The sequence below is a fragment of the Arthrobacter sp. genome, assembly GCF_048266065.1.
GTDB lineage: Bacteria > Actinomycetota > Actinomycetes > Actinomycetales > Micrococcaceae > Arthrobacter_H.
Genome location: NZ_JBLXAH010000004.1, coordinates 113,279 through 168,267, shown reverse-complemented (window position 1 = coordinate 168,267; position 54,989 = coordinate 113,279). Strand labels below are relative to the sequence as shown.

The following is a 54,989-nucleotide window of genomic DNA, read 5'->3' as shown; positions in this document are numbered from 1 at the left end:
TCGATCGAGGACATCAAGGCCTACATCAAATCGGTCATCGGGCAGGAGTACGACGAGGCACGCGTCGACGCCTTCCTGCAGGCCGCCCCCGAGATGGTCTCGTTCTTCGAACACCAGACCGCCCTGCAATTCACGCCCGGCACCTCGATCTGCGACGTGTACGGACAGCTTCCACACGCCGGCACCGGCCACCGTTCGGTGGGCCCCCTCCCGGTCAACGGCCGCCTCTTCCCCCGTGGACTGCGCCGCATCATGGCCCCCCAATACTGGGAAACCTCGTTCCTGGGGATGGGAATCATGGCCGGACCGGACCTGCAGGGGTTTTTGGCCGCCTCGAAATTCAAGCTCAGCGGGTGGGTCCACTCGGCCAAACGCGTCCTGGGGTATGCCTTCGACCTGCTCACCACGGGATCGGGGCAGCACTACGTCAACGGCGTTGCGCTCACCGCCCGGCTGCTGAAGTCGGCCATCGACGCGGGCGTCGAGGTGAAGGTGGGACACCAGGTCGTGGACTTGACCCGCAATGCCACGGGGCGCGTGGTGGGCGTCGTCGCCCAGACCCCGCGCGGCCGCCGGACGTTCACCGCCCGCCGCGGAGTCGTGCTGGCGGCCGGGGGCTTCTCCGCCAACGCGGCGATGCGCCGCGAATACTTTCCGCACAACCACACAGCGGATGACCACTGGACGTTGGCCCCGGATACCGCCGACGGCGCCGGGATCGAGCTCGGCCGGTCGGTCGGCGGGGTGCTGGATGTCTCCGGTGCGTCGCCCGCCGCCTGGTGCCCTGTCTCGCTGGTTCCCCATGCCGGCGGGGCGACGGGGGTCTTCCCCCACATCATGGACCGCGCCAAACCCGGCTCCATCGGGGTCGGCCGTGATGGCCGGCGCTTCGTCAACGAAGCCAACGGCTATTGGGACTACGTCACCGGCATGAACCAGGCCACCGCCGACGGCGAGGTCGCCGAGGCCTGGCAGATCGCCGATTCGCGCGCCGCGGCGCACTACCCCATCGGATTCGCGATGCCGCGACCGGTCCCGAAGTTCCCGTTCCTCCGGTCCGGATACCTCACGAAGGCCGACACGCTGGCCGAACTCGCCGAGGCCTGCGGCATCGATGCCGACCAACTGGCCGCCACCGTGGAGGACTTCAACCGCGAAGCCCGCCGGGGCTCCGACCCTCAGTTCCATCGCGGCGAGACCCCGTTCAACCGCTACGGGGGCGACCCTGACGTGAGCCCCAACCCGACGCTCGCCCCCCTCGAGAAGGGACCGTTCTATGCAGTGCACGTCCGGCAGGGATCCTTTGGGACCTTTGGCGGGTTGCGGGCCGACGAGAAGGCCCGGTTGCTCGACGAGCAGGGAATCCCGGTCCCCGGCGTCCACGTCGTGGGGGTCGACCAGAAGAACCTCTTCGGGGGCTTCTACCCCGCCGGTGGCGTGAACATCGGACCTGCCATGACCTTTGGATACCTCGCCGCCCTCGACCTGGCGGCCACCGACCCGGCCGAACCCGACGCCACTACGACCACCGCCACCGCGCGGACCTGAACCACCACCACAACCACCCAGGAGAAAACCATGTCACTTTTCGCAGTCACCTACGACTACACCGATGGATCAGACGCCGGCCGCGACGAGCACCGTCCGCTGCACCTGGAGTTCCTGACCAGCCTGTTCGACTCCGGGCGCCTCGTCGTCTCAGGACCCACCGATGCCACCGGCCCCCGCCCGGGCGCACTGCTCATTGTCCGCGCCGACTCGCCCGAGCAGGCCGAGGAGATGATGAGCCAGGACCCCTTCGCCCTCCGTGGCTTCGTCCAGCGGACCGTGAAGGCGTGGGACCCCAAGTTCGGCGCCGACCGTCTGGCCGGCGCACCCGCCGCCGGGAAGAACTGAGGTGGCGGCCATGCTGGCAGTGCGCACGGTCTCCGCGCAGACCCTGGAATACGTTGACGTCCCCCGCCCCGTGGCCGGTACCGGCGAGGCGGTGGTCCGCATCGAGTTCGCCACGCTCTGCGGGACCGATCTGCACATCTACGAGGACGACTACACCTCGGAACTGCCCCTCATCCAGGGGCACGAACTCGCAGGAACCGTCGTAGAGGTCGCACCGGGCGTGGAGCAGGTGGCGGTCGGTGACCGGGTGGCCATCGACCCGCTGATCAATTGCGGCACCTGCGCCGCCTGCCGGCAGGGCCGCGGCAACGTGTGCCCCCATCTGGTGGTGCTGGGTTGCTATTGCGACGGCGGCTTCGTGGAGTACCTCTCCGTCGCGGCACCCAAGCTGCATCGGCTCCCCGCTGGGCTGCCCAGCGCCCTGGGTGCTGTCGCCGAACCGGCAGCGATCTCCCTGGAAGCCGTCAAGCGCGGCCGGGCCGTGGCAGGGGAAACGGCGCTGGTCCTGGGGGCCGGGCCGATCGGCCTGCTTGCCACCCTGGCACTGCACGATCTGGGCCTGAAGGTCATCACCGCAGACACCGTGGCCGACCGCGTCCACATGGCCCGGGACTTCGGGGCCGGACACACGCTCCTGATCGATCCCGCAGCCGGGTTCCCGACGGCCGAACTGGCCGCCGCCCTCGGCGCCGATGCCCCGGACGGACCGCAGCTGGTCATCGAGGCGACCGGCGTCCCCTCCTCGCAGCTCAACGCCATCAACGCTGTGGCCCCCGCGGGACGGGTGGTGCAGGTGGGCATCTCGAAACAACCCAGCGCCTTCCCGATGAACCTGCTGCCGTTCAAGGAAATCGACCTGCTCGGCTCACGCAACAGCCAGGGGCTGATCCCCGAGGCGCTCGCTTTGATCGACCGGCACCAGGACACCGTGAGCGGGCTGCTGACCCACCGTTTCGGCCTCCGCGAACTGGACCAGGCCTTCGCCACCATGAGGGACCGCACCCAACGCGTGGGCAAGATCCTCATCGACTGGGAGGTGGAGGCATGATCACCACCCCGCTGGCCGAGGTTCCCACCCGCGTCGACGTCGTCGTCATCGGATCGGGGGCCGCAGGGCTCACCGCTGCAACACGCGCCGCCGATTCCGGTGCCCGCGTCGTCGTGCTGGAAAAGGCCAGCCAGCTCGGCGGCACCACGGCAGTGGGCGGGGGAGTGCTGTGGGCGCCGGCCAACCGGCTCGGCCGCGATGCAGGATTTGCCGACACGCGCCAGGACGCCATCGCCTACCTCGTCGCTGCAGGCCAAGGGCGCATCCCCGAGGCCGAGGCTGCCTGGTATGTGGACAGCGCCGCGCGGGCCGTTGACTACCTGGCCGAGAAGACGCAGGTGTCCCTGACCCCGCTGGCACGTCCGGACTACCGGCTGGAATTCCCCGGTGCCACGCGCGGCGGACGCAGCCTGGACAACAACGCGTTCGACGTCGGGGCCGTGGACGGACTCGGCGAGGCGCTGCGACCCTCGAGCTACTTCCCGCTGCTGACCATGGCCGAACGCGATGACCTCAACGGCGGCGTTCCCGACGCCGCATTGCTGGCCTCGCGTGCCGCCTCCGGGGTGCGGACCATGGGTGGCGCCCTGGTCGCCGGCCTGCTGGTCTCCGCACTGCAGCGCGGCGTCACCGTGGCCGCCGGGGCGCGCGTCACCTCACTGGTGCACGACGACGGTGCCTCCGAAGAGCCCGGGGCGGGCCCCTGGCGCGTCACCGTGGGCGAAGACGACGCAGTGGACATCGTGGCGGACGCCGTCGTCATCGCCTCCGGTGGATTCGAATGGAGCCCCGAACTGCAGCGCGCCTTCCTGCCCCACCCGATCACCCCGATCTCCGCCCCGTCCAACGAGGGCGACGGGCTGCGCCTGGGACTGGAACTCGGCGCCGCCGTCTCCGACATGACAGCCTTCTGGGGGGTACCGGTCATCACGGCCCCCGACCAGGTCTACGGCGGCAAGCCATCGGGCCGGATGGCGAACGTGGAGATGACGCTGCCCGGATCGATGACCATCGGCGCCGACGGCCGCCGCTTCGTGGACGAGGCCCTGAACTACCACGACGTCTCCCACGTGATGGGCGCCCTCGACGAACACCGCCTCGCGGCCAAGGGCCTGCCGGCCTGGCTGGTCTTCGACCGCCGCTACCTCGAGGCCTACCCGGTGGCGGGATCCACCCCGGGCACCCCCACCGGCTGGATGAGCGAAGCCGCCACCATCGAGGACCTGGCGCGGCGCATCGGCGTGGATCCGGCCACCCTGTCGGCACAGGTCGACGACTTCAACGCGGCGGCAGCCCGCGGCGAGGACCCTGACTTCGGGCGGGGGCATTCCCCGGAGGACCGTTTCCTCGGCGACGCGTCGGTGACGCCGAATCCGTGTCTGCACCCGTTGACGCAGGGCCCCTTCTACGCAGTGCCCCTGCACTGTGGTGCCCTGGGAACCGCCGGGGGACTGTCCACGAACGCCAACGCCCAGGTGCTGCGCTTCGACGGGACCGTCATCGACGGACTCTATGCCGCGGGCAACGTCTCGGCCACCGCCTTCCGCGGTGCCTACCCGGCCGGCGGATCGACACTCGGCCCGGCCGTGACCCGCGGATTCGTCGCCGGGGAGCACCTGGCGGCCCGGCTGCCGGGACGCAGTACTGCAGCCACCGACCCCCGAAAGGCCAACGCATGAGCACCGCATCCACCCGCCGGGACGTGCCCGCCGGGACCAGCATCCCCTACGCCTCGGGGGAACCCGCAGCGGCGCTGCGGGACGGGGACACCCTTGACGTGCTGGTGGTCGGCGGTGGCGGCGCCGGGCTCTCCGCAGCGGTGTTCGCCGCCATCGCCGGACTGCGCACCGCGGTGATCGAACGCACCGAGTACGTCGGCGGGACCACCGCCTACACCGCGGGAACCACGTGGGTGCCCGGCACCCGGCACGCTGCAGGCGTCGGCGCCCAGGACTCGAAGGCCGAGGCACGCCGGTTCCTGGATGCGGCCATCGGCGCCCACGCCCCGACGGATCTGCGCGAGGCACTGCTGGACCTGGGCCCGGAAGCCGTCGCCGTCATGGAGGCCGGGTCGAAGGTGGACTACGTGGCCCGCCCGCTCCACCCCGACTACCTCACCCAGCTGCCGGGGGCCCGCCTCGCGGGGCGCGCGCTGGAGCCACTGACCTTCGACGGCGCCGTCCTGGGGGACCGGCTGGCGCTGGTCCGGCCCCCGTTGCCCGAATTCACCGCCTTCAACGGCATGTCGATCGAACGCGACGACATCGGCCACCTGGCCGGCGCCCATCCGACGGAGGAATCGCGCAGGCACCTGTTGGCCCTGCGCCGCAACTACCGCGATGCAGTGCGGGAGCACGGGTGCGATGCACGCCGGACCATGGGCAACGCGCTGATCGCCCGCCTGCTGCACAGCCTGGACGAGGCCGGCGTCCCGGTGCTCACCCGCAGCGAGGTCACCTCCGTGGAACGCGACGGGGACGCGTGGTCGGTGGTGGTCAACGAGGACGGCGTCGAGCTCACCCTCACCGTCTCCCACCTCATCTTCGGTTCGGGCGGATTCAACCGGGACCCGCGCCGACGCGCCGCCCTGCTGCCGGGCCACTCCATGCAATGGTGCCCCGGCGCGCCCGGACATACTGGCCAGGCACACGGGATCATCGACGCACTCGGTGGGCGGTACGGCACCGCTGCGTTCTCCCACACCTTCTACGCCCCCGTGTCCACGCGCCGGCGGGCGGACGGTTCCTGGGCGGTCTTCCCGCACTTCGTCATGGACCGGGCCAAACCGCACATGATCGTGGTGGACCAGAACGGGCACCGCTACCTCAACGAGGCGACCAGCTACCACCTGTTCGGCAACCAGATGCTCATGCATGACCACGAGGACCCGGGGGCGGCGACGCCGTCGTTCCTGATCACCGATGCGACCGGGATGCGGAAGTACGGCCTCGGCATGGTCAGGCCCTTCCAGCGCGAACGACAGCTGCGCGAGTACCTGGAGGACGGCTACCTGGTGCGTGCCGACTCGCTGGAGGACCTCGCCGACCAGCTTGGGGTGCCGGCCGGAGCGCTGCGGGAGACGGTGGAGCGCTCCAACGGCCCGGCGGCCCGCGGCGAGGATCCGGATTTCCACCGCGGAATGAACGAGTACCAGCGCTTCAACGGGGATCCCGCCTCCGAAACGGGAGCGCCGAACATCGCACCGGTGGAGGGCGCACCATATTTCGCGGTGCGCATCTACCCCGGGGACATCGGGGCGGCGACCGGCTTCGTCACGGATGCTGCAGCGGCGGTCCTGGGCCCGGACGGCGAACGGCTGGGCGGGGTGTTCGCGGTCGGCAACGACATGCAGTCGGTGATGGGCGGGACCTACCCGGCACCGGGCATCACCATCGGCCCCGGGCTGGTGTTCGCCTATGCCGCGGTGCGGGACATCATCGGCGGGCCGCTGCCGGGAGCGGAAACACTGGTGCCGACACCGGGGTGGTGAGAGGCCGCCGTCGTGCTCAGAACCCGCGGGGCAGTGCCGCCGAACGGTCGAAGTCCTCGGCGGTGCTGACCAGGCCGTCGTCGCCGATGAGCGTCACGGCACCGCTCCGCCCCCGGCGGTTGCCGCCGGAAATGTGGGCGCCGGCATCGGCGATGACGTTCTCCAGCGTGACGCCCGCTGCGACGTGTACCCCGTCGAGGAGCACGCTGTGGCGGACCGTGGCACCGTCCTCGATGACGGTGCGCGGGCCAATGACGCTGTGCTCGACGGTGCCTCGGATGTCGGCGCCGGCGGCGATGAGGGAATCGGAGACCCGCGCCGTGGCGTGGATGCGTGCGGGCAGCAGTTGGGGCTGGGCGGTGCGGATCGGCCAGCCGGGTTGGTCCAGTTCGGCCCCGTTGCCGTCGAGCAGCTGCAGCTGCGCCGTCCAGTAGGACTGCAACGTGCCCAGGTCCATCCAATAGCCGTTCAACCGGTGCTCCACGACGGTGTGGTGGTCCATGAACCAGGGCAGCAGGTCATCGCCGTAGTCGCCCAGTTCCCCGTCCCGGGCCTCCAACTCGTCCAGTGCGGTGAGCAGCGCCGGGGCCTCGAAGAGGAAGATCTCGGCGGCTACGAGCCGGCCCTGTGGGTGCTCCGGCTTGTAGGCGAAACCGGTGACGGTGCCGGCGTCGTCGGTGGACACGACGGCGTACCGGGTGGGGTCCTCGTCCACGAGCGTTGTGACCAGGGTCAGGTCGGCGCCGCGGCCGCGATGGGTGTCGAGGAGGTCCTGGAAGTCCAGGGTGTACAGGTGGTCGGCGCTGAGCATCAGGACCAGTTCCGGGTCGAACTCGCGGATCAGTTGCTTCTGCCGGTTCAGCGCATCGGTGTTCCCGTGGGCGAATCCCGCACCGTCGGCGCCCTGGAAGGGCGGCAGGACGCGCAGTCCGCCGTGGGTGCGGTCCAGATCCCACGGCCTGCCGTTGGCCAGGTGCTCGTTGAGGCTGTGCGGGAGGTATTGCTGGATGACCCAGACGTCCTCGATGTGTGAATGCGCCAGGTTGGACGGGGCCACGTCGATGCGCCGGTAGGTGCCGCCGACGGGGAGCACCGGTTTGGCCCGGTCCTCGGTCAGCGCGCCCAGGCGGGAACCCTGCCCTCCGGCGAGGACCAGGCCCAGGATCCGCGGCATGCCCATGGTGTGTGCCGGCGTCAGTTGGTCGACGGGTCGGCCGTGGTGTGTTGGGCCCCGAGGTGTCCGAGCAGTTCGGCCTCGGCATCGTCGAGGTAGCCGCGCAGCACCTCGGCGGCCTCGGCGGGGCGTCCGGCCCTCAGCCGGGCGACGATGTCGATGTTGCGCTGGACGTAGTGGGTGTGGAAATCGGGGGCCGCCGACATGGCGTGGAAGACCAGGCGCATCTGGGCCAGCACCCGTTCCATCAGCAGCTGGAGCGAGGAACTGCCGGTCAGGGCGACGACCGCCTGGTGCAGGGCCTGGTTGGCGTCGGCCATGTCGGGGACCGAGCCGGCAGCCCGTGCCTGCTGGGCGTGCTCGACGATCGCGTCCATCGCCTCGAGTTCGCGTTCGGTCGGGGTGCTCCAGAGCACCGCTGCCGGTTCGATCAGGCGCCTGACCCGGTAGATCTCGCGGACCTCCTCCGCGCCGGGGGCGGCCACGAAGACCCCGCGGTTGGGGATGCGTTCCACCACCGATTCGCCGGCCAGCGTGCTGAACGCCTCCCGCAGGGTGTTGCGCGAGACACCCAGCGACGCGGACAGGGCCTGCTCGGAGAGCTTGGAGCCGGGCGTCAGCAGCCCCTGGGCGATCCGGCGGCGCAGCACGGCGGCGATCCATGCCCCGGTGTGGGCATGCCGCGACGTATCGGGGTCGAGGTCCTCCAGCAGGGCGTTCACTGACATGTCTCCAATCTACCGGGCCGGGTGGCTGCTCCCGGACGGGGTGCGGTTCAGTTGATGGTTCCCAGCGTTTCACCGCGCACGACGGCGGTGCCCGGCTCGGTGCCACCCCTGCGGAAGGTGCCACCCCGGTGGGCGGGGACCGTGGTTTCCATCTTCATGGCCTCCAAGATGAGCACCGGATCGCCCGCGGCGACCTCGGCCCCGTCGGCGGCGACCCACTTGACCAGGTTGCCGTTCATGGGGGCCGTGAGTTCGGTGCCGTCGCCGGCCCCGGCCCCGGCGGAGGGCGAGGAGGCGCCGGAGGGGGCACCGCCGTCGTGCACCGGCCCGCCGCCACGCAGGGCGCCGAGCAGTGCGGCCGGAAGGCCCAGCTGGACCGCCTTGCCGTCGAGCTCGATGGTCAGCCGTTCGCGGGCGGCGTCGGGTTGGGCGGCTGCGAGGTACGGGGAGGCGGCGAGTTCGTCGGCGAAGGACGTCTCGATCCAGGTGGTGTGGACCCCGTAGCGGTCGGTGGCCGTGAAATCCGGGTGGCGGACCACCGCCTGGTGGAAGGGGATGACGGTCGGCAACCCGGAGATGACCAGTTCGTCCAGGGCCGCCCGGGCCCGGCGCAGCGCCTGTTGGCGGTCCGCGCCGTGGACGATCAGCTTGCCCAGCAGGGAATCGTATTCGGTGGGGACGGTGTAGCCGGAGCGCACCCCGGTGTCCATGCGGACGCCCGCGCCGGTGGGTGCCTCGAACGCGTCGATGGTGCCGGGGGAGGGCAGGAAACCGCGGGCGGGGTCCTCGCAGTTGAGCCGGAACTCGAACGCGTGCCCGTGCGGTTCCGGGTCGGCGGTGAGCGTCAGCGGCAGGCCGTCGGCGATGCGGAACTGCTCGGCGACCAGGTCCACCCCGGCGGTCTCCTCGGTGACCGGGTGCTCGACCTGCAGGCGCGTGTTGACCTCCAGGAAGGAGATGATCCCGTCGGGGGAGACCAGGTATTCGACGGTCCCGGCGCCGGTGTAGCCGGCCTCGCGGCAGATGGCCTTGGCGGAGTCGTGGATGCGCGAGCGCTGGTCGTCGGTGAGGAACGGGGCCGGCGCCTCCTCGACGAGCTTCTGGTTGCGCCGTTGCAGCGAGCAGTCGCGGGTGCCCACGACGACGACGGTGCCGTGGGTGTCGGCCAGGACCTGCGCCTCCACGTGGCGGGGCGTGTCCAAGAAGCGTTCGGCAAAGCACTCGCCCCGTCCGAAGGCTGCGGTGGATTCGCGGACCGCGGACTCGAAGGCGTCGTCGATGTCCTCGACGCGGCGGGCGATCTTCATCCCGCGGCCGCCGCCCCCGAAGGCCGCCTTGATGGCCACCGGGACCCCGTGTTCGGCGGCGAAGGCGTGGACCGCCGCCGCGTCGGCGAGCGTTCCCTCGCTGCCCGGGACCAGGGGCGCCCCGGCGCGCACGGCAATCTCGCGGGCGGTGACCTTGTTGCCCAGGGCCCGGATGGCCTCCGGCGACGGCCCGATCCAGGTCAGCCCCGCGTCCAGGACGGCCTGGGCGAAGTCGGCGTTCTCGGAGAGGAAGCCATAGCCCGGGTGCACGGCGTCCGCCCCCGCCGCGGCCGCGACGCCCAGCAGCTTGGCGGCGTCCAGGTAGGTGTCGGCGCCGGCCGCGCCGTGCAGGGCGTAGGCCTCGTCGGCCAGGCGCACGTGGAGGGCATCGGCGTCGGGGTCGGAGTAGACGGCGACCGAGGCCAGCGATGCATCGGTGCAGGCGCGGATGATGCGCACGGCGATTTCCCCGCGGTTGGCGATCAGGACCTTTTTCATGGGTGGGTTCCTTCGGTGGTGGCTGGGGCGTCGAGGGTGTCGGGGTCGACGACGGTGAAGCGGATGGCCGTGCCGGGGACCGCCTGTGCCGCGGCCGGGAGGTCCTCGGGGACGACGACGGCGATCACCGGGTACCCGCCGGTCACCGGGTGGTCGGCGAGGAAGAGCACGGGCAGGCCCGACGGCGGGACCTGCAGCGAGCCGGTGGCGGTGCCCTCGCTGGCCAGTTCCCCGGTCCGGGTGCGCTGCAGCGGGGGCCGGCCCCCGCCGGCCTCGAGCCGCAGGCCGATCCGGTTGGACTGGGTGCCGGCGATCCAGGGGTCCCCGCACAGGGAGCCGAGGGCCGATGCGTCGAACCAGTCGGCCCGGGGGCCGCGGGTCACGCGCAGGGCCAGGGCCCCGTCCACCGGCATCCCGGCGGCGGGCGGCTCCGGGTTCCCGACCACGCGGCCCTGGCCGGCCGGCCCGACCGGCAGCGAGGCCCCGGCAGCCAACGGGGCGGGGCCGATGCCGGAGAGCGTGTCGGTGGAGCGGCTCCCCAGGACCGGGGGCACTGCGATCCCGCCGCGGACGGCGAGATAGCTGCGCAGGCCCGGCCCCGGCTCCTGCAGGGCGAGGGTTTCGCCGTCGTGCAGGGCAAAGGGGGTGCGCGCGGGAACCGTCCGTTCCCCGTGTGGCCCCGAGATGGCGGCGTGCTCCGCCGACCCGGCTAGGGCGAGGACCAGTTCCCCGACGGCGCGGACCTGCAACCCGGCGAGCAGGGTCTCGACCACCGCATCTCCGGGGGCGTTGCCGGCCAGTCGGTTGGCTTGGCGGGCGGAGGCCGTGTCGGCGGCACCGGCGGCCGGTACCCCGAGGTCGCCCGACCCGGGGCGGCCGAGGTCCTCGACGAGGGAGTGCAGTCCCGGGGACAGCACGGTCAGCGCGGTGCCCGACGTGCCGGGTTCCGCCGTGCCGGTGGCCGGTGGAGGGTCGCAGGCCGCGGGGGCGACCTCGACGAGTTCCCGGACGGCGCGGTACCGCACCGTGTCGCCGGGGCGGACCAGGGCCGGGCGTTCGCGGCCCAGGTCCCACATGCGCGCGCTGGTGCGGCCGATGAGCTGCCAGCCGCCGGGCGAGCGGCTGGGGTAGACGGCGGAGAAGGGGCCGGCCAGGGCGACCGACCCGGCGGGCACCGCGGTGCGCGGGGTATCCCGGCGCGGGACGGCCAGGGACTCGTCCTCGCCGTGCAGGTAGGCGAAGCCGGGGGCAAAGCCGCCGAAGGCGGCCGTCCACGCCTGTCCGGTGTGGGAGGCGACGACGCCGTCGGCGCCGAGGCCGGTCAGGCGGCCCACGTCGGCGAGGTCTTCGCCGTCGTACACCACCTCCACGGTGATCTCCCGGCCGCCGGTGCCGGCGCCGTCGGCCGGGCCAAGCCGTTCCACGGCGGCCGGCGCGGCCAGCGCGTGGGCGCGGGTGTCGAAGGCGAGCAGGAGCGTTTCGGCGGCGGCCAGCACCTCGACCTGCCCGGGGAGGGGCGACTGCGCCAGCCGGGCGTGCAGGGCGAGCACCTCATCGAGCCCGCCGGGCTCCAACAGGAACGTGCGCGGGCCCGCCCACCGTACCGCAGGTGTGCTCATGCGAAGGCCCGGATGGCGACGCCGGCTTCCTCGAGGCCCCGGCGCACGGCGGAGGCCAGGGCGACGGCGCCGGCGGTGTCCCCGTGCAGGCAGATGCTTTCGGCCTGCAGGTCCAGCGTCGACCCGTCGCGGGCGATGAGCGTGCCGTCGGTCGCCAAGCGGACCATGTTGGCGGTGACCACATCGGGATCGTGCAGGACGGCACCCTCCTCGCGGCGGGAGACCAGGGTGCCGTCCGGGTTGTAGGCGCGGTCGGCGAAGGCCTCGGCCACCGCGCGCAAGCTGGCCGCCTCGGCGCGGTCCAGGGCGGCCGACCCGGGGAGCAGGAGCAGGGGGAGGTCGGTGCCAAAGGCCTTCACGGCGTCGACCACGGCCTGGGCATGGCCCTCGTGGTGGACGATCGTGTTGTACAGGGCGCCGTGGGGCTTGACGTAGCGGATGGAGCCGCCGGCGGCCCGCGCCACGGCGTCCAGCGCGCCCAGCTGGTAGAGCACGTCATCGGCCAGCTCGGCGGGGGAGCAGTCCAGGAACCGGCGGCCGAAGCCGGCCAGGTCGCGGTAGGCCACGTGCGCCCCGATGACCACCCCGGCGGCCACCGCATCACGGCAGGTCTGTCCCATCGTGGAGGGGTCGCCGGCGTGGAATCCGCAGGCCACGTTCGCGCTGGAGACGGAGCGGAAGATCGCGGCGTCGTCGCCCATGGTCCAATTTCCGAAGGACTCGCCTACGTCGCTGTTCAAGTCGATGCTGCCCACCGTGATCTCCGTCTCTTTTGCTGGTCCCCCCAGCATGCCTCACGACGGGGGATTGTTCAACAATCCGTGGTGGCTAGAGCTCCCAGTCGTTGCTGCCGCCGCCGAAAAAGCCGTCTCCGCCGCCCCCGAGGAAGCCGTCTGCCCCGCCGCCGAGCAGGCCATCGAGCAGACCGCCACCCGAGAGGGCCTCGCCGCCCGCCGCCACCGAGTCCCCCAGGCCGGAGGCCGCCTCCTCGAGCCCACCGCCGACCTCCCCGAGCCCCTCGCCCAGCCCGTCGGCTGCACCGGCGACTCCGTCGCCCATGCCGGAGAAGCCCTCCAGCAGCGGGCCCGCGATCGCGCTGCCCATGAACCCGCCGGCCACACCAGCCAGGAGCCCGGCGCCGATCCCGCTCGCGGCACCGGCGGCCAGGCCACCGAATCCACGTCCTGCGTTGGGGGACCGGGTCGGGCCGCCACCGCCGAGGACCCGCTCCATGAACCCGGGGTGGGCCACCTCGGCGCGGGTAGCCGAGCGGGCCAGGTCACCGGGCAGGTTGGAGCGGGGCCGCTCGCCGGAGGGCAGTTCTTCCCCCAGCCCGGACTGGAGTGCATCGCGCTGTCGCGGTGTCAGGCGGGAGAAGGCCTCGGCGTGGGCGCGCTCCATGTCCTCCGGAGGGGCCGTGCGCAGCATGTACCGGTACCTGGCGATCGCCTCCGCGTCGGCGGGGGGCTGCGTGCCCCGCGCCGGGCCCGTTGCCTGCTGGCGTTCCCCGCGGTGGCTGCCCTGCGGCTCCGGTGCCCGGGGTGCGTCGGGACGCTGCCCCTGCCGCTCGGCCAGTTGGTCGCGAACATACTTGCCGGCCATCTGTTTGCTCCGGTTTACCAGCTGGTTGAACATGCCCATGGTGGTCCTCCTGTGAGTTGGTCGTGCCCTCGGGTGCGCGGCTCCCCTGCCTGTTCCACGTCTGGCCTGCCCAACTCCCGGTACCCTTGGGCGGTTCCGGGGTTGGCCGAGAGCGTAAAACTGCCGTTTTGGGCGCCATGTCCAGACTCCGTTCAGGTCGCGTTGCTAGCCTCGTCGGGATTCGAATACCTCAGGAGGTAGCACGTGAACAAGAAGAAGATGTTGGCCGCACTGGCATTGGTGGGGTCCCTTTCCGTGGTCACTGCGTGCGGCAGCGGTGGAAACGACGAGGCCGCCGGGTCCTCGCAGGCGCCCTCCTCGCAGGCCAGCGGCAGCGAGCAGGCTGCCGCGCCGTCGCCGGACCTGAAGGGTGTTCCGGATGTGGTGGCCACGGTCAATGGCCAGGACATCACCAAGGACGAATTCACCAGCGTCTACAAGAGCCAGTTCCAGCAGGCGGCGATGCAGGCGCAGATGTCCGGCCAGGACGTCTCCGACCAGACCGAACTGAAGAAGCAGGCCGTCGAGGGGATGGTCGGCTCCGAGCTGCTGGTGCAGCGCGCGGAGAAGACCGGCCTGACGGCCACCAAGGCCGACATGGACAAGGCCCTCGCCGCCGCGGCGAAAACCAACAAGATGGACTCCAAGGAGTTCCTGGCCGCGCTGAAGAAGCAGGGCATGGAGCGCAAGACCGTCGACGAGCAGCTCAAGAAGCAGGTCGAGGTCGAAGGTGTCATCAAGAAGGAGCTCGGCACCTTCACCGCCAGCGAGAAGGAGCTGAAGGCCGCCTACAAGCAGGCCAAGGAGGCCCAGGCCCAGCAGGGCGGCGCCAGTGGCGGTTCCGGAACGACCATGCCGAAGTACGAGGACGTGAAGCCGCAGCTCAAGAAGCAGGTCGAGCAGCAGAAGGAAAACCAGGCCACGGCAACCCTGGTCGAGAAGCTCAAGAAGGAAGGCGACGTCAAGGTCAACCTCTGACCGCTGAACGCCTTCGGGCCGGTGGTGCTGGCAGACTGGGGTCGTGGACACACAGATCCTGGTTTCCATCATCGCCGGCCTTTTGCTGGTCGTTTCCGTGGCCGGCACGGTGTACCCGGTGCTGCCCGGCAGCCTGCTGACGATCCTCACGCTGTTCGGATGGGCCTGGATCCTCGGCGGCCCGGCCGCGTGGACATGCGCGGGCATCGGCATGGCCCTGGCAGCGGTGGGATGGTCCGCCTCGGCGGTCCTGACGGGCCGCAGCATGAAACGCCAGCAGATCCCCGGTGGCACGATACTGGCCGCGGTGGGGGCGGGCATTGCCGGAATGTTCCTGATCCCCGTGGTGGGCCTCTTTGCCGGATTCGGTGTCGGGCTGCTGGTGGCGGAACTGGTTCGACGACGTGACCTCCCCGCGGCGCTGCGGGCCAGTATCGCGACGCTGAAAGCGACGGGCCTGGGCATCCTCATCGAGTTCGGTTGTGCGGCACTGGCCGGATCGGTGTGGACCATCGGGCTCATCTGGCACTTCGCCACCCGCTGATTCGGCGGCGGCGTGCGCCACACCCCCGTGTGAGATTGGCCGCTTAGTGGCCCCCGTCCTATGTTGTGGTCCGGGGGCGGACGTACCTTGGTTTCAAAGGAAAATTTTCACAAGGTGCGGCAGGGGCCGCCGGGAGGAGTGACGCCATGCGGGTCGCGCCAGCACGCCAGGGCTTCGGGATCTCGAAGGTCATGCATGTGGGCGAGGACATCCTGTTGGCGCGCCATGGCGACCGCATCGCCGAACTCCGGCAGAACCGCAAGCACGACATCACCATTGCCCGCCTGCACGGCGGCAGCACCGATTGGGCCGCGAACTCCCTGGTCGACATGAGCCCCCGGGTCACTGACTTCCCGGTCGCCCGCATCGGCCGGCTGACCGACGACTTCAAGGCCGACAGGCTCGGGATCAAGCGCGACGAGGCCCGTTTCCTGGCCAAAATCGGCGCCATCTGGGGCGGTGTCGTCCTGGCACTCACCGGCGGGATCCTCTGGCTGACGTATACCTCCGGGAACTCGGAGATGCTCCACGCGGTCATGGCCAACCCCGGCTACTAGGACGAGCCGGCCCGGCGCCGGATGCGGCGGATGAATCGGCGCCACGGTGCCTCCTCGGGCCAATGCAGGAAAACGGTATGGAATCCCCGCCGCAGACGCAGGAGCCCGCCACCGTCGGAGAACGGGCGCATCGAGATGGCGACCGCGACGGACGGGCAGAAGCGCAGCGTGTGCGCGACCCCGAGGTGGAAGGAGAGGTCCACGTCGTCGTGCACCAGCCAGTCATCCAGGTGCAGGCTCCCGCGGACCCCGCGCCATGCCCCCCGGCGAAAGGCCATGTTGGACCCGAACAGCGGCGTGTGCCCCAGGGCCAGCCCGGTCAAGGCAAAGTAGGGGACAAGGTAGGCCAGCAGCGCCGGCCAGCGCAGGAACGCCGGTCCGTCGTTGAACCGCGCCGGGCCGGTGATGGCGTCCAGATCCGGATCGGCCGCGAACGGCCGTGCCACGGCGGCGACCCACCCGGGGCCCGGGACGGAATCGGCGTCCAGGCGCGCGATGACCTCCCCGCTGGCCGCGTTGTAGCCCGCGGCGCTGGCGATGCCGATGCCGGCCCGTGGCTCCTCGACCACGCGTGCCCCGGCCGCCCGGGCGACCCCGGCACTGTCGTCGTGCGACGCGTTGTCCACCACGATGACCTCGTGGGCGGCGGGATCCTGCTGGCCAAGGGCAGCGAGGCACTGGCGCAGCTTTTCGGCGTCGTCCTTGACCGGAATGACCACGCTGACCGTGGGCAGCGTGGACCCCGGCCCCTGTGTCGCCGTCATGGCCGCGGTGCGCCGGAACGACCGGCAGCGGTTCGGGCCCCCGGGTGGCGTCCGGGCGACCGGCGCTGGGGGAACCAGACCAGGCCCGCGACCAGGGAACCGAATCCATCGGCCGCCAGATCGCCGATGGTGTCGTCGTATCCGACATGCACCCCGGGATCGATGTAGGTGTGCCCCGCCCACTCGAGCATTTCCCACACCGCCCCCGTTGCCAGGCCGAAGGCCACGGCCAGGGTGAGCAGCAGCGGTACGGCCCTGCGGTCGCCGGCTGCGGGGGCAACGCCGGCGCGTTGGGCCAGCGTGACGGCCAGCAGGGCCACGAGTCCTCCCAGCGTGGCGTGGATGAGCTTGTCCCAGCCGGGAACGGTTTCGTAGAGGTCCAGCACATTGCTCCACGCGGCGACCAGGGCCGTGGTCCCCGTGGCAATGTCCAGGGCGCTGGGGAAGGCCAGGGCCCGCGGGACCAGTGCGGCGAGCAGGGCCAGCATGAAGACGGCGAACTGGATCCACCCCCAGCCCAGCGCGGCCGCCACGACGCTGGCAGCCGCCAGGAGGCGCACGCCGTCGGCTACCCGGGCCGCGGGGGATTCCGGGCGCCGCAGGAAGGCCGGGATCAGGCGATCCATGGCCGGCTCCCCCCACGTTCATGGGCCGGTGCGTCCCAGGCCAGGACCGCGTTGACCGGTTCGTGGTCCGATGCGGCCCTGCCGCCGATGCGGACGGCGTTGACCGCCGCCGCGCTGACGGTTGCCGTTGGCGTCACGAGGATCCAATCCAGCCGTCGCCCCGTGGGCCGGGGCGGGCGGTACCTGGTGTAGGTCGCGGACTCGGCTCCTGCCCGGGGACCGGCCAGCGCGAGGACGTCCTGCAGCAGGCGGCCATCGGCGAGCCGGCGGTGCAATCCGGAGTGGGCGTCGTCGTTGAAATCGCCCATCACCACGGTGGGCCCGTCCAGGTCGCCGACCCGTCGCCGGAGCAGGTCCGCCGAGAGGGCGCGTGACCGGCGGCTCAGGTGGTCAAGCTGCACGGTCAGCACGTTGAAGCGGATGCCGGTCCGGAGATCCTCGAGGCGGGTCTGGATGACCAGGCGCGGCACCAGGTTGCCGAAGGAGCGCGAGCCCGGTTCGCCGGGACGCGCCGAGAGCCACCAGGTTTCGGCCGCGAGGAGCCGTAGCCGCCGCGTGTCATAGTGCACTTCGCACCGTTCGCCGCCGCCGGTGGCGGAGCGGCCGCTGCCCACGAGGGCATAATCGGGGCCGATCATGGACTGGATGTCCTCGGATTGGCCCGGCATCACTTCCTGCAAGCCCAGGATGCTGGGCCGCTCGGCGGCCAGCACGCGGTGGAACAGGGGCCGGCGGCCTGTCCACCGATCCGCCGCTGGGAGCCACCACCGCGGCATGCGGCGGCGGATGTTCCAGGTCATGAGGTGCAGCTCCGGGGCCCGGGCCTCTCCCACGAGCGGTCGCACGGTGGCGTCAGGATCGAACGACCTGAACGGCACGGACACGGCGACTCCAGGGGGGCGGCTAATACGGCGGATCAAGCGCCACGCTACCAGCCGGGCCCCGCCCGGGCACGGTGGGGTGCCATCGCCCGGACCGGTCAGCCGTCGGCAGCCAGCAATCCCCGCAGCAGGGCCTCCAGGCCATACTCGAACGCATCCTCGGCCGGATCCTGGACCGAGGCCTTCTGGCTGTGCACCGCCGCGGCGAACGCCGGGACCTCCCCGGCCAGGTGGCCCACCTCGAAGATGTCCTGGGGCGCCACCGCGTCGAGCGCCGAGCCGAAGATGAACGATTCCAACGCCACGATGGCCGGGATGACCCGTTCCCTCGCCCAGCCGGCCCGGGCGAAGCCGGCAGCCACCTCCTCGTACATCCGCAGCGTCCGGGGGGATCCCGAGACCGGCAGCACGGCAATGACCGGCACCAGCGGTGCATGCCGCGCGAAGACCTCCCGGTAGGACCACGCCCAGCGGCGCAGCGCCTCGTGGAGGGGGAGGCCGGAGAACCCGGAACAGTCGACGTCGTCCATGACCCGGTCCTGGACCAGCTGCAGCACGTCCTGTTTCGAGTCCACGTGGTTGTAGAGGGCCGAGGCGGAGACGCCCAAGGCCCTGGCCAGGGCGGACATGGTCAGCGCCTCGTAGCCGCGGTCGCCGACGAACCGCACCGCCGCAGCGGCGATCTTGGTGCGGTTGAGCAGTTCGCCGCGGGGCCGTCCGGCCTTTCGCCGGGGGGCGGGGGCCGCCGGCCCGGTGTCCGTCGCCGATCCCACCAGAAAACTCCTTGCCGTGTTCCACTTCACAAACCTGTGCTTTAGTCCTATCATCATTCTAGTAAATGAACTCTATTCATTTTATAATGCACGGACAGGAAGCAGAGACACCCATGGCAACGATCGACCGCGATGTCGTCATCATCGGCGCCGGACCCTCCGGACTCACCGCAGCCCACGCCCTCACCCAAGCCGGCCGGACGGTCGCCGTGCTCGAAGCACGCGACCGGGTGGGCGGACGCACCTGGACCGACGAGGTCGACGGCGCGACCCTGGAACTGGGGGGACAGTGGATCTCCCCGGACCAGACCGGACTGTACGAACTCATCGGGGAATTGGGCATCGGCACCTACCCCCGCTACCGCGACGGGGCAGGGGTCTTCATCGCCGCCGACGGAACCCGCACCGAGTACACGGGGGAGGATTTCCCGATCGGTGCGGAGGCGATTGCCGAGACGAACCGGATCATCGCCGAGATGGACCGGCTCGCTGCCGAGATCGATCCCGACGAGCCGTGGGCCCACCCCCGCGCCCGGGAGCTGGACACCGTTTCGTTCCACCACTGGTTGCGCGGCCAGTCGGATAACGAGGAGGCCTGCACGAACATCGGGCTGTTCATCGCCGGCGGCATGCTCACCAAGCCGGCCCACGCCTTCTCCGCACTCCAGGCCCTGCTCATGGCTGCATCGGCCGGCTCCTTTTCGAACCTCGTCGACGAGGACTTCATCCTGGACCGGCGCATCGTGGGCACCATGCAGGGCGTCTCGAAGGCGCTCGCCGAACGCCTGGGGGACGCGGTGCACCTGGACAACCCCGTCCTGCGGCTCGAATGGAACGAGGACGGTGTGGTCGCCCATGGCTCGACGGTCACCGTGACGGCGCGCAAGGCCATCCTGGCCGTACCGCCAAATCTGTATTCGCGCATCTCCTACGAGCCGCCAATGCCGCGCCGCCAGCACGTGACCCACCAGCACCAGTCCATGGGGCTGGTCATCAAGGTCCACGCCGTCTACGCGACGCCGTTCTGGCGCGACAAGGGGCTCTCCGGCACGGGGTTCAGCCCCTCCCGCAACGTCCAGGAGGTCTACGACAACACACTGCTCGATGACCCGCGCGGCACCCTGGTCGGCTTCGTCTCGGACGAGAAGGCCGACGCCCTCTACGCCCTCGGCGACCAGGCCCGCCGCGAGGCCATCCTGTCCGACCTGGCCGCCTTCCTCGGCGACGAGGCGCTGGCCCCCGAGGTGTACTTCGAATCCGATTTCGGCGCGGAGGAGTGGACGCGGGGGGCCTACGCCACCAGCTACGACCTGGGCGGACTGCACCGGTTCGGTCCCGACCAGCACCAGCCGGTCGGGCCCATCTACTTCAGTTCCTCCGACCTCGCCGGCGAGGGCTACCAGCATGTGGACGGCGCGGTGCGGATGGGCCAGCGGACCGCGGCCCGCATCGATGCCGCCCTCGGGGAGCGCTGAGGCATGCGCTACATCGTCGGGTATACCGCAGACGCCCGAGGCGCTGAGGCCATCAAGCTCGCGCTCGCCCTGGGCGGGGGGCTCACCGGAGGCGGGGAGGACACGCACCTGGACCTCGCCATGATCCTTCCCGAACACACCCCCTTCAGCGCCACCTACCCCGGAGGCGACCACGGCTACCGCAGCATCATCGCCGAGCAGGTCGATGCCTGGGCCGCCGAGGCGCTGGAACTGGTCCCCGCCGGGACCTCCGCACGGGCCGTGGTCCGCAGCGCCGCCTCGGAAGCCGAGGGGCTGGATGACCTGGCCCGGGAATCCGGTGCCGGGCTCATCGTCATCGGTGGCCGGCAGGGCAAACTCGCCGCGCGCATGGGCCCCGGCTCGGTCGCCACCGCACTGCTGCACTCCGCATCCACCCCGGTAGCCATGGCGCCCGTCGGCGACGGCGGGGCCATCCCCCACGGCCTGGAGCGCGTCACCGCCTTCGTGGGCACCCGCCCCGGCGCCCTCGCCGTGGTCGAAACGGCTGCCGTGGCCGCCCGGCGCCGGGATGCCCGGCTGCGCATTGTTTCGCTGCTGGGCCAGGATGGCGGCGATGATGCCCAGCTGTCCGCTCGGCGCACCGAGCTGCAGGACCACGTGGCAACCGTGGTGGGCGAGGCAGGGATCCACGCCGAAACCGTGGTGGCCGAGGGCCGGAACATCGAAGAAGCCGTGCAGGCGCTGCCCTGGCAGCGCGACGAGGTGGCGGTCGTCGGCTCCAGCCGCCTGGCCCACCGCCGACGCCTGTTCCTGGGCGCCACCGCGCAGCGCATGCTGCGCACCCTGACCGTCCCGCTGGTCGTCGTCCCGCGCGACCACCAGCCGCCGGCCCCCACCGGGGCGTAGGAGAGCATCATGACGCAGATCGAATCCGGGGACCCCCAGGGGCGCCTCGCCGTGGACACGACCGGGGGCCTGGGGGAGAAGGGGCTCAGCAAGGGGGCCGTGGGGGTGCTCGGCGCCGTCGTCATCGGCGTGTCCTGCATTGCCCCGGCCTACACGCTCACCGCAGCCCTCGGCCCGACCGTCGCCGAGGTCGGCACGCATTTGCCGGCCATCTTCATCGCCGGGTTCATCCCGATGCTCCTGGTCGCGTTGGGCTACCGGGAACTGAACACCGCGATGCCCGACTCCGGGACCTCGTTCACCTGGGCCACCCGGGCCTTTGGACCGTGGATCGGGTGGATGGGCGGCTGGGGGCTGATCGCCGCAACCATCATCGTCTTGTCGAACCTGGCCGCCGTGGCCGTGGACTTCTTCTACCTGATGCTGGCCCAGGTCACCGGCCGGCCCGAGCTGGCGGAGCTGACCAACGTGCTGTGGCTGAACATCGCCACGACCCTGGTGTTCATTGCGGGGGCGTGCTGGATCTCCTACCGGGGGATCGAGACCACCAAATCGTTCCAGTACGTGCTCGTCGCCTTCCAGGTCCTGGTGCTGGGCTGGTTCGCGATTGCGGCGTTCTCCCACGTGGCCAACGGGTCCGCCTTCGACGCGACCCCCATCAGCTGGGAGTGGTTCAACCCCTTCGGCGTCGGTTCGCTGACCGGTTTTGCGGCCGGGGTCTCGTTGTCCATCTTCATTTTCTGGGGCTGGGACGTCACCCTGACCATGAACGAGGAGACCAAGGACCCGGACAAGGTCCCGGGCCGGGCCGCCACGTTGACCGTGCTGGCCATCATGGCCATCTACATGGTCGTCTCGCTCTCGGTCATCTCCTTCGCGGGCGTTGGCGACACCGGCCTGGGTGCCGGCAACCCCGAGAACCAGGAATCGATTTTCGCCGCCCTCGCCGGACCGGTGATGGGGCCCTTCGCGATCCTGATGTCGCTGGCCATCCTTTCCTCCTCCGCCGCGTCGCTGCAGTCCACCTTCGTCTCCCCGGCGCGGACGATCCTGGCCATGGGCTACTACAAGGCCCTGCCCCCGGGCTACGGCAAGGTCTCGCCGCGCTTCAAGTCCCCGTCGACAGCGACCATCACCGCCGGAGTTGCCGCTGCCGTCTTCTACGTCATCACCCGGACGCTGTCGGAGAACGCCCTGTGGGACACCATCACCGCGCTGGGCATGATGATCTGCTTCTACTACGGCGTCACGGCACTGGCCTGCGTCTGGTATTTCCGCCGCGAGCTGTTCGCCAGCGCCCGCGCCGTGGTCTTCAAGCTGCTGGCCCCGCTGGTGGGCGGGGTCATCCTCCTGGTCATGTTCGTCAAGACCGCGGTGGACTCGATGGACCCCGGCTATGGCTCGGGCAGCAACATCGGCGGGCTCGGCATGGTCTTCATCCTGGGTGTCTCGGTCCTGCTCCTCGGGGTCGCCGTGATGTTCTACATGCGCTGGCGGCACCCCGCCTACTTCGTCGGCAGGACGTTGACGCGGAGGAAGTAGCGGCAGTGCCGTGGGCTGGTGGCGCTAGTGTTCGCGGATGCTCTGGTAGTCATCCAGTGCACGACGGCGCGATGCCGCCACATCCTCCACCGGCTCGGGGTACCCCGGCAGCAGCGCGTCGGGGACCCAGTGGTTGACGTACGTTCCGCCGACGTCGAACCGCCGTGCCTGGGTGTTCGGGTTGAAGATCCGGAAGAACGGCGAGGCGTCGGCACCGGAGCCGGCCACCCACTGCCAGTTCGCCGGGTTGGACGCCTCGTCCGCGTCGACCAGCGTCTCCCAGAACCACTGCTCGCCGACCTGCCAGTGCACCCCCATGTTCTTGGCCAGGAAGCTGGCGACCAGCATCCTGACCCGGTTGTGCATCCACCCCGTTTCCCACAATTCGCGCATTCCGGCGTCGACCATCGGGATGCCGGTGGAACCGGACTTCCATGCGTCGACCGGGTCCTGTGTGGCGGCGGCTTCCGCTGCCGGGGCCGGTGACCCTTCCCGCAGGCACGGCGGAGTCTCGGCACCGGGACTGTCCGGCCACCGCCAGGGGAAGCCGTCGAAGGCGGGGCGGAGGTTCCGCGTAGCCAACTGCGGGTGGTGGTACAGCAGGTGCCAGCAGAATTCCCGCCATCCCAGCTGGCGCAGGTAGGCCATCGCGCCCCCTGACACGGGCCCGGGTCGCGATGAGAGGGCGTGCCAGAGCTGGAAGGGGCTGATATGGCCCCACCGCAGGTACGGCGACAGCCGGCTTGTTCCGGTGATGCCGGGGAAATCGTGGCCTTCCGCATAGTCCTGGAGCGGGCCGTCGGCGAAATCCTCGACGGCCGACAAGGCCGCTGCCTCGCCCACGGTCCAGTGCCGGGCCAGCTTGTCCGGCCACCGGGCCGAGGCCGGCACCAGGTTCCAGTCCTCCAGCTCGTCGCCGGAGACGGCCTCTCGCCCGCTCCCGGCATGGTGGCCTGCGCACTGAGGGGCGTCCAGCGGCTGGCGGAAGTCGTGCTCCCTCAGCCGGTTCCAAAACGGGGTGAACACCCGGTAGTGGTGGCCTTGCCCGGTCTGGATGGTCCACGGTTCGTGCAGCAAGGAGCCCTGGAAGCTCTCGGCGTGGACGCCGCAGCCCCGCAGGTCCTCCTTGATGCGGGCATCCACGGCGCGTTCGGCCGAACCGTAGCGGCGGTTCCAGTACACGCCCGTCGGCTCCACGTCGCGGACCAGGCCGGCCATGACCTGGTCCGCGGGGCCGCGGCGCAGCACCAGCTCGATCCCCGTCTCCGCGAGGGCCGTGCGCAGCCCGGCGAGCGCCTGGTGCAGCCACCAGCGCGCCGCCGCCCCATGGGGCCGGATGCCTTCGGACTCCTCGTCGAGTATGTACAGGGCGACGGGCGAGCCGTCCTGGACGGCTGCCGTCAGGGCGGGGTTGTCGGCGAGGCGCAGGTCGTCGCGGAACCACATGATGGAGGTCATCGGATCACCACGTACCAGATCAGGAGCAGGGTCACCGCGAAACCGGTCACGTAGTTCAACCAGAGGAAGCGCCGCCATCCGCGGTTGGCGGCGCCGGAACCGGCGTCGTCCACGCCCAGGAAGGGCAGGACATTGGCCAGGTAGGGAAGGGCCAGGAGTCCGGCCAACGGGCCGGGCCAGGCGGTGCCGAGCATGAGCAGGCCGGCGGCGGCATAGGCCACCACTGCCGCGAGGACCGTTGCCCGGGCGCCGAGCACCGTGCCCACGGAGCCCAGGCCCGTCTCGCGGTCCGGCACGATGTCCTGCACGGCGCCGAAGGCGTGGCTGGCCATGCCCCACAGGAAGTAGGCGGCCACCAGGCACCACAGCCCGCCGGTGAACTCGGCGCCGCCTAGGAGCAGGCCGTAGACGGCCGGGGAGACGAAGTGCGTGCTGGAGGTCATCGAATCCAGGAACGACCGTTCCTTGAATCGCAGCCGGGGGGCGCTGTAGGCCAGGACGGCGGCCAGGGACAGGAGCAGCACCAGGTTGGCCGCCACGCCGCCCTGGGTCGCCAGGACGACGGCGAAGGGCACGGTGGTCAGGGCGGAGGCCCAGAGGATGCCCCGATGCCGCGAACGGTCGACGACGGCGCCCTCGGCACCACCCTTGCGCGGATTGCGGAGGTCTGATTCGTAGTCGAACACGTCGTTGATCCCGTACATGGCCAGGTTGTAGGGGATGAGGAAGAACAGTGTCCCGACCACCAGCACCCAGGAAATGCCGCCCGTGGAGATCAGGTAGGCGGCGGCGAAGGGGTAGGCCGTGTTGACCCAGGACACGGGCCGTGAGGTGAGCAGCAGGTCGATCATGGATCCTTCCTGTCGGGGGATGCCCGGGTGGTCCGGACGGTGAGCAACAGCCAGGCCGAGGGCAGCAGGATGGCCGCGCCGACGGGGTAGGCGAAGTCGCCCACCGGTGCGAGACCCACGAGCAGGCCCTCCAAGGTTTCTGTGGAGTAGGTGAACAACCCTGCCCCGATCATGACATTGTCGAAGATGGCCGTGAGCACCAACAGGGAGCCCAGGGTGATGCCCACGGCACCGAGGACCCGGTGGTGGATTCGCCCGCGCAGGGCCGCGGCCCCGAAGGCCAGCAGGGCCAGGGCCAGGAAGGCGCCATTCACGGCTGCGTAGGCGTTCACTGGCCCCGGACCTTGCCGGTGGGCACGGGCCCGGCCTCGCCGGGCACCGGTCGCCGGTGGCGGGCGTGGCGCAGCCAGGACAGGGACCCGGTAAAGAGCACCATGGCCTGGTAGACCAGGAACAGCAGGAAGACCGGTTCCTCCAGCGGCAGCTCGGGGCCGAGCATGATTCCGGTCATCAACGGCGACTCGCGATGCAGGAAGAGGCCGGAGGAGATGGCCGAGAGGTCCCAGGCGAGGAAGTAGCCGAGCCCCAGCACCGTGACGAGGGCCGCGGGCACGGGCCGTGCCCAGAAGAAGAGCCGGAACCGTGCGTCGAGTAGTGCCATGCAGCCCAGCAGGAGCAGCAGCAGGAGCAGGTAGAGCATGTCAGCTGCCGTCCATGGCGGGTTCGGGCAGCGGGCCGGTCCGCCGGTCGCCGCGCACCGCCTTGAGCACCAGTTCGGCGCTGATCAGGCACATGGGCACGCCGACTCCCGGACGTACCGAACTGCCCGCGTAGAGCAGCCCCTGCACCTGCCGGCTGCGGATGCCCGGGCGCAGGAAGGCACTTTGCCGCAGGGTGTGGGCGGCGCCGAGCGCGCTGCCCCGCCACGCATTGACGTCCTGTTCGAAGTCGGCCGGACCGTAGGTCCGCCGGGTGGTGATGCGCGCGCGGAGGTCGGTTTCCCCGGACCAGGCGGCCAGTTGGTCGATGGCCGCATCGGCCACGGCCTCCACCCGCGCGGACCCGGTTCCGTGGGGGCCGCCGGCACCCCATTGCGGCAGCGCCGGCGCGGGGACCAGGATGAACAGGTTCTCGGAGCCGGCGGGCGCCACGCCGGGGTCGGTGGCGCTGGGCCGGCAGACGTAGATGGAGGTTTCCGGGGACAGGTCGTTTCCGGCGCGGATGCGCCCGAAGTTGTCCTTCCAGTCTGCGGTGAACAACAGGTTGTGGTGGGCCAGACGCTCCAGCGGCCCGCGCACACCCAGGCAGACGAGGACCGCGCTGGGCCCGGGATCGCGGCGGGACCACACGCGTTCGGGGTGTGTTTGGCGCTTGCGCGGAAGCAACGTCGTCTCCACGTGGTGCAGGTCGGCGGCCGCCACCACGACGTCGGCGGGAACCACATGCGCCGCCCCGGTGGCGTCGGCATACCCCACCGACCGGACGGCAGACCTGCGCCGGGAAACCTGCGCTGGCCAGCGGCCGGGTGCCGGTGCATCGGCGGTCTCGATGTGCGTCACCGTGGACGAGGTGCGGATCTCGGCGCCGGCGGCGCGTGCGGTGCGGGCCAGGGCATCGACCACCGCGGCGAATCCGCCCTGGGGGTACAGCACCCCGTCGGCCAGATCCAGATGGCTCATGAGGTGGTACATCGCCGGCGCCCGGTAGGGGTCGGTGCCGAGGAAGACGGCCGGATACCCCAAGAGCTGGCGCTGGCGCGGATCGCGGAAGCGCCGGCCGATGAAGCGGGCCAAGGGGGTGCCGAGCAGGCCGGCCAGGCGCAGGCCGCGCCGCAGCACCTGCGGATGCAGCAGGCCTCGCTTGTCCTGGAAATCGTCGTAGAGGAAATGCTCCTTGGCCATCTGGTAGGTCTGGGCCGCCGAGTCGAGGTAGGACCCGAGCCGCTCTCCGGAGCCGGGGTCCATCGCCTCGAAGACGGACGTGGCCGCGGCCCGGCCCGAATGGACGTCGATCGGCGCGGCGTGGCCCTGGAACCAGGTCCGGTAGGCCGGGGCGAGAGGGACCAGGTCCAGCTGCTCGGCGGCACTGGTGCCCATCAGGCGGAACCAATGGTCGATGACCTCCGGCATGAGGTACCAGGAGGGGCCCGTGTCGAAGCTGAACCCGTCGGCGGCATACCGGCCGGCCCGCCCGCCGAGTCCGCTGGAGCGCTCCAGCAGCGTGACCTCGTGGCCGTCCCTGGCCAGCAGTCCGGCGCTGGCCAGCCCCGCGATGCCGCCCCCGACCACCGTGATGCGCGCCATCAGGCGCTCCGGTCCTGGCGCACCGGGAAGGACGTGGCCACCCGTAGGAGGACGGCTGCCTTGCCGGGGCCGCTGACGCGGACCCGGCGCCGGAGCAATTCCCGCGCCGGGACGGCATCCAGCCGGTCCACCAGAGCCGCGAACAGCCCATGGGCCAGCGACACCGCCCGTCGGGCCCCGGGCGCCAGCAGCGGGAAGGCGGTCTCGGCCACGGCCAGCTCGCTGCGGATCTGCGCGATCACGGTGCTCTTGGCCGCGTCGTCGAACGCCGAACCGGCCGAGGTCTCCAGGTACTGCCGCCCCAGCTCGTCGCGGTCCGCCGCCAGGTCGCGCAGGAAGTTGACCTTTTGGAAGGCCGACCCGAGGCTGCGTGCGGCGGCTTCCAATTCGCCGTCGTGCCCTGCCGTTGCACCGGGCATGGAGCGGAATACCCGCAGGCACATGAGCCCCACGACCTCGGCGGAACCGTAGATGTATCCCTCCAGCGAGGCATCATCATGCTGGGCCACCGTCAGGTCGGCCCGCATGGAGTCGAAGAAGGGGCGCGTCAGGTCGGTGGAAATGCCGTGGCGCCGGGCAGTGACGGCGAACGCGTGCACCACCATGTTCGTGCTGTAGCCGACCTCCAGGGCGCTTTCCACCTCGTGTTCCATGCGCTGGAGTTGGGCGGCCACGGCGTGGGCATCCAGCCCGGCCTCCGCCGCGGCCCCGTCGACCGCCTCGTCGGCGACCCGGACCATGGCATAGATGTTCTCCACGTCCTGCCGTGCGGCCGGGCCCAGGAGCCGGCAGGCCAGCCCAAAGGAGGTCGAATACCGGGAGATCACGACGCCGGCGCTGCGGCTGGCGGCATCGCTGTACCGGGGCAAGGGGCGGAGGGGAAGGGTCATTTGGTGCGCTCCAGAACGAGGGTGCAGACGGCGGCGAGGTCGTGGACGAGCCGGGGGGACGGGGCGACGTCCTCCGCGTCGGCGAGTGCGTGGCGCACGAGGCGGTGGGCCAGCCGCCGTGCCGCCTCTTCGGCCCCGGCGGCGCGCAGGGCCGCCCGGACGTCCTCGAGGCCCGCCTCGCCGCGGTGGTAGGCGCGGTGTGCTGCGAGGTAGGCGTCGTCGGTGGCCGCAAAGGCCCCCAGGATGGTGCGCTTGTCCGAGAGCAGATCCGAGTCGATGGACTTGCCGGTCAGCTCGGGATCACCGAAGGTGCCCAGCACGTCGTCGATGACCTGGTAGGCGATGCCGATGGTTTGGCCGATCGACCCCAGGCGGTCAGCGTCCTCGGCGGTGCTGCCGGCCAGCAGGGCCCCGGCGCGCAGGGGGGCCTCGAAGGAGTAGGAGGCGGTCTTCAGCCGCTCCATGTCCAGCACCTGGTCCACGCTGATGTCGGAGTCCTCGTAGGAGAAGACCAGATCGTCGAGTTCCCCGGCGGCGGCGGCCAGGACGGCGGCATGCATCACTTCCAGGACCGCCTCGGTGGTGCCCGTGGCCGCCCCGGCGCGCGCCGCCAACCGGATCGATCCGGCCAGCAGGACATCGCCGCCGATCAGCGCCGCCGAATTGCCAACGTGGTGTGCCGTGTCCTCGTGCAGGCCCGCGGCCAGGGCGTCGGCGCGATAGCGGGCACCCAGTGTGGGGCGGCCGCGGCGGACCAGGTCGCGGTCGATCACGTCGTCGTGGATCAGCAAGGAGGCGTGCAGCATCTCGAAGGCGGCGCCGAGCGTTGCGACGGCGGCCGCATCGCTGCCGCCGAAGGCGCGGTAGGAGAGATGGACCAGGTGGGGCCGGGTGAGTTTCCCGCCGGCCAGGCTCTCCGCGAGGCGGTCCCAGAGCCGGCTGAAGCGGCTCGTGTCATGGCCGGCGTATCCGAGGGCGGACGCTGCCTCGGCGGCCAGGACCGCGCGCACCGCGGAGCGGTACGCCTGCTCCTCAGGCGGCGCCGCCACCGGGGGGACGGCGGTCGCGGATTGGCGGTTCATCTCGAGGTCCCTTCGGCGGCTGCGGTCATGGAATCGATGCGGTCCTGCATGGATGCCACCACCCCGTCCAGGTAGGCGACCACGGCATCTTGTCCTGCCTCGTCCATGCCCTTGACCAGGGAATCCGTGGTCAGGATCATGGGCATGAGCTGGGCCATCGCCTCGCGGATGGAGGACTCCGTCGGCTCGACGACGATGCGCCGGCGGTCCGAGGGGTGGGGGACACGGCGGACATGGCCTGCCTGCACCAGGCGGTCGATCACGCTGGTGACCGCCGCCGTCGTCAGGTGGAGCTGGGTGGCCAACGCGGACGGACTGAGCGGCCCGGTCTGGAGGAGGTGCTGCATCGCCTGGAAATCGGTGTCGTTGGTCTTCAGGTGGACGCGCATCCGGTATTCGACCGTGTCGTTGAGCACCAGGATCTTGCGCAGCAGGACCGACGCTGGGTGCATCGGGGGCCGTCCTCTGCCGGAGGGGATGCTGTCTGCCATTTTGTCCACCCCAATATTGATAATCAGATAATCTAGCTACATACTGATCCACAGACGCTCAAAAGTCGAGTCGACATCGGTTCCGATCGAAAAGGCAGGGAATGGCGACCATGGTCAACACCAGTCAACCGGGTAGCAAGGACACCAAACCGCCACTCCTCAGCCCGTGGATCTATGCGGCCACGGTGGCGGTGGCCGTCATCGGGGCCTTCCTGGGCAGTGGGGCACTGGGCGGAACCCCGATCCAGGACGCCGCCGATGGCTGGCTGTCCGCGGACGGTACCGTGCTCGCTCCCGCCGCGGGGGCCTTCTCCATCTGGAGCGTCATCTACACGGGCCTGGTCGTCCATGCGGTGATCCAGCTGCTGCCCGCCTGGCGGGGATCGGCCCTCCAGCAACGGATCCGGCCATGGGCAGCCGCCTCGGCGCTGCTGAACGCCGCGTGGATCTGGGTGGTGCAGTGGGGCCAGCTCCTGCTCAGCGTCGTCGTCATCGCCATCCTCCTGGCGGTTCTGGCGCGGACCTTCATCCTGTTGCTGCGCACCCCGGCGACCGGGCGGACGGAACGGATGGTCGTCGGCATCACCTTCGGCCTGTACCTCGGCTGGGTCAGCGTGGCCACGGTCGCCAATGCCTCGGCGGTGCTGGCTTCCTGGGGAGCGCGGGCCTCCGACGGCACGACTGCGGTCGTGGCCGCCGCCGTGCTGGCCGTCGCGGCGGCGATCGGCATCACCTTGGCCGCGTCCAGTGGTGGCCGCCTGGCACCGGCGGCTGCCCTGGCCTGGGGATTGGCGTGGATCGCCGTCGGCCGGCTGGACGGCGGCATGCAGTCCGTCCCGGTGGCCTGGGCTGCCGGTGCCGCCGCGCTGCTGGTGGTCGCCGCAACGCTGCTGTACCGCATCCGCGAAGCCCGGGTGCCGCGCCACCAGCCGGCCGGCCACCCCGAGGAAGGCACCCGATGAGCCGCGTCGCGGTGGCCGGGGCCACCGGCTACGTCGGCGGACGGCTGGTACCGCGCCTGCTCGAGGCCGGCCATGAGGTCCGCGTCCTGACCCGCAGCCCGGACAAGCTCCGCGATGTGCCCTGGGGTCCACGGGTCGACGTCGTGGAGGGCACCCTGGAGGAGGAATCCGCCGCTCGGGCACTCGTGGAGGACATCGACGTCGTCTACTATCTTGTCCACTCCATGGGCGGACCCGGGGACTTCGAGCGCACCGAACGGCTGTGCGCCCTGCAGCTCGGGGCAGCTGCCCGCGAGGCCGGTGTCGGGCGGATCGTCTACCTTTCGGGACTGCACCCCGAGGGGGAGCTGAGCCGCCACCTGGCCTCCCGGACCGAGGTCGGGCGCATCCTGGGGCATTCGGGCGTCCCCACGCTCGTGCTGCAGGCGGGACTGCTCATCGGCTCCGGTTCGGCGAGCTTCGAGATGATCCGCCACCTCACCGATGTCCTGCCGGTGATGCCGGCGCCGCACTGGGTGCTGAACCGGATCCAGCCGATCGCCGTGCGCGATGCCCTGCACTACCTGCTGGCGGCCGTGGACCTGCCCGCCGGCAGCGCCGGGACGTATGACATCGGGGGACCCGACGTGCTGACCTATGCGCAGATGATGCGCGGCTACGCCACAGCAGCCGGGCTGCGCCCCCCGGTGGTGCTGGCCCTGCCGGTGCTCACGCCCTGGCTGGCGGGCCAATGGGTCAATCTGGTGACGCCGATCCCGCGGGGGCTCGCCCTGCCGCTGGTCGAGTCGCTGCAGCATGACTGCGTCATGCGCGACCGGTCCATCGACGGCCTCATCCCGCCGCCGGCCGCCGGGTTGACCGGATACGGGCGCTCGGTCGAGCTCGCGCTGCTGAAAATCGAGGCGGATGCCGTCGAAACGTCCTGGGCCACCTCGCGGGGGTCCGATGAGCCCGCAGAACCCCTGCCCAGCGATCCCGACTGGGCCGGGCGCACCGTCTTCACCGATGCCCGGGAGCGAAAAACGGCGGCCACCCCCGACCGGGTCTGGGCGGTCATCGAGGGGATCGGCGGGGACAACGGCTGGTATTCAATGCCCTTGGCGTGGTCGGTGCGCGGGTGGATGGACAAGCTCGGCGGCGGTGTCGGGTTGCGCCGGGGGAGGCGCAGCAAGAGCAGCCTGCAGCTCAACGACGTCGTCGACTGGTGGCGCGTTGAGGCCCTGGAACCCGGGAGGTTGCTGAGGTTGCGGGCCGAGATGCTGGCCCCGGGGGGAGCCTGGCTGGAGTTGCGGGTCGACCCCGAGGGCGACGGCAGCATCTACCGCCAGCGGGCGATCTTCTTCCCGCGCGGCCTGGCCGGACGGCTCTACTGGCTGGCCGTGCTGCCGTTCCACGGGATCATCTTCCGCAGCATGGCCGAACGCATTACCGCAGAGGCCCAGGACGGCTAATCCCGGCCGGACAGAAGCCCCGTCGTCCGGTAGGGAATGACCTCACGCAGGAACATCGTCGTCGAGGTGCGGGTGATCCCCGGGCAGAACCGGATGACCTCGCTGACCCGATACAGGTCGTCCGGGTCCGAGGCCACCACCCGGATGAGCAGATCGGTATCGCCTGCGGGCGCAAAGCACTCGAGCACCTCGGGGATCTCGCTCAGGGCCGCGATCGCCTCGTCGAGCATCGACTGGTCCAGCTCCGCCGACACCGAGGCGGCCACGCCGCGGCCGAGCGCCGCCGGGGTGACGCGGCTGCTGTTGGGTCGAAGGGCGCCGGACGCGGCGAGCTTCTCGAGGCGCGACTGGACGGTGCCGCGGGCCAGGCCCAGGCGCTGGGCCAGCATCATGATCGGGATCCGTGGGTCCTGGTCCATGGCGGCCAGGATGCGGCGGTCCGTGGCGTCGAGTTGGTATGACTCGGGTGTCACCCGGGGCTCCTTTGCTGGGGTCTGGCGGAGGGGGCGATCCCCCCGGTCAATGTGATCAAACGCGTGCGATAACCAATGCCCAGAATAGTCATTTTGACCAACGCGTCGCAAGCGTGTTGCACGTTATGACCGGTTGATGGTCTATTGGGCGCAGGAACTGAACAATGTCACCCTCATTGGGATGTCAGGTTGACGGATCGACGGCGAGACCCCCGCCGTCGGGACGGCAGGCCCACGAGGCCCGCAACCGGTAGCCAGCTACGAGTATGGCCCGCGGATTCCCCGGATGTGGAATCCCGCGGGCCTTCGTGACTTAACCGTCCCGCCCGGCGCCATGTTGTCCCCATGGACAGCGAACGACTGGAAACGAGCGCCAACTCGGGCTAACTTCGTCGTATGAGATTCATGCGCCTGGAGGACGTCGCCGAGGAGCTGAGCGTCAACATGCCCCAGGTGCGTTCACTGGTGCGCAGCGGCGAACTTCCCGCCATCAAGGTGGGTGGCCGTGGCGTCTGGCGGGTGGAACGCACCGAGCTGGAGGCCTACATCGACCGCCAGTACACGGCGACCCGCGAGGGGCTCAAGCAGGACGACGGCGGACGCTGACTCCATGGTGGCCACCGTGCGGATCCCCGACTCCATCCAGACGCCCGAGGTCCTGATCGACCTCGATGTCCTGCAGCACAACATCACCTCGCTGGCCCACGCGGTATCGGCCCGGGGGCAACGGCTGCGTCCCCATGCCAAAACGCACAAGATGCAGCAGATCGCCGACCTGCAGCTGGCCGCCGGGGCCTGCGGGCTCACCGTCGCCACGGTGGGGGAGGCGGAGGTCTTCGCCGAAAAGGGCGTACGCGACCTGTTCATCGCCTACCCCCTATGGGTCGGCGGCCCGATGGCGCGGCGGCTGACGGCCCTGGCCGGGAGGACCGCGCTGCGTGTCGGCATCGACTCCGTTGAAGGCGCCCGCAACCTGGCCGCGCAGCTGGGGCCCAACCAGGGGGCCCTGGGGGTGATGGTCGAGCTCGACAGCGGGCACGGCCGCAGCGGGGCGGTTCCCGGCGCTGCCGTGGAGATCGCCCAGGCGGCACGGGCCGCCGGGCTCCGCGTTGCCGGGCTCTTCACCTTCCCGGGGCACAGCTACGGCCCGGGCGCCTCGGCCGGAGCCGTGGCCGACGAATCCCGGGTCCTGGAAGGGGCTGCGCGGGACCTGCGCGCAACCGGTTTTGGGGACCTCGAACTCAGCGGCGGATCCACGCCCACGGCCCACGCCGCCACCGCGGGGGTGGCGACCGAGGTCAGGCCCGGCGTCTACGTCTTCAACGATGCCCAGCAACTGGAAATGGGGCACTGCGGGTTCGCCGACATCGCCCTGACGGTGGCGTCAACGGTCGTGTCGCGCCGCCCGGACCCGCGCGGGGGTGGCCGCGTGGTGCTGGACGCCGGGAGCAAGGTCCTCGGCGGGGACCGCCCGGCCTGGGCCAGTGGTTTCGCCCGCATCCTCGGCCACCCCGACGCCCGGGTGACCGCCCTGTCCGAACACCATGGCACCGTGGAATTCCCCGAGGGCGCGCGGCTCCCCAGGCACGGGGAAAAGCTGCAGGTCATTCCGAACCATGTCTGCCTGGTGCCGAACCTCGTGGACGCGGTGACGGTGGTCCGGCAGGGCCGTGGCGGCGACGGCCTCCACGGCGCGTACAGCATCGTCGACCGCTGGTCCGTGGCCGCCCGGGGGTGCAACAGCTGAGACGCCCGCCACCAGTTTTGTGCTGGGGGCTTGAAGTGCGTTAAGCTGTCGCACGTGGTACCGCGGGTGGCGACATCCGCGCGGGGCTTTAGCTCAGTTGGTAGAGCGTTTCGTTCGCAATGAAAAGGTCAGGGGTTCGATTCCCCTAAGCTCCACACGATCCGAGTCCACAAGGGGCCAACGCCTCGACTGGGCTCGTTTTTTCTTTCAGGCAGCGACCGCCCACCCGGGCGGTTGATGCCCCATTGGGGGACACCGGAACCGGCTGCAAAGCGGGGGGACAAACCATCATTTGCCCATCGGTTCGCCCGCAGTGGAATTTTCCGCGAAACGCGCCCGTCTGTCCTATCCTTGCGGGGCATACATCAACAACATGAGGAGCACAACCATGGCCCAGGACTACGACGAAGCCCGCCCCGACGTCGCTGAGCGCAGCGAGGAAACCCTCAAGCGCGTCAAGGAGATGGATGCCCCCAACGCCCGCACCGTCACCGAAGAGCTTGACGAAGGCGAGGCCCTCGACGGCCCCGAACTTCCCGGCGCCATCGTCGACGACGAGCTGGTGGTCCGTGTGCTGCCCCAGGCCGCCGACGAATTTACCTGCGGCTCCTGCTTCCTGGTCCGCCACCGCTCCCAGCTGGCCCGCGAAAAGGACGGCGTGAAGTTCTGCCGCGACTGCGAAGCCTAGGCACCACAGCTCCTGGGCTGGTGGCGGCCACCACCAGCCCGCCGTTCCCTGCGGCACCCGCCACATCGAACCCACACGGCGCCCCCGTTCACCGAACGCGGGCGCCGTTTGCTGTCCACCGGGGGCCGGGTGGCGATCCGGGGACGATCGCTAGGATGGACGGCAGGTGAGACGATGCTCACTCCGTCGAAGGGAGTCGACCCGGCATGCACAGCGAGGCCTACATCTACGATGCGGTGCGGACCCCACGTGGCCGCGGCCGCAAGGGGGCGTTGCAGGGAACCAAGCCCATCTCCCTGGTCACCGGGCTGATCGACGCGCTCCGCCAGCGCAATCCAGGGCTCGACGAGTCACGGATCGATGACCTGGTCCTCGGCGTTGTCACCCCGATCGGGGACCAGGGAGCGGATATCGCCCGCATCGCCGCCCTGGCCGCCGGCCTGCCGGATACCGTGGGCGGTTTCCAGCTCAACCGCTTCTGCGCCTCCGGCCTGGAAGCCACCAACCTGGCCGCCGCCAAGATCCGCTCCGGATGGGAACACCTGGTCATCGCCGGCGGCGTCGAATCCATGTCCCGGGTCCCCATCGGCACCGACGGCGGCGCCTGGGCCTTCGACCCGGCCACCAGTTTCGACACCTCCTACGTCCCACAGGGCATCAGCGCCGACCTGATCGCCACCACCGAGGGATTCACCCGCCAGGACGTGGACGCCTTCGCCGTCCGTTCCCAGCAGCGTGCCGCCGCGGCCTGGGACAACGGCCTTTTCGCCCGGTCGGTCGTCCCGGTCCGTGACCAGAACGGGCTGGTGGTCCTGGACCACGACGAGCACATCCGCCGGGGCACCACCGTCGAGACCCTGGGAGCCATCCGCCCCGCCTTCGCCCGCATGGGCCAGGAGGGCGGATTCGACGCCGTCGCCTTGGAGAAATACCACTGGGTGGAGGGCATCGACCACGTCCACACCGGGGGCAACTCCTCGGGCATCGTCGACGGGGCCGCCCTGGTCCTGGTCGGCTCCGAATCCATCGGCCGCGACCTCGGCCTGCAACCCCGGGCCCGGATCGCCGCCGCGGCCGTCTCCGGGGCCGACCCGACCATCATGCTCACCGGCCCCACGCCGGCCACCCGCAAGCTGCTCGCCACCGCAGGTCTCACCCCCGCCGACATCGACCTGTGGGAAATCAACGAGGCCTTCGCCGCCGTCGCCCTGAAATACCAGCGCGACTTCGGCATCGACGACGAGAAGTTCAACGTCCATGGCGGGGCCATCGCCATGGGGCACCCGCTCGGCGCCACCGGGGCGATGATCCTGGGCACCATGGTCGACGAACTCGAACGCACCGGCCTGAACCGGGCCGTCGTCACCCTGTGCATCGGCGGCGGCATGGGCGTCGCCACCCTGATCGAACGCGTCTGACACCGGAGGATGACCATGGAAGAACACAACATCATCCGCGAGGAGATGCACGACGCCGGAATCCTCACCTGGATCCTCGACACCCCCGGCTCCCCGGTGAACCTGCTCGATGCGGCGTTCGTGGCAGCCCTGGAACGGAGGCTGGATGGCGTCGAATCCCGACGCGCCCAGGACCCGGAATCCGTGAAGGGCATCATCCTCACCTCCGCGAAGGAGAGCTTCTGCGCCAGCGCCGATCTGGAGACCATGGCCGCGGCGACGACCGCCGACGCCCAGGAGGTCCATGACCTGGCCCTCGGCTTGGGCACCCAGTTCCGTCGATTGGAGACCCAGGGGGTCCCGGTCGTCGCCGCGCTGAACGGCTCCGCACTCGGCGGCGGCCTGGGCCTGGCGCTCGCGACCCACCATCGCATCGCCGTCGATATTCCGGGCATCCGCTTCGGCCTGCCTGAGGTGGACTTCGGCATCTGCCCGGCAGCTGGAGGGGTACTGCGCACGGTCCGCCTGTTGGGTATCGAGCGTTCCCTCGATGAACTGCTGCTCAGCGCCGCCATCATGGGCACGGGGGATGCCATGCAGCGGGGGATCGTCGACGAATCGGTCGAGGACGAGGAGGACCTGTTGCCGACGGCCCGGCAGTGGATCCTGGACCATCCCGACGCCGTCCAGCCCTGGGATGCCGACGGCTACGAGTTCCCCGGGGGAGCGCCCCGGATTCCCACCCCGGCGGGACCGAATCCCCTCACGGCTGTCCTGCAGTTCCTGCCGGCACGCCTCCGCAGCCGGCTCGATGCCCTGCACAACCCGGCACCCCGGGCCATCCTGGCCGCTGCAGTGGAAGGGGCCCAGGTGGACCTCGACACGGCGGCCCTCATCGAAGCGCGCTATTTCACGCAAACGGTCATCTCCCCGGTCTGCAGCGCGATGATCGGCCTGCGCCACACCGACCGCAAGTCGGCCGGACCGCAGGCCATGGACGCGACCACCGGGGCCGTTCCCGACACGGCCACCGCCGCCGCCGGGGAATCCACGCCCGGCGTGCACGCGGACACCGCGGAGGTCCGCGATGACGAAGCACTGGATCCCACACGTCGTGCCGGCCCGGACGCGGCCCGACAGATGGTCGCCGACCTGGCCGAGGCGGCCCGCACCGCGGCGAGGGAGCTCGTCACCGAGGGGATGAGCGATATCTCCGTCAGCCGCGCGGCCGAACAGGCCGGCCTGTCCTCTTCGCTGTTCCAGGCCATCGAGGAGGCAGCCCGGGAAACGGCCCAAAGGGGTGCCGACGGGCCACTCGACGCCGGGCAGTGGCCACCGCTGGACACCGTCGATGCCCAGCGGCGCCTGCTCTCGGCCATCGCCGATGCCGGCCGCCGGCACCTGGCCGACCGGGACCCGGCGGCGGCGGCCCTGCTCAATATCGCCTCGGTCGACGGTGCCGGCTACCCGGCGTGGACCGGCGGCATCGCCCGCTGGAGCGGAGCCTAGAGCTCCTGCGCCGAGGGCGTCTTCAGCCAGACAGCCGTCTCGGAGGGAAGGCGGCCTTCCCCCACGGGGGAACTGGCGATGAGCACCTCGCCTGCGGGCAAAGGCGCGTCCCGGGTGCCGAAGTTCGCCACGACGCTCCAACCGCCTGGACGGACGTAATGCAGGACCGTCTCGTCGCTGTCGATCCACTCCAATGACTCGACGGTCTGCAGGTCCTTCCTCAGTGCCAGCGCCTGGCGGTAGAACGCCAGGGTCGACGTCGTGTCGTCTTCCTCGGCCTCGACCGAGAAATCGGAGAACCACCCGGGCTGGGGCAGGTGTGCCCCGGTGGCCCCGAACCCAAACGAGGGACCTGACCGTTTCCAGGGCAGGGGCACCCGGCAACCGTCCCGGCCCACATCCACTCCCGGATTCCTGAAGAAGGAAGGATCCTGGCGTTCGGCATCCGGGATGTCGGCGACTTCCTGCAGACCCAGCTCCTCTCCCTGGTACAGGTAGGCGGAACCCGGCAGGCCCAGCATGAGCAAGGTCGCGGCCCGTGCCCGCCGCAGCCCGCCCTCGATATCGAGAACGGGGGCAGTGCCACCGGTGAGCAGCCAGGAGGCCCCTTGCTTTTCGGTGGAGGAGCCACGCGGCGGGAGGGCATAGCGCGTTGCATGGCGGACGACGTCGTGGTTGGAGAAGACCCACGTTGTCGAGGATCCGGTCCGCGCTGACTGGGCCAGGTTGGAGGTGATGATGCCACGGAAGCTGGCGGCATCGAAGTCGGCCTCCAGCAGGTCGAAGTTGAACGCCTGCCCCAGGCCGTCGATGCTGGCGTAGCGATGCCGGCGGTCGGGGGTGGCGACCCATGCCTCCGCTACCGCGGTGCGCGGCGGGGAGTATTCATTGAAGACGGAACGCCACTCGGCATAGATCTCGTGGACTTCATCGCGATCCCAGAGGGGGTGCTGGCCCGTGGTCGCGTCCAGGGCATCCAGTTCGGCTTGGGAGGGAAGGACCTCGGGGAGTTCCTTGGCACAACCGTGGGCGACATCGACACGGAATCCATCGACGCCGCGATCGGACCAGAAGCGCAGGGTCTTCAGGAAGTCCTCCCGCACCTCGGGGTTCTTCCAGTTCAGGTCGGGTTGCTCGGTGGCGAAGTAGTGGAGGTACCACTGGCCGTCGCCCACCGGTTCCCAGGCCGGCCCACCGAAGGCCGATACCCAATCGGCCGGGGGTAGGCTGCCGTCGACACCGAGGCCGTCACGGAAGATGTAGCGATTGCGTGCGCTCGAACCCCGCGGGGAGGCCAGGGCCTCCCGGAACCATTCATGACGGTCCGAGGTGTGGTTGGGGACGATGTCCACGATCAGCTTGATGTTTGCGGCGTGCAACGCGGAGGTCATGCTGTCGAAGTCGGCCAGCGTTCCCAACCGGGGATCCACGTCACGGTAGTCGTCCACGTCGTACCCGCCATCGGCGAGTGCCGAGGGGTAGAAGGGACTCAGCCATACGGCGTCGATGCCCAGATCGCGGAGGTAGCCGATGCGTTCGGTGATCCCGGCGAGGTCCCCGATGCCGTCGCCGTTCGCGTCGGCGAAGCTGCGCGGATAGATCTGGTAGACGGCGGCCTGGCGCCACCACGATCCGGGGTCGCCGGTCGCGGGTCGGTCACGGGGGTCGGTCAAGGTATCGGTCATGGGGGTTTCCTTCTTTCGGTGGCTGGTTGGGGGGATTACTTGATGGCGCCTTGGGTGACTCCGGAGAGGACCCAGCGTTGGGTAAAGAGGTAGACCACGATGGCCGGGGCCATGGCCATGAGGTAGGAGGCGAAGGCGACGTTGTAGTTGTTGCTGAACTGGGTCTGGAAGATGCTCTGCAGCACGGGCAGGGTCTGCAGCGATGGGTCGGAGGTGATCAGGAACGGCATCATGAAGTCGTTCCAGGAGGCCAGGAACGCGAAGATGCCCACGGTGGCGCTCATGGGCGCCAGCAGGGGGAAGAGGAGCTTCCAGAAGACCTGCCACGTGTTGGCCCCATCGAGGCGTGCGCTTTCCTCCAGTTCCTCGGGCAGCGAGCGCAGGAACGCAGTGAACAGCAGCACGCTGAACGAGAGCTGGAACATGACGTGCAGCAGCGCAACGCCCACCGGGTTGTCCAACCCCGCTATCCCCGTCAACTTGATCTGTGCCAGCGCCACCACCGGGAAGGGCAGGAACATGGCCGCCAGGAGGTAGAAGAAGGACCACCTGAAGAGCCGACGGCCCCAATTGCGCACGATGGCATAGGAAGCCAGGGACGCGAGCAGGATCGTGGCGGCCACGGTGGCTGCACTGACCGCCGCCGAGATGAGGAATCCGTGGGCGAAACCGGTGAGCTGCCAGGCTTCGGCAAAACCCGAGAAGTCGAGGGGTGCGGGGAGGGAGAAGGCATTGCCGTCCACCGCCTGCCGCGTGCTCTTCAGGGACATCACGACCGTGACGTAGAGCGGGAGGAAGACTGTCAGGGACCCGGAGATCAGCAGGAGCGTGGCCGGCCAGTTGGCATGTGGGGAGCGACGGGCTCCACGACGTGGGGTCTGTGGGACAGGGGGGATGCCGATGCCGTTCACAGTGCCGCCTTTCCGCGAGTCAAGCGCAATTGGAGCAGGGCCAGGACCACGGCGATGGCGAAGAAGACGGTGGCGTTGGCCATTTGGTAGGCGTAGTCGCCCCCGTCGAAGCCCGAGAAGATCCGCATCGCGATGCTGTAGGTGGCCGTCCCCGGCCCTCCATCTGTCAGCCCGACGATGATGTCGTAGGCGTTCAGGAAGTTCTTGAAGCCGATGATGGTGTTGATCATCAGGTAGCCGGCGATCAGCGGAAGGGTGATGCCCCGGAAGCGCTGCCATGCCGAGGCACCGTCGATCGAGGCTGCCTCGTAGATGTCGCCGGGGATCGCCAGCAGACCTGCCATGAAGACCAGCATGGAGGACGGGATGGCCTGCCATGCGGTGACGACGACGATGCCGGTCCGCGCCAGGTCGGGCTTGGTCAGGATGCTCGCGGACAGGACCTTGCTGCCCAGCGCCTCCCCGAGCGCCGGCAGCGAGTTGTAGAAGAGGAACTGGAAGACGTATGCGATGATGATCCCGGAGACCACCATGGGGACGACGTAGACGGCTCTCAGGGCCGCCTTGAACTTGATCTTCGCGGTCAGCCCGATGGCCAGGGCCAGGGAGAGGGCATTGACCAGGAGCACGGTGACGAGTGAAAAGCCCAAGGTGAACGCATACGCGGAGAGGATCGATGGGTCCGAAAACAATGCGAGGTAGTTGTTCAGGCCAACGAACTCGAAGTCCCCGAACCCGATGGAGTTGGTGAAGCTGTAGACGATGCCCATCACCGCCGGGACGGTGACGGCCAGCGTGAACACCAGCAGGGTCGGGATGAGGAACAGGTAGAAGGTGGGGTCGACGCGCCGTTTTCGCCTGGGGCGCGGGGGATCCTGCGCCGGAGGGGACAACGGGCCGGGAGTCGGTCGGGGCGTGGACCGGGGATATATCGAGGGATGAAGACATGGGGGGTCCTTTGCTCGGTGTCGCTACTGCCGCAGGGCCAGGCGTGCCCAGTCCTGGTCCAGGGCGCGCAAGGTCGGGTCGACGGGTGCGCCGACGGCAATCGACTGGATGTAGTTCTCCGCCGGGATCATCCGCGGGATGAATTGCGAGGCGCCCATGTAGAAGCGGGAATCGTCGTAGTAGCCACGCATTTGGGCGATGCGCGGGTCGGGCTTCTGGTCGTCGTCGTTCCGGGTGCCAAAGCCGAGGAACTCCCGGTTGTAGGCATCCTGGATCTCCGGCTTCATCAGGAAGGAAAGGAACTCCCTGGCTGCTTCCTGCTGACGGGAGTCCTCGGGTATCCACAACGACAGGTCGATGTTCACCCGGATCTTGCGGTCAGCGGGATCGTCCGTCATGGGCAGGGGGAAGGTGCCCAGATCGAGGGAGGGGTTGGTCTTCGCGATCTCACCGAAGGCCCAGGGGCCCTGCATGATCATGGCGGCCTTGCCCTTGGCCATGGCCGTGTTGCCGTCGCCGTAACCCCGGGAGCGGGCGTTCGCGTTGGAGAAGGCGGCGAGCCTGGTCATGCGCGTGACCGGTTCGCCAAGTGTCTTCTCGAACGAGACCGGGGATTCGGGTCCGACCGCGGTTCCCAGGTCATGCATGTGCCGGTAGAACGCCTGGACGTCGACCATGCCGCCGACCGTGTAGTCGAACAGGCCCTGCGTGACGGTCCATGGGTCGCGGTAGGTTCCGTAGATGGGGGTGGTTCCCGCATCGGCCAGTGTCTCGCAGAGCTGGATCATGTCCGACCATGTTTCGGGGATCTCCAACGAGTGGTGGGCGAACACCGCCTTGTTGTAGATGACCGAAGCCGCGGTCACCGAATACGGCAGGACACTCGTGCGGCCTGCGTAGGTCGCATATTGGTCGGCCAGCTGCTTGACGTCGTCCCGGATGGCCGAGGCCTCGGGCAGGTCCGAAAGGTCGGAAAGTGCCCCTCGTTCCATGAACCTCCCCATCTCCAGGTTGTAGTTCAGGGCCGCGATGTCAGGTGGGTTTCCCCGTACGAAGGCGCCGGCCAAGCTGCTCGTGGAGTCGTGGATGACGCGTATACGGGACTGCGACGCATTGAAGCGTCCCGCGAGGTCCTTGAAATAGCCGATGGCCTCCGGCTTGGACTGGTGGAACGTGATTTCGGTGCGCGGCTTCCCGGTCGAGCAACCCGACAGGGCCGCCGCCGCACCCGCTCCGCCCATGGCCGAGAGGAACGAGCGCCGCGACATGCTCTGGGGGCCCTGGGCAAGCGTGCGTGCCACGTGTTCTCCGGATTCGTCGGTGCAGTCGACACTGCAATTGGTTGAATGAATAAATCTAATATGACAATCAAGTCTTGAGAGGCAATACTTGGGCATGGAAGGCAGGTGTGTCAAGGGTCATGGATGAAGCAGTTTTCACGGCGGCAACGCCACGGCGTTCCAACGCCACGACGATCCTGCGCATCGCCTGGGAAGGTGCGGCCATCACGGCAGCGGATCTGATGGCGGCGACGAGCTTGACGCGCTCCACCGTCATCGGGTTGTGCGACGAGCTCGTGGACACCGGATGGCTCCGCGAGCTTCCCAATGCGCGCACTGCTGGTTCGGACTACCACAAGGGGCGGCCGGCCAGGCGCTACGAGTTGCGGGCTGATGCGGGCGTCGTGATCGGACTGGACGCCGGGCCGCACAGGTTCCGGGCAACAGTGGCGGACCTGCGTGGCGCCGTTCTCGGGAGTAGTTCCCGGGCCGCGGACCCGACCATGGCTGCCGGTGGCGAACGTCTCGGCCTGGCCGAGGCGGTCATCGGGGAGGCGCTGGCCACGGCCGGCGTCGACGCCGCCGACGTCCTGTGCCTGACAGTGGGCGTTTCAGCCCCCGTGGACGGACAGGGGATCTCGCCGCAGACCACCGTTGACTTCTGGCAGCGGATGAACCCCGGCTTCGCCCACCACTTTGCTGCACGGGGGTGGGCAACTGTCGTCGAGAACGACGCCAACCTCGCCGCGGTGGCGGAGGGCGCCTGGGGCGCTGGCCGAGGCTGTGGCTCCTACGTGACGCTGGTTTCCGGCGAGCGTTTCGGCGCCGGGTACGTCCTGGACGGCCAACTCGTCCGGGGAGCCAGCGGTGGGGCGGGCGAACTCCACCTGCTGGATCTGGTCGAGGGAGTCGGATCGGCCGACGGACTGGGGGCGGTCGCCCGGCAGTGGGCCCGGGAGGCCCGCGCTTCCGAGGCACCGGGGACGCCAGGCGTCCTGGCCGGGCTGGACAGCGAACAGATCAACGCCGAGCAGGTCTTCGACGCCGCGCGCCAGGGCGACGCGTTGGCCGTCGACATTGCCGATCGCCTGGCGGCACGCCTGGCACGGATCTGCGCCGTGTTGGCCGGCCTGTTGGACGTCGAGCGCATTATCGTCGCCGGAGCTGTCGCCCCCGCACTGGACCTCCTGCTCGAGCAGACCTGCCGGAAACTCGGGGAACTGATGCACACCCCGCCACCTGAAATCGTGGCGTCCACCCTGGGGGACAAGGTAGTCGGGGCCGGTGCCGTCGTGCGGTCGTTGCAGTACGTTCGGGACCATGCGCTGGACATGCGGCCAGCCAGCTCGGGCGGACGCTAGAAGCGAAGCGAGGCCTCGTCGCTGACCGAGAGGGAAAGCACTGCGGTTTCGATGGCGTCGTGGCCCTCGAGTTCGTGTTCGATCCTGCGCATCTGGCGGGCGACTTCCTCTTCGGGGTCATTGCCCACCAGGTCCACCTCGGCCACCAGGAAGAGGCGGCCCGGACCGATGTACTCCAGGTGCAGGTAGGTGACCCGGTTGACCTCCTCGTGATCCTGCAAGGCGCGGCCCACCTTGCTGCGGATCTCCGGGGTTGAGCTGGCACCGACCAGGAAATGCCGGTTGCGGTCGATCAGTACCAGGGCCACGACGCCGAGCAGGAGGCCGATGACCACCGATCCCAGGGCGTCCCAGAGGCCATTGCCGGTGACCAGATGCAGGTAGATGCCCGCGGCGGCGACGATGAGGCCGATCAATGCCGCGAAGTCCTCAGCCACCACGGCACGCAGCGTGGTGTTGGAGGTCCGCAGCACCAACTTCAGCACCGACGTCCCCGCCGCCCGGGCCTGCCGGCGGGCCTGCACGACCGCCTGGGTGAAGGACGTGCCCTCCAGCACGAAGGCAATGCCCAGCACCATGAAGGAGAGCCCGGGCGATTCCACCGGTGCCGGATTGGCCAGTTCCTGGATGCCGTGCATGACGGAGAAGACGGCACCGGCGGTGAAGATGCCGACGGCTGCGAACATCGACCACACGTAGGCTTCCCGGCCGTGCCCCAGCGGATGCCTGTCGTCCTTGGGCCGCGCCGACTTCCGGTCGGCGATCAGCAGGAAGATCTCGTTGCCGGCATCGGCCCAGGAATGCGCTGCCTCGGCCGTCATGGAGGCGGAGCCGGTGGTCAGGGAGACAACGCTCTTGGCGATCGCCACCAGGATATTGGCGCAGAAGGCGATGATGACTGTCATGTGCAGGACTCCATGGCGCCAGTGTATGACCCGGGGAAGGGGGACGACGGCGCCGGTGTAGCGTAAGGCACACGGCGCCATGGAGGCGCCACGAAACGGATGTGCATCATGGCAACACCGAACCAACCCGTCCTGGGGGTCCTGGGCAAGTCCCGCAAAATCGACGAATACCGTGTGCCGATCCACCCGGCCCACCTGGAACGCATCGACCCCGGTGTGCGCGATCGCCTGCTCCTGGAGGAAGGCTACGGGGAGAGGTTCGGCTACACGGATGCCGACCTCGCGGCGCTGGTGCGCCAGGTGGCCCCCCGGCAGCAGGTCATCGACGCCTCCGATACCGTGCTGCTGGCCAAGCCGCAGGCCCGCGACCTCCAGGACCTGCACGAAGGGCAGGCGCTGTGGGGCTGGCCGCATTGCGTCCAGGACCGCGAACTGACACAGCTGGCCATCGACAAGCGCCTGTCCCTGATCGCCTTCGAGGCGATGAACCACTGGGCCAGCGACGGCGGGTTCTCCCTGCACGTCTTCCACAAGAACAACGAACTCGCCGGCTACAGCTCGGTCATCCACGCCATGGGCCTCGCCGGGATCACCGGGGACTACGGCCGGCGGTTGACCGCCGTCGTCATCGGCTTCGGGGCCACCGCCCGGGGAGCGGTCACCGCGCTGAGGGCCCACGGGATCCTGGACGTGCGGGTGCTCACCAACCGCAGGGTCGCCTCCGTGGCATCGCCGATCCATTCGGCCCAGATGATCCAGTTCGACCACGACGGCGGCCCGTACCTCAGCGAGGTCATCACCGATGACCGGGGCAGGGTCCCGCTGGCCCCGTTTCTGGCCGAAAGCGACATCGTGGTGAACTGCACCCTGCAGGACCCCAACGACCCGCTGCTCTACCTGCGGACCGAGGACCTGGCTGCCTTCAGCCCGGGCAGCCTGATCGTGGACGTCTCCTGCGACGCCGGCATGGCGTTCGACTGGGCGCGGCCGACCAGCTTCGCCGACCCGATGTTCACGGTCGGGAAGGACATCGACTACTACGCGGTGGACCACAGCCCGTCCTACCTGTGGAATTCGGCCAGCTGGGAAATCAGCGAGGCGGTCCTGCCGTTCCTGGACCTGGTCATGAGCGGGCCCGCGGCGTGGAAGGACAGCGAGACCCTGACCCGGGCCATCGAGGTGCGCGACGGCGTCGTGCTCAATCCCGCCATCCTCGAATTCCAGCAGCGCCGGCCCGAGTACCCGCACCTGCCCCGCTGATTCCTTGCGGGAGGTCGCCGGCGGGGCCTAGGTTGGAAGGGAGAGCCCCCAGCCGGGGACGCCAGGCATCCAGGAGGCAACCATGGCAGCATCGGACGGCACGGTCATCATCGGCGGGGGCCTGGCAGCGGCCCACGCGGTCCAGACCCTGCGCGAGCACGGGTACCCGCGCAGCATCACGGTGATCGCCGACGAGGCCATGGCGCCCTACGAACGCCCGCCGCTGTCCAAGGACTTCCTGCAGGGCAAACAGGAGGCCGAGGCGGCCATCGTGCACCCTGCCGACTGGTACGCCGAGCACGATGTCACCCTGCTGCTCGGCGAACACGCCGCCTCGATCGACCGGGCGGGGCATACCGTGGCCCTGGCCTCCGGAACCGAGATCCCCTACGGCCAGCTGCTGCTGGCCACCGGTGCCGACGCGCGCCGCCTGCACCTGCAGGGTGCCGACCTGCCGGGGGTGCTCACCCTGCGCCGGATCGGGGATGCCGAGAACCTCAAGACGGTCTTCGCCGCCGGCGGGCGCCTGGTCGTCGTCGGTGCCGGATGGATCGGCCTGGAAGTGGCGGCCAGCGCCAAACAGGCGGGCATGGACGTGACGGTGGTCGCCCCGAGCAGCACGCCGTTGGGAAGCGTCCTCGGCGAGGAAATCGGCGCGCATTTCGCCGACCTGCACAGCAGCCATGGTGTCCACCTGCGCCTGGGCCTGCAGGTCACGGCCATCCTCGAGGCCGACGGGCGGGCCGCGGGGGTGGAAACCTCCGACGGCGAGGTGCCGGCCGACGTCGTGCTCCTGGCCGTGGGTGCCACCCCTGCCGTCGAACTGGCCGAGGCCGCCGGGTTGGCGACGGACAACGGCGTGCTGGTCGACGCCGCCCTGCGCACCAGCGACCCTGACATCCTCGCCGCCGGGGACGTCGCCAACGCCGAGAACACCGAGCTGGGACGCTTGCGCGTTGAACACTGGGACAACGCCATCCGGCAGGGGCAACTGGCCGCGAAGACCATCCTGGGGCATACCGACCGCTACGACTGGCAGCCCTACTTCTTCACCGACCAGTTCGATCTGGGCATGGAATACGTCGGGCATGCCGGGCCCGAGGCGCAGACCGTCATCCGCGGTGACCTCGAGGAGGGGGAGTTCATCGCCTTCTGGGTCGAGGACGGAGTTCTCACCGCGGCGATGAACGTGAACATCTGGGACGTCAACGACACCCTGCGTGCGCTGCTGGGCCGTGCGGTGGAAGTGGAACGGCTGGCCGACGAGGACGTGCCCCTGGATCAACTGTGATCCGCGGCGCGTGGACGGGCACGATGCGCCGGGAATGAATCCGGTTCCCTAGACTGTTGTCCTCGGTACGCGCCACGGAAGCAACGAGGCACTTGGCCGGTCACCCACACCGCACCATGCCCTCGAAGGTAGGAAACCCCGCATGACCACCCCGCCACACACCACCTTGCTGTCCGGACGCCCGCTGCTCATTGCGATGGTCGCCTTGGCGTTGGGCGGTTTCGGCATCGGGACCACCGAGTTCTCCATCATGGGCCTGCTGCAGGAGGGGGCTGCCGACCTGGGGGTCGGCAACGCCGACATGGGCCTGATGATCTCCGCCTACGCCCTCGGCGTGGTCGTCGGGGCTCCGCTGCTGACCGCCTTGGGGGCCCGGGTGGCCCACAAGACGATGGTCTCCTGGCTGATGGTGCTCTTCACCGTGGCCAACTTCTCCTCCTTCCTGGCGCCCACCTATGACTCCATGCTGGTGACCCGGTTCCTCTCCGGGCTGCCGCACGGCGCCTACTTCGGCCTGGCAGCGATCCTGGCCGGGAACCTGGTGCCGGCGACCATGCGTGGACGCGCCATCGCCTGGGTGATGATGGGGCTCTCGGTCGCCAATGTGCTCGGGGTACCCGCGGTGACGTGGCTGGGCCAGCAATTGGGCTGGCGGTGGATGTTCGCCTCAGTGGCCATCATCGGGGTGCTGACCCTGGTCTCCATCCGCCTCTGGGTCCCGTTCAACCCCATCCACGAAGGGGCGAGCATCCGCAGGGAACTGACAGCGCTGCGCAGCGGACGGGTGTGGATGGCCATGGCGACGGGCATCGTGGGCTTCGGCGGGTTCTTCGCCGTCTACTCCTACATCAGCCCCACGCTGACGGACGTGACAGGGCTCCAGGCGGCCGCTGTGCCGCTGGTGCTGGGCCTGTACGGCATCGGCATGGTCTTCGGGAACCTGCTCGGTGGCCGGCTGGCCGACTGGTCGGTGCACGGGAGCATCTACATAGCCACGATCGCCATGGTCGTGTTCATGAGCGCCTTCGGGCTGCTCTCCCCGTACCCGGTGCCGGCGCTGATCCTGGTCTTCATCCTCGGCGGAACCGGATCGATCCTGGTGCCGAGCCTGCAGGCACTGCTGATGGATTCGGCGCCGAAGGCCCAATCGCTGGCCGCCTCGCTGAACCACTCGGCCCTGAACATCGCCAACGCGCTCGGTGCCGCTCTGGGTGCGGCGGTCATCAAGCTCGGCTTCGGATACCAGGCCCCGGCGTTCCTCGGCGCCGGGTTGGCGCTGCTGGGATTGTGCCTGGCGCTGCTGACCGCACGCGTGTTCAAGGCGCGTGCCGCGGCCGACGCCCGGGCCGCGGAGCAGGCCGCCGAACTGGCCTGACCCGCCGCCCGGGGACGGCAGGAGGGTGCCTTAGCCGGCGTCCTGCACGGCCGAGATGTTGAACATCCAGCCGACGCCGAACTTGTCGGTCAGCTGGCCGAACGAGTCGCCCCACGGGGCCTTCTCCAAGGGCATGGTGATGTCCGCGCCGTCGGAGAGCTTCTCCCACCAGCCCTGGAGGGTCTGGGCGTCGGGGGCGTCGGCTCCGTCGGAGCTCAAGGCGGTGGTCCCGTTGGGGGAGACCGGGTAGCCCTCGCCGGAGTCGCTGCCCATCAGGTGGATGCCGCGCTCGACGTAGAGCGAGGAGTGCATGACCTTCTGGCCCTGCTCGGGATCCTGCTCGCCCATGCCGTCGGCGAACGTCAGCACGCTCAACTCGCCGCCGAAGACTGAATTGTAGAACTCCATGGCCTCGCGCGCATTGCCGTCAAAGCTCAGGTACGGGGTCAATCCGATGCTCATGATGCTGTCCTTCGGTTGGGGACGGACGCGGTGGCGCCCGAGGACATTGTTGCCGACGGGGCGGACAGTTGGGAAGGCCTCAGCGGGCCCCCTCATCTCCCTCGCCGACGGCAGGTTCGCGTTCCTCCCCGGGACGCTCCTGTGTCCCACCGGTGTCTTCCGGGTCCACCTTCGCGGCGCGGGCACGCGCCGGGACGGGACGTGGGGGTGCCTGGCTGGAAATGAGCACGTTGATCCACCGGGCCTTCGGGTCGGCATCGACCAGGAGGGCCTTGAGCAGCAGGGTCGCCGGCAGGGCCAGCAGTGCGCCCAGCCAGCCGAAGACCCAGTACCAGAACAGCAGCGACAGGAACGACACCGTGGGGGTGACCCCGACGGATTGGCCGGTGAACTTGGGCTGGATGATCGACTGCACGGTGAAGTTCAGCAGGCTGTAGGCCGCGACGACGGCGATGGCCGGTCCGGGGCCGCCATCGAGCAGGGCCAGCAGTGCTGGCGGAACCAGGCCGATGACGAACCCGATGTTCGGGATGTAGTTGGTCAGGAAGGCCAGCTCGCCCCAGACCCAGATCAACTCGATGCCCAGGATCGCCAGGACCCAGACGTCAAGCAGGGCCACGATCAGGCCGAAGACCGTGGTGACGACCCAGTAGCGGCGCACCCCCTGGCTGAAGGACATGATGGCCTCGGTGAACCGGGGGTTGATCCCGCCGATCGCCTGCAGCCGGCGTCGGATCTGGGTGGAATCCATGCCGAGGAAGAACACGGTCATCACCACGGTGGCCAGCAGTGACATGACAGATGAGACGTTGTTCAGCAGCGGGCGCACCACATTGACGATGCTGCCGGCGTTGATGGACTTGAGCTGGTCCACGAGCATCGATTCGCTGATGCCCAGGGCGCCCAGCCAGGCCGAGACGTTCATCCAGAGGTCGATGAATTCCTTGTTGTACCGGGGCAGGGCCAGCAATAGTTCGCTGCCGGCCCACGCCGTGGACCCCAGGAAGGCGAGGAGCAGGGCCAGCACGAGCAGGACCGTCAGCACGGCCGCCAGGTAGCGGTGCATGAAGCGGGACATGAGCAACTGCAGCGGATAGGCCACGATCATCAGGTTCAGGCCCAGGAAGACCGGGGCGACGATGCTGGACAGTCCCTGGAAGAAGTGAAGGGTGACCGCCAAACCGGCGAGCCCCAGGCAGATCAACACGAAGCGTGGCATCGGTGCCCTGGGTTCGGCGGCCGGCGTCGGGTCGTTGGCCATGGTTGGTTCCATGGGTTGGTGGTCCCCCTGCTCTCGTTCGGGTACCAGCTTACGGTGGCGGCGAGGGCGGCGGCATCGGCCCAGGGGATGAGGTGGGCTGGCGGGTCCGGCGTCGATTGGCGCATCACCGCCCGGGTGCTGTAGATTATTAACTCGTCCCGGACGTCCGAATACGACGGCGGGGACAGCTTGCGGGGGTATGGCGCAGTTGGTAGCGCGTCTGCATGGCATGCAGAAGGTCAGGGGTTCGAATCCCCTTACCTCCACCACAGGCACAGGGCTTTTCGGTTCGTCGGAACCGGAAGGCCCTGTGTCTTTTTGCCGCCGGTTTCCCGCACCCCGTTCCCTGGGGGAGGATTTCCGGATGAGAACCTTGATCGTCGGTGCCGGGGCAACGGGCGGGGCCTTTGGTGCCCGGCTGCAGGAAGCCGGCCGCAATGTCACCTATCTGGTCCGTGCGCGGCGGGCAGAACGTCTCCGCAGGGACGGGCTGCGCTTCGTCTCCCCGGACGGCGACCGCATCCTGCCGGTGCAGGTGCTCACCGCAGACCAGGAGGCGAAACCCTTCGACCTGGTGGTCATCGCGGTGAAGGCCACGGGCCTGGACGCCGCCCTGCGCGATGTCGGCCCCTTCATCGGCCCGGGCACCGCCGTGCTCCCCATCCTGAATGGCCTGCGCCATGTGGACCTGATCCGCGATCTGCCCACCGGCATCCCGCTGGGCGGGCTGGTGAAGATCGTCGCCACCCTCGATGAGGAAGCCGCCGTCGTGCAGATGACCGCCTTGGCCAGCATGACCATCGGCACCTTTGACGGCAGCCAGGTCCCCGGCGGGCTCGTCGACCTGCTCCGGGTGCCGGGCATCGACCTGGCCGTCAGCGGCGACGTCATGCAGTCGCTGTGGGACAAATGGGCCTTCATCGCCGCGGCCGGCGTCGTCAGCTGCCTGTTCCGCAACACGGTGGGCAACATCCTCGAGGCCGGGGGATTGGGCCACATCGAGGCCGCCATCGCCGAGGCCGAATCCGTGGCGGCCGCCGCCGGTTTTGCCACCACCGGCTCCAGCCACGACCAGTCCATCGGCCTGCTCACCGAGCCCGGTTCCGCGTTCACTTCCTCGCTCTACCGGGATGTCATCGCCGGACATGCCGCCGAGACCGAACACATCCTGGGGGATCTGCAGTCCCGGGCCCGCCACCTGGGCGTGGTGACGCCCCTGCTGGACCTGACGCTGGTGCAGCTGCGCGCCGGGGAAGTGGCGGGCCGCAACGCCCGGGCCTGATGACCGCTCGGCGGGCGGCGGGCGCGGACCTCGGGTGGCCGCCGGGTGAACGCGGACCGCTGGTGTTGTGCGGGGATGCGTCTGCGGCTATCGTGCCGGACATGCAGCGCCGTGGCCCGATCCCGTTCCGGAAGGACGACCTGTCGTGAAATTCCTCCTCACCTCCGCGGGCATCACCAACCCCAGCATCGCCGCCGCACTGTCCGGACTGCTGGGCAAGCCCCTCGGCGAATGCCGGGCCCTGGTCATCCCCACGGCCATCTATTCCTTCCCGGATGGCACTGTGAAGGCCTGGGAGGCGATTTCCGGCACGGCGGAGAACCCCCTGTGTGGGTTGGGATGGAAGTCGGTGGGCGTGCTGGAGCTGACCGCGCTGCCGACCATCCGTCCGGAGACCTGGATGCCGGCGGTCCGGGAGGCCGACGCGCTGCTCGTCTGGGGAGGCGACGTGCTCTACCTGTCCCATTGGATGCGGCGCTCTGGGTTGGCTGACCTGCTGCCATCCCTGGACCAGGCGGTTTATGTGGGGATGAGTGCGGGAAGCATCGCAGCCACACCGTACAACTGCGATGCGGAGTTCGACCTACAGTTCGTGCCCGAGGGCGATGGCCGGGGCACGGAGGCCGAACGCGGCCTCGGACTGGTGGAGTTCACCCTGTATCCGCACTTCGGGCACCCGGACATGCCGGACACCACCGCGGAGCAGATCGGTCGATGGGCCGCGGGCATTCCGGTTCCGACCTACGCGATCGACGACCAGACGGCCATCAGCGTGGACGCCGGCGGGGTCAACGTCGTGTCCGAGGGATCGTGGCGGCTGTTCACCCCGTAAACCCCGGGTGGTGGCGCGGCCAGCGTTCGGGGGTACCCGCCCGTCCGTGAAAGGTCGTCGATGGCCAGGAAAACCAAGAAGCCCTCGCGATCCGGCGGGAGCGGAGTCCGCGACCGGAATGCCGCAGACGTCAGCTCTCGCCGGCCCACCGGGTCGGCTGCAGCAGCAAGGACTGCCGGCGCTGGTGCACGGTCAGGTAGCGCAGCCCCCCGGGCCCGGCGGTGAACGCCCGGCGGGAGCGGCGCGGCAGCCACAGCAGCGCCCCGGGCACCAGGTCCACGTCGCCGCGTTCGGTGGCCAGCGTCCCCGATCCGCCCAGAACGTGGATCATCACGTCGAGTTCGGGCCCGGCGAACGCGTCGATGGTCCCCCCGGGGGGAAGGGCGATGATGTTTGAATCCAGGTCGCGCTCGCGCACCGGAATGTTCCAGACCGCGCCGGTGGCCCCGGGGGCGCCGGTTTCGGCGGCCACATCGTTCGTGTTCAGCAGGATCCGGGGCAGGGGCGTGCCGGCGAGCTTGGTGATGCGGATCCGCCAGGCGCCCTCGGTGGTCTCCAGGTACTCCCACCCGTGGCTGCCCGGATGACCGGCCTCGAATTCGTCTCGAAGGTTCCGCGGGTCGTGGTCGTTGACCAGGATGAACGATCCGCCGACCGGCAGCTGTCCGTAGGCAGCGAAGATCTCCGGATGGCGTTGGGGCTTCGGCAGCTCCCGCACGTCGAGTTCGGGAATGGAGGCGGCGGGGTCGGTGGACATGGACGGTGCTCCTTTACTCTGCGAGGGCTTCCACGGCGGCGGAAACCCGGTGGTGGTCTGCTGCCGAATAGGCGACCAGCAGGACGCGTTCGACAGCGGTGGGCGTGGACGTGATCGCCTCGATGGCGGCAGCCACTGCATCGTCCGCGGGCCAGCCGTAGACACCCGCGCTGATCAGCGGGAACGCGACGGACCTGGCTCCCAGCCCGGCGGCGACCTCGAGGCTGCGCCGGTAGCAGGAGAGCAGCAGCGAACGGTCGCGCTCGCCGGCCGCGTGGTTCGGCCCCACCGTGTGGATGACCCACCGGGCCGGCAGGTTCCCCGCAGTGGTCCACCCGGCGTCGCCGGTGGCCAGGCCGTGGGGGAAGCGGGCGATGCAGTCGGCGAGCACCTCGGACCCGCCGGCCCGGTGGATGGCCCCGTCCACGCCGCCACCGCCACGCATCGCGGTATTGGCGGCATTGACGACGGCATCGACGTGCTGTGTGGTGATGTCCCCGTGCACGGCCGTGAGCGTGGTCATGGCCGTTCCCGCCCGCCCAACCAGTCCATCACCGGGGAGAGCGTCGCAAAGCCGGCTCCGCCGTCGTTCTCGTGGAACAGCGAGATGTAGGGCCGTTCGGCGGACTTGAAGAGCCGGTGGTAGGACTCCGCCGGCCGGGTGCCCCCCATGATGACGACGGCGCTGCTGCGTTCGGGGGCGATGGCACGGGCCAGGGCGATCCCGTGCAGCCGCCCGAAACGCGGGGGGCCGACGAGCACCAGGGCGTCGTAGAACACGATGTCGTTGGCGGCGGCCTCGCTGACCCGGATCTGTTCGGCGAGATGTCCGGTGCCGCGCAGCTCGTTTTCCAGTGCCTGGGCATAGTCCCGGGTGGGGGCGTGGCGTGCGTAGTGCACGATCGCGACGGTGAGCATGGTTCCTCCTGGGGCTCAGAACAACGCGGGCCGGCCGCGGCCGGCAGGGGGTGGGTCCAGGGGTGCGTACGCCGTCATGGCCGGCTACCTCGTGATGTCCGCGAGTGCGGCATCCAGCTCGGGGTACTCGAACGCGAACCCGGCCGGGCCGAGCCGCGACGAGGTGGCGTGCCGGCCCGTCAGGCCCAGGGCGGGATCGCTGCGCAACGCCGCTGCACCGAGCCGGAGAAGCGGTTCGGGGGTGGGCAGGCCATGGCGCTTGAGGGGGCCGGCCGCCAGGACGGCGCGGAGGCCGCGCATCAGCTCGGCATTGCGCACCGGGTGGGGCGCGGAGGCGATGAGGATCCCGTCGGGCAGCTCGATCCCCGGCTCCAGCCCGAGCCCGGCCCGCACGATGCGCAGCCAGTCCGCCAGGTGGATCCAGCTGAACCATTGGCGTCCGGTCCCCACGCGCCCGCCGAGCCCGGCCCGCGCCAGCAGCGCCAGCCGGTCGAAGGCGGGGGACTCCTGCTCCAGCACGACGGCGGTGCGCAGGATGGTCTCGTGGGCCGCGTTGGCTCCGTTGAGGGCCTCCTCCCAGGGGCGGGCGACGCCGGTCATCTGCGGGAGGGCCGCCCGGCCGGCGGGGACCGGGGAGTCTTCGGTCAGCTGCTCCTCGCCGGCATCGGAGTAGATGGCCGTGGTGCTGGCCTGCACCCACCGGGCAAGCGGGGTGGCGAGCGTGCGGCTG

General features: G+C 69.8%; 54 protein-coding genes and 2 tRNA genes (2 of these 56 running past the window's edge). 26 read left to right on the top strand and 30 right to left on the bottom strand.

Annotated features, from left to right (window positions below):
- The 5 genes in view from ACN0TP_RS08265 to ACN0TP_RS08245 are tightly spaced (at most 30 nt apart) and all read left to right on the top strand, a layout consistent with a single transcriptional unit that may run on beyond the window.
- Positions 1–1,548 carry the 3' portion of an FAD-dependent oxidoreductase gene (locus ACN0TP_RS08265; RefSeq protein ID WP_417218371.1) on the top strand. The gene continues 216 nt to the left of window position 1, outside the view, so only the last 1,548 of its 1,764 coding nucleotides appear in the window; its start codon lies off the left edge, out of view; it ends in the stop codon at positions 1,546–1,548.
- 30 nt (positions 1,549–1,578) lie between these two features.
- The gene (locus tag ACN0TP_RS08260; protein ID WP_417218370.1) at positions 1,579–1,896 is read left to right on the top strand and encodes a YciI family protein; all 318 of its coding nucleotides are present in this window, start codon (positions 1,579–1,581) and stop codon (positions 1,894–1,896) included.
- Between the two features lie 10 nt (positions 1,897–1,906).
- A complete protein-coding gene (locus ACN0TP_RS08255) occupies positions 1,907–2,944 on the top strand; it encodes an alcohol dehydrogenase catalytic domain-containing protein (protein WP_417218369.1) in 1,038 nt (345 codons plus the stop codon).
- Positions 2,941–4,623, top strand: coding sequence for an FAD-dependent oxidoreductase (locus ACN0TP_RS08250; RefSeq protein WP_417218368.1), 1,683 nt, complete (start codon positions 2,941–2,943; stop codon positions 4,621–4,623). The genes ACN0TP_RS08255 and ACN0TP_RS08250 overlap by 4 nt, the downstream gene beginning before the upstream one ends.
- A complete protein-coding gene (locus tag ACN0TP_RS08245; protein WP_417218367.1) occupies positions 4,620–6,434 on the top strand; it encodes an FAD-dependent oxidoreductase in 1,815 nt (604 codons plus the stop codon). Before ACN0TP_RS08250 ends, ACN0TP_RS08245 begins: the two co-directional genes overlap by 4 nt.
- Positions 6,435–6,450: 16 nt before the next feature.
- Here the strand turns inward: ACN0TP_RS08245 and ACN0TP_RS08240 are convergent, their stop codons facing one another.
- The 6 genes from ACN0TP_RS08240 to ACN0TP_RS08215 all read right to left on the bottom strand — a co-directional run bounded on the left by ACN0TP_RS08240 (position 6,451) and on the right by ACN0TP_RS08215 (position 13,401).
- Positions 6,451–7,614 carry a glucose-1-phosphate adenylyltransferase family protein gene (locus ACN0TP_RS08240; RefSeq protein ID WP_417218366.1) on the bottom strand — a complete coding sequence of 388 codons (1,164 nt, stop codon included), beginning with the start codon at positions 7,612–7,614 and terminating at the stop codon, positions 6,451–6,453.
- A gap of 14 nt (positions 7,615–7,628) precedes the next feature.
- Complete coding sequence (locus tag ACN0TP_RS08235) at positions 7,629–8,336, bottom strand: GntR family transcriptional regulator (protein ID WP_417218365.1); 708 nt, start codon at positions 8,334–8,336, stop codon at positions 7,629–7,631.
- Positions 8,337–8,383: 47 nt separating this feature from the next.
- The gene (locus ACN0TP_RS08230; protein ID WP_417218364.1) at positions 8,384–10,141 is read right to left on the bottom strand and encodes an acetyl/propionyl/methylcrotonyl-CoA carboxylase subunit alpha; all 1,758 of its coding nucleotides are present in this window, start codon (positions 10,139–10,141) and stop codon (positions 8,384–8,386) included.
- Positions 10,138–11,760, bottom strand: a complete 1,623-nt coding sequence (locus ACN0TP_RS08225) for a carboxyltransferase domain-containing protein (RefSeq protein WP_417218363.1) — start codon at positions 11,758–11,760, stop codon at positions 10,138–10,140. The genes ACN0TP_RS08230 and ACN0TP_RS08225 overlap by 4 nt, the downstream gene beginning before the upstream one ends.
- Positions 11,757–12,515 carry a LamB/YcsF family protein gene (locus tag ACN0TP_RS08220; RefSeq protein ID WP_417218362.1) on the bottom strand — a complete coding sequence of 253 codons (759 nt, stop codon included), beginning with the start codon at positions 12,513–12,515 and terminating at the stop codon, positions 11,757–11,759. The genes ACN0TP_RS08225 and ACN0TP_RS08220 overlap by 4 nt, the downstream gene beginning before the upstream one ends.
- 73 nt (positions 12,516–12,588) lie before the next feature.
- Positions 12,589–13,401, bottom strand: a complete 813-nt coding sequence (locus ACN0TP_RS08215) for a hypothetical protein (protein WP_417218361.1) — start codon at positions 13,399–13,401, stop codon at positions 12,589–12,591.
- A 204-nt stretch (positions 13,402–13,605) separates the two neighbouring features.
- Here ACN0TP_RS08215 and ACN0TP_RS08210 point away from each other — a divergent pair, with 204 nt between their 5' ends.
- The 3 genes from ACN0TP_RS08210 (at position 13,606) to ACN0TP_RS08200 (ending at position 15,480) form a co-directional block, all read left to right on the top strand.
- On the top strand, positions 13,606–14,379 hold the full coding sequence (locus tag ACN0TP_RS08210) for a SurA N-terminal domain-containing protein (protein WP_417218360.1): 774 nt from the start codon (positions 13,606–13,608) through the stop codon (positions 14,377–14,379).
- Positions 14,380–14,422: 43 nt separating this feature from the next.
- Positions 14,423–14,923 carry a DUF456 domain-containing protein gene (locus ACN0TP_RS08205; RefSeq protein ID WP_417218359.1) on the top strand — a complete coding sequence of 167 codons (501 nt, stop codon included), beginning with the start codon at positions 14,423–14,425 and terminating at the stop codon, positions 14,921–14,923.
- Positions 14,924–15,069: 146 nt separating this feature from the next.
- Positions 15,070–15,480 (top strand): hypothetical protein, encoded by a 411-nt coding sequence (locus ACN0TP_RS08200; protein ID WP_417218358.1) that lies wholly within the window; start codon positions 15,070–15,072, stop codon positions 15,478–15,480.
- Here the strand turns inward: ACN0TP_RS08200 and ACN0TP_RS08195 are convergent.
- The 4 genes from ACN0TP_RS08195 to ACN0TP_RS08180 all read right to left on the bottom strand — a co-directional run bounded on the left by ACN0TP_RS08195 (position 15,477) and on the right by ACN0TP_RS08180 (position 18,524).
- The gene (locus ACN0TP_RS08195; RefSeq protein WP_417218357.1) at positions 15,477–16,244 is read right to left on the bottom strand and encodes a glycosyltransferase; all 768 of its coding nucleotides are present in this window, start codon (positions 16,242–16,244) and stop codon (positions 15,477–15,479) included. The genes ACN0TP_RS08200 and ACN0TP_RS08195 overlap by 4 nt on opposite strands.
- Complete coding sequence (locus ACN0TP_RS08190) at positions 16,241–16,870, bottom strand: hypothetical protein (RefSeq protein ID WP_417218356.1); 630 nt, start codon at positions 16,868–16,870, stop codon at positions 16,241–16,243. Before ACN0TP_RS08190 ends, ACN0TP_RS08195 begins: the two co-directional genes overlap by 4 nt.
- Positions 16,858–17,754, bottom strand: a complete 897-nt coding sequence (locus tag ACN0TP_RS08185) for an endonuclease/exonuclease/phosphatase family protein (RefSeq protein WP_417218355.1) — start codon at positions 17,752–17,754, stop codon at positions 16,858–16,860. The genes ACN0TP_RS08190 and ACN0TP_RS08185 overlap by 13 nt, the downstream gene beginning before the upstream one ends.
- Before the next feature lie 95 nt (positions 17,755–17,849).
- Positions 17,850–18,524: a TetR/AcrR family transcriptional regulator gene (locus ACN0TP_RS08180; protein WP_417218354.1), complete on the bottom strand. Its 675-nt coding sequence runs from the start codon at positions 18,522–18,524 to the stop codon at positions 17,850–17,852.
- Between the two features lie 113 nt (positions 18,525–18,637).
- Between ACN0TP_RS08180 and ACN0TP_RS08175 the strand changes: the two genes are divergently transcribed.
- From ACN0TP_RS08175 to ACN0TP_RS08165, 3 genes are read left to right on the top strand one after another with little or no spacing between them, the layout of a single operon-like run.
- The gene (locus ACN0TP_RS08175; protein WP_417218353.1) at positions 18,638–19,999 is read left to right on the top strand and encodes a flavin monoamine oxidase family protein; all 1,362 of its coding nucleotides are present in this window, start codon (positions 18,638–18,640) and stop codon (positions 19,997–19,999) included.
- Between the two features lie 3 nt (positions 20,000–20,002).
- Positions 20,003–20,887, top strand: coding sequence for a universal stress protein (locus ACN0TP_RS08170; protein ID WP_417218352.1), 885 nt, complete (start codon positions 20,003–20,005; stop codon positions 20,885–20,887).
- A 9-nt stretch (positions 20,888–20,896) separates the two neighbouring features.
- Positions 20,897–22,429: an APC family permease gene (locus ACN0TP_RS08165; RefSeq protein ID WP_417218351.1), complete on the top strand. Its 1,533-nt coding sequence runs from the start codon at positions 20,897–20,899 to the stop codon at positions 22,427–22,429.
- Positions 22,430–22,453: 24 nt separating this feature from the next.
- Here ACN0TP_RS08165 and ACN0TP_RS08160 read toward each other — a convergent pair whose 3' ends face one another.
- Genes ACN0TP_RS08160 through ACN0TP_RS08125 form a run of 8 tightly spaced genes read right to left on the bottom strand, consistent with a single transcriptional unit; the run spans position 22,454 to position 29,465 of the window.
- Complete coding sequence (locus ACN0TP_RS08160; protein WP_417218350.1) at positions 22,454–23,887, bottom strand: cryptochrome/photolyase family protein; 1,434 nt, start codon at positions 23,885–23,887, stop codon at positions 22,454–22,456.
- Positions 23,884–24,738: a prenyltransferase gene (locus ACN0TP_RS08155; RefSeq protein WP_417218349.1), complete on the bottom strand. Its 855-nt coding sequence runs from the start codon at positions 24,736–24,738 to the stop codon at positions 23,884–23,886. The genes ACN0TP_RS08160 and ACN0TP_RS08155 overlap by 4 nt, the downstream gene beginning before the upstream one ends.
- Positions 24,735–25,070: a hypothetical protein gene (locus ACN0TP_RS08150; protein ID WP_417218348.1), complete on the bottom strand. Its 336-nt coding sequence runs from the start codon at positions 25,068–25,070 to the stop codon at positions 24,735–24,737. The genes ACN0TP_RS08155 and ACN0TP_RS08150 overlap by 4 nt, the downstream gene beginning before the upstream one ends.
- On the bottom strand, positions 25,067–25,438 hold the full coding sequence (locus ACN0TP_RS08145; protein ID WP_417218347.1) for a lycopene cyclase domain-containing protein: 372 nt from the start codon (positions 25,436–25,438) through the stop codon (positions 25,067–25,069). Before ACN0TP_RS08145 ends, ACN0TP_RS08150 begins: the two co-directional genes overlap by 4 nt.
- 1 nt (position 25,439) lies before the next feature.
- On the bottom strand, positions 25,440–27,041 hold the full coding sequence (gene crtI / locus ACN0TP_RS08140; RefSeq protein ID WP_417218346.1) for a phytoene desaturase family protein: 1,602 nt from the start codon (positions 27,039–27,041) through the stop codon (positions 25,440–25,442).
- On the bottom strand, positions 27,041–27,931 hold the full coding sequence (locus ACN0TP_RS08135; RefSeq protein WP_417218345.1) for a phytoene/squalene synthase family protein: 891 nt from the start codon (positions 27,929–27,931) through the stop codon (positions 27,041–27,043). The genes crtI and ACN0TP_RS08135 overlap by 1 nt, the downstream gene beginning before the upstream one ends.
- Positions 27,928–29,013: a polyprenyl synthetase family protein gene (locus ACN0TP_RS08130; protein ID WP_417218344.1), complete on the bottom strand. Its 1,086-nt coding sequence runs from the start codon at positions 29,011–29,013 to the stop codon at positions 27,928–27,930. Before ACN0TP_RS08130 ends, ACN0TP_RS08135 begins: the two co-directional genes overlap by 4 nt.
- A complete protein-coding gene (locus ACN0TP_RS08125; protein ID WP_417218343.1) occupies positions 29,010–29,465 on the bottom strand; it encodes a MarR family winged helix-turn-helix transcriptional regulator in 456 nt (151 codons plus the stop codon). Before ACN0TP_RS08125 ends, ACN0TP_RS08130 begins: the two co-directional genes overlap by 4 nt.
- 149 nt (positions 29,466–29,614) lie before the next feature.
- Between ACN0TP_RS08125 and ACN0TP_RS08120 the strand changes: the two genes are divergently transcribed.
- Positions 29,615–30,466, top strand: a complete 852-nt coding sequence (locus ACN0TP_RS08120; RefSeq protein ID WP_417218342.1) for a TspO/MBR family protein — start codon at positions 29,615–29,617, stop codon at positions 30,464–30,466.
- The gene (locus tag ACN0TP_RS08115; protein ID WP_417218341.1) at positions 30,463–31,917 is read left to right on the top strand and encodes an SDR family oxidoreductase; all 1,455 of its coding nucleotides are present in this window, start codon (positions 30,463–30,465) and stop codon (positions 31,915–31,917) included. The genes ACN0TP_RS08120 and ACN0TP_RS08115 overlap by 4 nt, the downstream gene beginning before the upstream one ends.
- Here the strand turns inward: ACN0TP_RS08115 and ACN0TP_RS08110 are convergent.
- The gene (locus tag ACN0TP_RS08110; protein WP_417218340.1) at positions 31,914–32,390 is read right to left on the bottom strand and encodes an Lrp/AsnC family transcriptional regulator; all 477 of its coding nucleotides are present in this window, start codon (positions 32,388–32,390) and stop codon (positions 31,914–31,916) included. The genes ACN0TP_RS08115 and ACN0TP_RS08110 overlap by 4 nt on opposite strands.
- 405 nt (positions 32,391–32,795) lie before the next feature.
- Between ACN0TP_RS08110 and ACN0TP_RS08105 the strand changes: the two genes are divergently transcribed.
- From ACN0TP_RS08105 to ACN0TP_RS08080, 6 genes are all read left to right on the top strand, one after another.
- Positions 32,796–32,996, top strand: coding sequence for a helix-turn-helix domain-containing protein (locus ACN0TP_RS08105; RefSeq protein WP_417218560.1), 201 nt, complete (start codon positions 32,796–32,798; stop codon positions 32,994–32,996).
- Positions 32,997–33,000: 4 nt separating this feature from the next.
- Positions 33,001–34,137, top strand: a complete 1,137-nt coding sequence (locus ACN0TP_RS08100) for an alanine racemase (RefSeq protein WP_417218339.1) — start codon at positions 33,001–33,003, stop codon at positions 34,135–34,137.
- A gap of 82 nt (positions 34,138–34,219) precedes the next feature.
- Positions 34,220–34,292: transfer RNA gene (locus ACN0TP_RS08095), tRNA-Ala, on the top strand.
- A 233-nt stretch (positions 34,293–34,525) separates the two neighbouring features.
- Entirely contained in the window at positions 34,526–34,825 is a 300-nt protein-coding gene (locus ACN0TP_RS08090; RefSeq protein WP_417218559.1) for a DUF4193 family protein, read from the top strand.
- Between the two features lie 206 nt (positions 34,826–35,031).
- Entirely contained in the window at positions 35,032–36,243 is a 1,212-nt protein-coding gene (locus tag ACN0TP_RS08085; protein WP_417218338.1) for an acetyl-CoA C-acetyltransferase, read from the top strand.
- 15 nt (positions 36,244–36,258) lie between these two features.
- Positions 36,259–37,731, top strand: a complete 1,473-nt coding sequence (locus tag ACN0TP_RS08080) for an enoyl-CoA hydratase/isomerase family protein (protein WP_417218337.1) — start codon at positions 36,259–36,261, stop codon at positions 37,729–37,731.
- On the opposite strand, the gene ACN0TP_RS08075 is transcribed toward ACN0TP_RS08080, so the two are convergent.
- From ACN0TP_RS08075 to ACN0TP_RS08060, 4 genes are all read right to left on the bottom strand, one after another.
- Positions 37,728–39,416 carry a glycoside hydrolase family 13 protein gene (locus ACN0TP_RS08075; protein WP_417218336.1) on the bottom strand — a complete coding sequence of 563 codons (1,689 nt, stop codon included), beginning with the start codon at positions 39,414–39,416 and terminating at the stop codon, positions 37,728–37,730. The two genes, ACN0TP_RS08080 and ACN0TP_RS08075, sit on opposite strands and share 4 nt — an antisense overlap.
- A gap of 35 nt (positions 39,417–39,451) precedes the next feature.
- Positions 39,452–40,318 carry a carbohydrate ABC transporter permease gene (locus ACN0TP_RS08070; protein WP_417218558.1) on the bottom strand — a complete coding sequence of 289 codons (867 nt, stop codon included), beginning with the start codon at positions 40,316–40,318 and terminating at the stop codon, positions 39,452–39,454.
- A gap of 5 nt (positions 40,319–40,323) precedes the next feature.
- Positions 40,324–41,220 (bottom strand): carbohydrate ABC transporter permease, encoded by an 897-nt coding sequence (locus tag ACN0TP_RS08065; protein WP_417218335.1) that lies wholly within the window; start codon positions 41,218–41,220, stop codon positions 40,324–40,326.
- 78 nt (positions 41,221–41,298) lie between these two features.
- A complete protein-coding gene (locus tag ACN0TP_RS08060) occupies positions 41,299–42,543 on the bottom strand; it encodes an ABC transporter substrate-binding protein (RefSeq protein ID WP_417218557.1) in 1,245 nt (414 codons plus the stop codon).
- A 152-nt stretch (positions 42,544–42,695) separates the two neighbouring features.
- On the opposite strand from ACN0TP_RS08060, the gene ACN0TP_RS08055 reads away from it, so the two are divergent.
- On the top strand, positions 42,696–43,916 hold the full coding sequence (locus tag ACN0TP_RS08055; protein ID WP_417218334.1) for an ROK family protein: 1,221 nt from the start codon (positions 42,696–42,698) through the stop codon (positions 43,914–43,916).
- Here the strand turns inward: ACN0TP_RS08055 and ACN0TP_RS08050 are convergent.
- Positions 43,913–44,821, bottom strand: coding sequence for a cation diffusion facilitator family transporter (locus ACN0TP_RS08050; protein ID WP_417218333.1), 909 nt, complete (start codon positions 44,819–44,821; stop codon positions 43,913–43,915). The genes ACN0TP_RS08055 and ACN0TP_RS08050 overlap by 4 nt on opposite strands.
- Positions 44,822–44,929: 108 nt before the next feature.
- On the opposite strand from ACN0TP_RS08050, the gene ACN0TP_RS08045 reads away from it, so the two are divergent.
- From ACN0TP_RS08045 to ACN0TP_RS08035, 3 genes are all read left to right on the top strand, one after another.
- Positions 44,930–46,081, top strand: coding sequence for a N(5)-(carboxyethyl)ornithine synthase (locus ACN0TP_RS08045; protein WP_417218332.1), 1,152 nt, complete (start codon positions 44,930–44,932; stop codon positions 46,079–46,081).
- 82 nt (positions 46,082–46,163) lie between these two features.
- Positions 46,164–47,372 carry an NAD(P)/FAD-dependent oxidoreductase gene (locus ACN0TP_RS08040; RefSeq protein WP_417218331.1) on the top strand — a complete coding sequence of 403 codons (1,209 nt, stop codon included), beginning with the start codon at positions 46,164–46,166 and terminating at the stop codon, positions 47,370–47,372.
- Positions 47,373–47,514: 142 nt separating this feature from the next.
- On the top strand, positions 47,515–48,747 hold the full coding sequence (locus tag ACN0TP_RS08035; protein ID WP_417218330.1) for an MFS transporter: 1,233 nt from the start codon (positions 47,515–47,517) through the stop codon (positions 48,745–48,747).
- Positions 48,748–48,777: 30 nt separating this feature from the next.
- On the opposite strand, the gene ACN0TP_RS08030 is transcribed toward ACN0TP_RS08035, so the two are convergent.
- Entirely contained in the window at positions 48,778–49,209 is a 432-nt protein-coding gene (locus tag ACN0TP_RS08030) for a VOC family protein (RefSeq protein ID WP_417218329.1), read from the bottom strand.
- Positions 49,210–49,288: 79 nt separating this feature from the next.
- Entirely contained in the window at positions 49,289–50,470 is a 1,182-nt protein-coding gene (locus ACN0TP_RS08025) for an AI-2E family transporter (RefSeq protein ID WP_417218328.1), read from the bottom strand.
- A gap of 193 nt (positions 50,471–50,663) precedes the next feature.
- On the opposite strand from ACN0TP_RS08025, the gene ACN0TP_RS08020 reads away from it, so the two are divergent.
- From ACN0TP_RS08020 to ACN0TP_RS08010, 3 genes are all read left to right on the top strand, one after another.
- A tRNA-Ala gene (locus tag ACN0TP_RS08020) sits at positions 50,664–50,739 on the top strand.
- Between the two features lie 95 nt (positions 50,740–50,834).
- Positions 50,835–51,752, top strand: coding sequence for a 2-dehydropantoate 2-reductase (locus ACN0TP_RS08015; RefSeq protein ID WP_417218327.1), 918 nt, complete (start codon positions 50,835–50,837; stop codon positions 51,750–51,752).
- A 145-nt stretch (positions 51,753–51,897) separates the two neighbouring features.
- On the top strand, positions 51,898–52,584 hold the full coding sequence (locus ACN0TP_RS08010) for a Type 1 glutamine amidotransferase-like domain-containing protein (RefSeq protein ID WP_417218326.1): 687 nt from the start codon (positions 51,898–51,900) through the stop codon (positions 52,582–52,584).
- Between the two features lie 130 nt (positions 52,585–52,714).
- On the opposite strand, the gene ACN0TP_RS08005 is transcribed toward ACN0TP_RS08010, so the two are convergent.
- The 4 genes from ACN0TP_RS08005 to ACN0TP_RS07990 form a co-directional block, all read right to left on the bottom strand.
- Positions 52,715–53,341 (bottom strand): DUF2249 domain-containing protein, encoded by a 627-nt coding sequence (locus ACN0TP_RS08005; protein WP_417218325.1) that lies wholly within the window; start codon positions 53,339–53,341, stop codon positions 52,715–52,717.
- A gap of 13 nt (positions 53,342–53,354) precedes the next feature.
- Entirely contained in the window at positions 53,355–53,864 is a 510-nt protein-coding gene (locus ACN0TP_RS08000; protein ID WP_417218324.1) for an O-acetyl-ADP-ribose deacetylase, read from the bottom strand.
- Positions 53,861–54,259, bottom strand: a complete 399-nt coding sequence (locus tag ACN0TP_RS07995; protein ID WP_417218323.1) for a hypothetical protein — start codon at positions 54,257–54,259, stop codon at positions 53,861–53,863. Before ACN0TP_RS07995 ends, ACN0TP_RS08000 begins: the two co-directional genes overlap by 4 nt.
- An 84-nt stretch (positions 54,260–54,343) precedes the next feature.
- Positions 54,344–54,989, bottom strand: the 3' end of a protein-coding gene (locus ACN0TP_RS07990) for a DUF1731 domain-containing protein (RefSeq protein ID WP_417218322.1). 758 nt of this gene lie beyond the right edge of the window; the window shows 646 of its 1,404 coding nt (coding positions 759–1,404); the start codon falls outside the window, past its right edge; the stop codon is at positions 54,344–54,346.

Coding starts and splice junctions, on each gene's coding strand:
- ACN0TP_RS08160 (WP_417218350.1), bottom strand. CDS start 23,887: ATGACCTCCATCATGTGGTTCCGCGACGACCTGCGCCTCGCCGACAAC.
- ACN0TP_RS08175 (WP_417218353.1), top strand. CDS start 18,638: ATGGCAACGATCGACCGCGATGTCGTCATCATCGGCGCCGGACCCTCC.
- ACN0TP_RS08200 (WP_417218358.1), top strand. CDS start 15,070: ATGCGGGTCGCGCCAGCACGCCAGGGCTTCGGGATCTCGAAGGTCATG.
- ACN0TP_RS08230 (WP_417218364.1), bottom strand. CDS start 10,141: ATGAAAAAGGTCCTGATCGCCAACCGCGGGGAAATCGCCGTGCGCATC.
- ACN0TP_RS08055 (WP_417218334.1), top strand. CDS start 42,696: ATGGATGAAGCAGTTTTCACGGCGGCAACGCCACGGCGTTCCAACGCC.
- ACN0TP_RS08060 (WP_417218557.1), bottom strand. CDS start 42,543: ATGTCGCGGCGCTCGTTCCTCTCGGCCATGGGCGGAGCGGGTGCGGCG.
- ACN0TP_RS08090 (WP_417218559.1), top strand. CDS start 34,526: ATGGCCCAGGACTACGACGAAGCCCGCCCCGACGTCGCTGAGCGCAGC.
- ACN0TP_RS08080 (WP_417218337.1), top strand. CDS start 36,259: ATGGAAGAACACAACATCATCCGCGAGGAGATGCACGACGCCGGAATC.
- ACN0TP_RS08190 (WP_417218356.1), bottom strand. CDS start 16,870: ATGGATCGCCTGATCCCGGCCTTCCTGCGGCGCCCGGAATCCCCCGCG.
- ACN0TP_RS08015 (WP_417218327.1), top strand. CDS start 50,835: ATGAGAACCTTGATCGTCGGTGCCGGGGCAACGGGCGGGGCCTTTGGT.
- ACN0TP_RS08120 (WP_417218342.1), top strand. CDS start 29,615: ATGGTCAACACCAGTCAACCGGGTAGCAAGGACACCAAACCGCCACTC.
- ACN0TP_RS08195 (WP_417218357.1), bottom strand. CDS start 16,244: ATGACGGCGACACAGGGGCCGGGGTCCACGCTGCCCACGGTCAGCGTG.
- ACN0TP_RS08255 (WP_417218369.1), top strand. CDS start 1,907: ATGCTGGCAGTGCGCACGGTCTCCGCGCAGACCCTGGAATACGTTGAC.
- ACN0TP_RS08000 (WP_417218324.1), bottom strand. CDS start 53,864: ATGACCACGCTCACGGCCGTGCACGGGGACATCACCACACAGCACGTC.
- ACN0TP_RS08085 (WP_417218338.1), top strand. CDS start 35,032: ATGCACAGCGAGGCCTACATCTACGATGCGGTGCGGACCCCACGTGGC.
- ACN0TP_RS08135 (WP_417218345.1), bottom strand. CDS start 27,931: ATGACCCTTCCCCTCCGCCCCTTGCCCCGGTACAGCGATGCCGCCAGC.
- ACN0TP_RS08100 (WP_417218339.1), top strand. CDS start 33,001: ATGGTGGCCACCGTGCGGATCCCCGACTCCATCCAGACGCCCGAGGTC.
- crtI (WP_417218346.1), bottom strand. CDS start 27,041: ATGGCGCGCATCACGGTGGTCGGGGGCGGCATCGCGGGGCTGGCCAGC.
- ACN0TP_RS08005 (WP_417218325.1), bottom strand. CDS start 53,341: ATGTCCACCGACCCCGCCGCCTCCATTCCCGAACTCGACGTGCGGGAG.
- ACN0TP_RS08045 (WP_417218332.1), top strand. CDS start 44,930: ATGGCAACACCGAACCAACCCGTCCTGGGGGTCCTGGGCAAGTCCCGC.
- ACN0TP_RS08155 (WP_417218349.1), bottom strand. CDS start 24,738: ATGATCGACCTGCTGCTCACCTCACGGCCCGTGTCCTGGGTCAACACG.
- ACN0TP_RS08240 (WP_417218366.1), bottom strand. CDS start 7,614: ATGGGCATGCCGCGGATCCTGGGCCTGGTCCTCGCCGGAGGGCAGGGT.
- ACN0TP_RS08105 (WP_417218560.1), top strand. CDS start 32,796: ATGCGCCTGGAGGACGTCGCCGAGGAGCTGAGCGTCAACATGCCCCAG.
- ACN0TP_RS08030 (WP_417218329.1), bottom strand. CDS start 49,209: ATGAGCATCGGATTGACCCCGTACCTGAGCTTTGACGGCAATGCGCGC.
- ACN0TP_RS08075 (WP_417218336.1), bottom strand. CDS start 39,416: ATGACCGATACCTTGACCGACCCCCGTGACCGACCCGCGACCGGCGAC.
- ACN0TP_RS08115 (WP_417218341.1), top strand. CDS start 30,463: ATGAGCCGCGTCGCGGTGGCCGGGGCCACCGGCTACGTCGGCGGACGG.
- ACN0TP_RS08025 (WP_417218328.1), bottom strand. CDS start 50,470: ATGGCCAACGACCCGACGCCGGCCGCCGAACCCAGGGCACCGATGCCA.
- ACN0TP_RS07995 (WP_417218323.1), bottom strand. CDS start 54,259: ATGCTCACCGTCGCGATCGTGCACTACGCACGCCACGCCCCCACCCGG.
- ACN0TP_RS08165 (WP_417218351.1), top strand. CDS start 20,897: ATGACGCAGATCGAATCCGGGGACCCCCAGGGGCGCCTCGCCGTGGAC.
- ACN0TP_RS08260 (WP_417218370.1), top strand. CDS start 1,579: ATGTCACTTTTCGCAGTCACCTACGACTACACCGATGGATCAGACGCC.
- ACN0TP_RS08225 (WP_417218363.1), bottom strand. CDS start 11,760: ATGAGCACACCTGCGGTACGGTGGGCGGGCCCGCGCACGTTCCTGTTG.
- ACN0TP_RS08145 (WP_417218347.1), bottom strand. CDS start 25,438: ATGCTCTACCTGCTCCTGCTGCTGCTCCTGCTGGGCTGCATGGCACTA.
- ACN0TP_RS08215 (WP_417218361.1), bottom strand. CDS start 13,401: ATGGGCATGTTCAACCAGCTGGTAAACCGGAGCAAACAGATGGCCGGC.
- ACN0TP_RS08170 (WP_417218352.1), top strand. CDS start 20,003: ATGCGCTACATCGTCGGGTATACCGCAGACGCCCGAGGCGCTGAGGCC.
- ACN0TP_RS08125 (WP_417218343.1), bottom strand. CDS start 29,465: ATGCACCCAGCGTCGGTCCTGCTGCGCAAGATCCTGGTGCTCAACGAC.
- ACN0TP_RS08130 (WP_417218344.1), bottom strand. CDS start 29,013: ATGAACCGCCAATCCGCGACCGCCGTCCCCCCGGTGGCGGCGCCGCCT.
- ACN0TP_RS08035 (WP_417218330.1), top strand. CDS start 47,515: ATGACCACCCCGCCACACACCACCTTGCTGTCCGGACGCCCGCTGCTC.
- ACN0TP_RS08235 (WP_417218365.1), bottom strand. CDS start 8,336: ATGTCAGTGAACGCCCTGCTGGAGGACCTCGACCCCGATACGTCGCGG.
- ACN0TP_RS08245 (WP_417218367.1), top strand. CDS start 4,620: ATGAGCACCGCATCCACCCGCCGGGACGTGCCCGCCGGGACCAGCATC.
- ACN0TP_RS08250 (WP_417218368.1), top strand. CDS start 2,941: ATGATCACCACCCCGCTGGCCGAGGTTCCCACCCGCGTCGACGTCGTC.
- ACN0TP_RS08040 (WP_417218331.1), top strand. CDS start 46,164: ATGGCAGCATCGGACGGCACGGTCATCATCGGCGGGGGCCTGGCAGCG.
- ACN0TP_RS08050 (WP_417218333.1), bottom strand. CDS start 44,821: ATGACAGTCATCATCGCCTTCTGCGCCAATATCCTGGTGGCGATCGCC.